The 53,974-nt window shown below is 62.7% G+C and carries 62 protein-coding genes and 1 riboswitch (1 of these 63 cut by a window edge); of the genes, 36 read left to right on the plus strand and 26 right to left on the minus strand.

Annotated features, from left to right (window positions below):
* On the plus strand, positions 1–186 hold the 3' portion of the coding sequence (gene flbT / locus FIU94_RS05850) for a flagellar biosynthesis repressor FlbT (protein ID WP_152464888.1). It extends 219 nt beyond the left edge of the window; 186 of the gene's 405 nt are visible here — the last part of the coding sequence; its start codon lies off the left edge, out of view; it ends in the stop codon at positions 184–186.
* The gene (locus tag FIU94_RS05855; RefSeq protein WP_152464889.1) at positions 186–974 is read left to right on the plus strand and encodes a DUF1217 domain-containing protein; all 789 of its coding nucleotides are present in this window, start codon (positions 186–188) and stop codon (positions 972–974) included. The genes flbT and FIU94_RS05855 overlap by 1 nt, the downstream gene beginning before the upstream one ends.
* 24 nt (positions 975–998) lie before the next feature.
* On the opposite strand, the gene FIU94_RS05860 is transcribed toward FIU94_RS05855, so the two are convergent.
* Entirely contained in the window at positions 999–2,345 is a 1,347-nt protein-coding gene (locus tag FIU94_RS05860) for a FliI/YscN family ATPase (protein ID WP_152466960.1), read from the minus strand.
* Positions 2,346–2,427: 82 nt separating this feature from the next.
* On the opposite strand from FIU94_RS05860, the gene FIU94_RS05865 reads away from it, so the two are divergent.
* The 9 genes from FIU94_RS05865 to FIU94_RS05905 are packed head-to-tail and all read left to right on the plus strand — an operon-like array spanning position 2,428 to position 6,990.
* Positions 2,428–2,814, plus strand: a complete 387-nt coding sequence (locus FIU94_RS05865) for a FlgB family protein (RefSeq protein WP_152464890.1) — start codon at positions 2,428–2,430, stop codon at positions 2,812–2,814.
* 10 nt (positions 2,815–2,824) lie between these two features.
* Positions 2,825–3,217, plus strand: coding sequence for a flagellar basal body rod protein FlgC (gene flgC / locus FIU94_RS05870; protein ID WP_152464891.1), 393 nt, complete (start codon positions 2,825–2,827; stop codon positions 3,215–3,217).
* A gap of 38 nt (positions 3,218–3,255) precedes the next feature.
* Entirely contained in the window at positions 3,256–3,543 is a 288-nt protein-coding gene (fliE, locus tag FIU94_RS05875) for a flagellar hook-basal body complex protein FliE (protein WP_152464892.1), read from the plus strand.
* A complete protein-coding gene (locus FIU94_RS05880; protein WP_152464893.1) occupies positions 3,543–3,812 on the plus strand; it encodes a flagellar biosynthetic protein FliQ in 270 nt (89 codons plus the stop codon). Before fliE ends, FIU94_RS05880 begins: the two co-directional genes overlap by 1 nt.
* A gap of 1 nt (position 3,813) precedes the next feature.
* A complete protein-coding gene (locus FIU94_RS05885; RefSeq protein ID WP_152464894.1) occupies positions 3,814–4,524 on the plus strand; it encodes a flagellar hook-basal body complex protein in 711 nt (236 codons plus the stop codon).
* A gap of 18 nt (positions 4,525–4,542) precedes the next feature.
* The gene (gene flgG, locus FIU94_RS05890; RefSeq protein WP_152464895.1) at positions 4,543–5,328 is read left to right on the plus strand and encodes a flagellar basal-body rod protein FlgG; all 786 of its coding nucleotides are present in this window, start codon (positions 4,543–4,545) and stop codon (positions 5,326–5,328) included.
* Complete coding sequence (gene flgA, locus FIU94_RS05895; RefSeq protein ID WP_152464896.1) at positions 5,328–5,744, plus strand: flagellar basal body P-ring formation chaperone FlgA; 417 nt, start codon at positions 5,328–5,330, stop codon at positions 5,742–5,744. Before flgG ends, flgA begins: the two co-directional genes overlap by 1 nt.
* Positions 5,745–5,754: 10 nt before the next feature.
* Positions 5,755–6,483, plus strand: coding sequence for a flagellar basal body L-ring protein FlgH (gene flgH / locus FIU94_RS05900; RefSeq protein ID WP_152464897.1), 729 nt, complete (start codon positions 5,755–5,757; stop codon positions 6,481–6,483).
* 9 nt (positions 6,484–6,492) lie between these two features.
* Entirely contained in the window at positions 6,493–6,990 is a 498-nt protein-coding gene (locus FIU94_RS05905) for a flagellar basal body-associated FliL family protein (protein ID WP_172975856.1), read from the plus strand.
* 3 nt (positions 6,991–6,993) lie between these two features.
* On the opposite strand, the gene FIU94_RS05910 is transcribed toward FIU94_RS05905, so the two are convergent.
* The 9 genes from FIU94_RS05910 to FIU94_RS05950 all read right to left on the minus strand — a co-directional run bounded on the left by FIU94_RS05910 (position 6,994) and on the right by FIU94_RS05950 (position 16,181).
* Positions 6,994–7,389, minus strand: a complete 396-nt coding sequence (locus FIU94_RS05910; RefSeq protein WP_152464898.1) for a hypothetical protein — start codon at positions 7,387–7,389, stop codon at positions 6,994–6,996.
* Complete coding sequence (gene flhB / locus FIU94_RS05915; protein ID WP_152464899.1) at positions 7,386–8,471, minus strand: flagellar type III secretion system protein FlhB; 1,086 nt, start codon at positions 8,469–8,471, stop codon at positions 7,386–7,388. Before flhB ends, FIU94_RS05910 begins: the two co-directional genes overlap by 4 nt.
* Positions 8,468–9,238 carry a flagellar biosynthetic protein FliR gene (locus FIU94_RS05920; protein WP_152464900.1) on the minus strand — a complete coding sequence of 257 codons (771 nt, stop codon included), beginning with the start codon at positions 9,236–9,238 and terminating at the stop codon, positions 8,468–8,470. The genes flhB and FIU94_RS05920 overlap by 4 nt, the downstream gene beginning before the upstream one ends.
* Complete coding sequence (gene flhA, locus FIU94_RS05925) at positions 9,238–11,322, minus strand: flagellar biosynthesis protein FlhA (RefSeq protein ID WP_152464901.1); 2,085 nt, start codon at positions 11,320–11,322, stop codon at positions 9,238–9,240. The genes FIU94_RS05920 and flhA overlap by 1 nt, the downstream gene beginning before the upstream one ends.
* Positions 11,323–11,473: 151 nt before the next feature.
* The gene (locus tag FIU94_RS05930) at positions 11,474–13,735 is read right to left on the minus strand and encodes a lipopolysaccharide assembly protein LapB (protein ID WP_152464902.1); all 2,262 of its coding nucleotides are present in this window, start codon (positions 13,733–13,735) and stop codon (positions 11,474–11,476) included.
* A gap of 2 nt (positions 13,736–13,737) precedes the next feature.
* Positions 13,738–14,607 (minus strand): flagellar motor stator protein MotA, encoded by an 870-nt coding sequence (gene motA / locus FIU94_RS05935; protein ID WP_152464903.1) that lies wholly within the window; start codon positions 14,605–14,607, stop codon positions 13,738–13,740.
* A gap of 81 nt (positions 14,608–14,688) precedes the next feature.
* Entirely contained in the window at positions 14,689–15,297 is a 609-nt protein-coding gene (locus FIU94_RS05940; RefSeq protein WP_152464904.1) for a MotE family protein, read from the minus strand.
* Entirely contained in the window at positions 15,294–15,686 is a 393-nt protein-coding gene (locus FIU94_RS05945; protein WP_152464905.1) for a hypothetical protein, read from the minus strand. The genes FIU94_RS05940 and FIU94_RS05945 overlap by 4 nt, the downstream gene beginning before the upstream one ends.
* A 9-nt stretch (positions 15,687–15,695) precedes the next feature.
* Complete coding sequence (locus FIU94_RS05950) at positions 15,696–16,181, minus strand: flagellar basal body-associated protein FliL (RefSeq protein WP_152464906.1); 486 nt, start codon at positions 16,179–16,181, stop codon at positions 15,696–15,698.
* A 121-nt stretch (positions 16,182–16,302) separates the two neighbouring features.
* Here FIU94_RS05950 and fliF point away from each other — a divergent pair, with 121 nt between their 5' ends.
* From fliF to FIU94_RS05975, 5 genes are all read left to right on the plus strand, one after another.
* Positions 16,303–17,937 (plus strand): flagellar basal-body MS-ring/collar protein FliF, encoded by a 1,635-nt coding sequence (gene fliF, locus FIU94_RS05955; protein WP_152464907.1) that lies wholly within the window; start codon positions 16,303–16,305, stop codon positions 17,935–17,937.
* Positions 17,937–18,536, plus strand: a complete 600-nt coding sequence (locus FIU94_RS05960; RefSeq protein ID WP_152464908.1) for a hypothetical protein — start codon at positions 17,937–17,939, stop codon at positions 18,534–18,536. The genes fliF and FIU94_RS05960 overlap by 1 nt, the downstream gene beginning before the upstream one ends.
* A complete protein-coding gene (locus FIU94_RS05965) occupies positions 18,529–18,816 on the plus strand; it encodes a FliM/FliN family flagellar motor C-terminal domain-containing protein (protein ID WP_152464909.1) in 288 nt (95 codons plus the stop codon). The genes FIU94_RS05960 and FIU94_RS05965 overlap by 8 nt, the downstream gene beginning before the upstream one ends.
* Positions 18,817–18,836: 20 nt before the next feature.
* On the plus strand, positions 18,837–19,550 hold the full coding sequence (gene fliP, locus FIU94_RS05970; protein ID WP_254702646.1) for a flagellar type III secretion system pore protein FliP: 714 nt from the start codon (positions 18,837–18,839) through the stop codon (positions 19,548–19,550).
* Between the two features lie 164 nt (positions 19,551–19,714).
* Entirely contained in the window at positions 19,715–20,893 is a 1,179-nt protein-coding gene (locus tag FIU94_RS05975) for a hypothetical protein (protein WP_152464911.1), read from the plus strand.
* Here FIU94_RS05975 and FIU94_RS05980 read toward each other — a convergent pair.
* The 6 genes from FIU94_RS05980 to FIU94_RS06005 form a co-directional block, all read right to left on the minus strand.
* Positions 20,890–21,978, minus strand: a complete 1,089-nt coding sequence (locus tag FIU94_RS05980) for a flagellar basal body P-ring protein FlgI (RefSeq protein WP_254702622.1) — start codon at positions 21,976–21,978, stop codon at positions 20,890–20,892. The genes FIU94_RS05975 and FIU94_RS05980 overlap by 4 nt on opposite strands.
* Positions 21,979–21,989: 11 nt before the next feature.
* Positions 21,990–22,994, minus strand: coding sequence for a flagellin (locus FIU94_RS05985; protein WP_152464913.1), 1,005 nt, complete (start codon positions 22,992–22,994; stop codon positions 21,990–21,992).
* A 5-nt stretch (positions 22,995–22,999) separates the two neighbouring features.
* The gene (gene flgK / locus FIU94_RS05990) at positions 23,000–24,454 is read right to left on the minus strand and encodes a flagellar hook-associated protein FlgK (RefSeq protein WP_152464914.1); all 1,455 of its coding nucleotides are present in this window, start codon (positions 24,452–24,454) and stop codon (positions 23,000–23,002) included.
* Positions 24,455–24,496: 42 nt separating this feature from the next.
* Positions 24,497–25,804, minus strand: coding sequence for a flagellar hook protein FlgE (locus FIU94_RS05995; protein ID WP_254702623.1), 1,308 nt, complete (start codon positions 25,802–25,804; stop codon positions 24,497–24,499).
* Between the two features lie 105 nt (positions 25,805–25,909).
* A complete protein-coding gene (locus FIU94_RS06000; protein ID WP_152464916.1) occupies positions 25,910–26,761 on the minus strand; it encodes a flagellar motor protein MotB in 852 nt (283 codons plus the stop codon).
* Between the two features lie 106 nt (positions 26,762–26,867).
* On the minus strand, positions 26,868–27,758 hold the full coding sequence (locus FIU94_RS06005) for a rhodanese-related sulfurtransferase (protein ID WP_152464917.1): 891 nt from the start codon (positions 27,756–27,758) through the stop codon (positions 26,868–26,870).
* A 90-nt stretch (positions 27,759–27,848) separates the two neighbouring features.
* Between FIU94_RS06005 and pncA the strand changes: the two genes are divergently transcribed.
* The gene (pncA, locus tag FIU94_RS06010) at positions 27,849–28,442 is read left to right on the plus strand and encodes a bifunctional nicotinamidase/pyrazinamidase (RefSeq protein ID WP_152464918.1); all 594 of its coding nucleotides are present in this window, start codon (positions 27,849–27,851) and stop codon (positions 28,440–28,442) included.
* A 14-nt stretch (positions 28,443–28,456) separates the two neighbouring features.
* Here pncA and FIU94_RS06015 read toward each other — a convergent pair whose 3' ends face one another.
* Entirely contained in the window at positions 28,457–29,104 is a 648-nt protein-coding gene (locus FIU94_RS06015) for a MarC family protein (protein WP_152464919.1), read from the minus strand.
* Between the two features lie 91 nt (positions 29,105–29,195).
* Positions 29,196–29,876 carry a hypothetical protein gene (locus tag FIU94_RS06020; RefSeq protein ID WP_152464920.1) on the minus strand — a complete coding sequence of 227 codons (681 nt, stop codon included), beginning with the start codon at positions 29,874–29,876 and terminating at the stop codon, positions 29,196–29,198.
* An 80-nt stretch (positions 29,877–29,956) separates the two neighbouring features.
* On the opposite strand from FIU94_RS06020, the gene pncB reads away from it, so the two are divergent.
* Complete coding sequence (gene pncB, locus FIU94_RS06025) at positions 29,957–31,249, plus strand: nicotinate phosphoribosyltransferase (RefSeq protein ID WP_152464921.1); 1,293 nt, start codon at positions 29,957–29,959, stop codon at positions 31,247–31,249.
* Positions 31,250–31,258: 9 nt separating this feature from the next.
* On the opposite strand, the gene FIU94_RS06030 is transcribed toward pncB, so the two are convergent.
* Positions 31,259–32,164, minus strand: coding sequence for a DMT family transporter (locus tag FIU94_RS06030; protein ID WP_254702624.1), 906 nt, complete (start codon positions 32,162–32,164; stop codon positions 31,259–31,261).
* A gap of 192 nt (positions 32,165–32,356) precedes the next feature.
* A riboswitch (cobalamin riboswitch) is annotated at positions 32,357–32,574 on the plus strand.
* Between the two features lie 33 nt (positions 32,575–32,607).
* Between FIU94_RS06030 and FIU94_RS06035 the strand changes: the two genes are divergently transcribed.
* The 10 genes from FIU94_RS06035 (at position 32,608) to cobJ (ending at position 42,026) form a co-directional block, all read left to right on the plus strand.
* Positions 32,608–32,775, plus strand: a complete 168-nt coding sequence (locus FIU94_RS06035; RefSeq protein ID WP_152464923.1) for a CbtB-domain containing protein — start codon at positions 32,608–32,610, stop codon at positions 32,773–32,775.
* 179 nt (positions 32,776–32,954) lie between these two features.
* Positions 32,955–33,647 (plus strand): CbtA family protein, encoded by a 693-nt coding sequence (locus tag FIU94_RS06040; protein ID WP_152464924.1) that lies wholly within the window; start codon positions 32,955–32,957, stop codon positions 33,645–33,647.
* 7 nt (positions 33,648–33,654) lie between these two features.
* On the plus strand, positions 33,655–34,152 hold the full coding sequence (locus FIU94_RS06045) for a hypothetical protein (protein WP_152464925.1): 498 nt from the start codon (positions 33,655–33,657) through the stop codon (positions 34,150–34,152).
* Positions 34,149–34,523, plus strand: coding sequence for a DUF1636 domain-containing protein (locus FIU94_RS06050; protein WP_152464926.1), 375 nt, complete (start codon positions 34,149–34,151; stop codon positions 34,521–34,523). Before FIU94_RS06045 ends, FIU94_RS06050 begins: the two co-directional genes overlap by 4 nt.
* Positions 34,520–35,554: a cobalamin biosynthesis protein CobW gene (gene cobW / locus FIU94_RS06055; RefSeq protein WP_152464927.1), complete on the plus strand. Its 1,035-nt coding sequence runs from the start codon at positions 34,520–34,522 to the stop codon at positions 35,552–35,554. Before FIU94_RS06050 ends, cobW begins: the two co-directional genes overlap by 4 nt.
* 4 nt (positions 35,555–35,558) lie before the next feature.
* Positions 35,559–38,801: a cobaltochelatase subunit CobN gene (cobN, locus tag FIU94_RS06060; protein ID WP_152464928.1), complete on the plus strand. Its 3,243-nt coding sequence runs from the start codon at positions 35,559–35,561 to the stop codon at positions 38,799–38,801.
* Entirely contained in the window at positions 38,798–39,925 is a 1,128-nt protein-coding gene (gene cobG / locus FIU94_RS06065) for a precorrin-3B synthase (RefSeq protein WP_152464929.1), read from the plus strand. The genes cobN and cobG overlap by 4 nt, the downstream gene beginning before the upstream one ends.
* Complete coding sequence (locus tag FIU94_RS06070; protein WP_152464930.1) at positions 39,926–40,555, plus strand: precorrin-8X methylmutase; 630 nt, start codon at positions 39,926–39,928, stop codon at positions 40,553–40,555.
* 2 nt (positions 40,556–40,557) lie between these two features.
* A complete protein-coding gene (locus FIU94_RS06075) occupies positions 40,558–41,295 on the plus strand; it encodes a precorrin-2 C(20)-methyltransferase (RefSeq protein ID WP_152464931.1) in 738 nt (245 codons plus the stop codon).
* The gene (gene cobJ, locus FIU94_RS06080; protein WP_152464932.1) at positions 41,292–42,026 is read left to right on the plus strand and encodes a precorrin-3B C(17)-methyltransferase; all 735 of its coding nucleotides are present in this window, start codon (positions 41,292–41,294) and stop codon (positions 42,024–42,026) included. The genes FIU94_RS06075 and cobJ overlap by 4 nt, the downstream gene beginning before the upstream one ends.
* On the opposite strand, the gene FIU94_RS06085 is transcribed toward cobJ, so the two are convergent.
* Positions 42,002–42,748 (minus strand): cobalt-precorrin-6A reductase, encoded by a 747-nt coding sequence (locus tag FIU94_RS06085; RefSeq protein WP_152464933.1) that lies wholly within the window; start codon positions 42,746–42,748, stop codon positions 42,002–42,004. The two genes, cobJ and FIU94_RS06085, sit on opposite strands and share 25 nt — an antisense overlap.
* Before the next feature lies 1 nt (position 42,749).
* Between FIU94_RS06085 and cbiE the strand changes: the two genes are divergently transcribed.
* Genes cbiE through cobF form a run of 7 tightly spaced genes read left to right on the plus strand, consistent with a single transcriptional unit; the run spans position 42,750 to position 48,181 of the window.
* Positions 42,750–43,931 carry a precorrin-6y C5,15-methyltransferase (decarboxylating) subunit CbiE gene (gene cbiE / locus FIU94_RS06090; RefSeq protein ID WP_152466962.1) on the plus strand — a complete coding sequence of 394 codons (1,182 nt, stop codon included), beginning with the start codon at positions 42,750–42,752 and terminating at the stop codon, positions 43,929–43,931.
* Positions 43,928–44,296, plus strand: a complete 369-nt coding sequence (locus FIU94_RS06095; protein WP_152464934.1) for a cobalamin biosynthesis protein — start codon at positions 43,928–43,930, stop codon at positions 44,294–44,296. The genes cbiE and FIU94_RS06095 overlap by 4 nt, the downstream gene beginning before the upstream one ends.
* A 10-nt stretch (positions 44,297–44,306) precedes the next feature.
* Entirely contained in the window at positions 44,307–45,092 is a 786-nt protein-coding gene (gene cobM / locus FIU94_RS06100) for a precorrin-4 C(11)-methyltransferase (RefSeq protein WP_152464935.1), read from the plus strand.
* Complete coding sequence (locus FIU94_RS06105) at positions 45,089–46,411, plus strand: cobyrinate a,c-diamide synthase (protein WP_152464936.1); 1,323 nt, start codon at positions 45,089–45,091, stop codon at positions 46,409–46,411. Before cobM ends, FIU94_RS06105 begins: the two co-directional genes overlap by 4 nt.
* Positions 46,411–47,136, plus strand: coding sequence for a uroporphyrinogen-III C-methyltransferase (cobA, locus tag FIU94_RS06110; RefSeq protein WP_152464937.1), 726 nt, complete (start codon positions 46,411–46,413; stop codon positions 47,134–47,136). Before FIU94_RS06105 ends, cobA begins: the two co-directional genes overlap by 1 nt.
* Positions 47,133–47,450, plus strand: a complete 318-nt coding sequence (locus FIU94_RS06115) for a DUF1636 family protein (RefSeq protein ID WP_152464938.1) — start codon at positions 47,133–47,135, stop codon at positions 47,448–47,450. Before cobA ends, FIU94_RS06115 begins: the two co-directional genes overlap by 4 nt.
* The gene (gene cobF / locus FIU94_RS06120) at positions 47,438–48,181 is read left to right on the plus strand and encodes a precorrin-6A synthase (deacetylating) (protein ID WP_152464939.1); all 744 of its coding nucleotides are present in this window, start codon (positions 47,438–47,440) and stop codon (positions 48,179–48,181) included. The genes FIU94_RS06115 and cobF overlap by 13 nt, the downstream gene beginning before the upstream one ends.
* On the opposite strand, the gene arfB is transcribed toward cobF, so the two are convergent.
* The 5 genes from arfB to FIU94_RS06145 form a co-directional block, all read right to left on the minus strand.
* On the minus strand, positions 48,178–48,600 hold the full coding sequence (gene arfB / locus FIU94_RS06125) for an alternative ribosome rescue aminoacyl-tRNA hydrolase ArfB (RefSeq protein ID WP_152464940.1): 423 nt from the start codon (positions 48,598–48,600) through the stop codon (positions 48,178–48,180). The genes cobF and arfB overlap by 4 nt on opposite strands.
* A gap of 391 nt (positions 48,601–48,991) precedes the next feature.
* Complete coding sequence (locus tag FIU94_RS06130) at positions 48,992–49,612, minus strand: queuosine precursor transporter (protein WP_152464941.1); 621 nt, start codon at positions 49,610–49,612, stop codon at positions 48,992–48,994.
* A gap of 93 nt (positions 49,613–49,705) precedes the next feature.
* Positions 49,706–50,590, minus strand: a complete 885-nt coding sequence (locus FIU94_RS06135) for an esterase-like activity of phytase family protein (protein ID WP_152464942.1) — start codon at positions 50,588–50,590, stop codon at positions 49,706–49,708.
* Positions 50,566–51,504 (minus strand): penicillin-insensitive murein endopeptidase, encoded by a 939-nt coding sequence (gene mepA, locus FIU94_RS06140; RefSeq protein ID WP_152464943.1) that lies wholly within the window; start codon positions 51,502–51,504, stop codon positions 50,566–50,568. Before mepA ends, FIU94_RS06135 begins: the two co-directional genes overlap by 25 nt.
* Positions 51,501–52,874: an MFS transporter gene (locus tag FIU94_RS06145; protein ID WP_152464944.1), complete on the minus strand. Its 1,374-nt coding sequence runs from the start codon at positions 52,872–52,874 to the stop codon at positions 51,501–51,503. Before FIU94_RS06145 ends, mepA begins: the two co-directional genes overlap by 4 nt.
* Before the next feature lie 167 nt (positions 52,875–53,041).
* Here FIU94_RS06145 and FIU94_RS06150 point away from each other — a divergent pair, with 167 nt between their 5' ends.
* Positions 53,042–53,368 carry a BLUF domain-containing protein gene (locus tag FIU94_RS06150; RefSeq protein ID WP_152464945.1) on the plus strand — a complete coding sequence of 109 codons (327 nt, stop codon included), beginning with the start codon at positions 53,042–53,044 and terminating at the stop codon, positions 53,366–53,368.
* On the opposite strand, the gene FIU94_RS06155 is transcribed toward FIU94_RS06150, so the two are convergent.
* Positions 53,365–53,916, minus strand: a complete 552-nt coding sequence (locus tag FIU94_RS06155; RefSeq protein ID WP_152464946.1) for an acyl-CoA thioesterase — start codon at positions 53,914–53,916, stop codon at positions 53,365–53,367. The two genes, FIU94_RS06150 and FIU94_RS06155, sit on opposite strands and share 4 nt — an antisense overlap.
* Between the last annotated feature and the right edge of the window lie 58 nt (positions 53,917–53,974).

Here is a 53,974-nt window from a genome sequence, read left to right on the forward strand (position 1 = left end):
GATGCACATCATGGCCTGCTGCGTCAGATCGAGGAGTTGAGCCAGGTGTTCAAGGACGCCGATAGCCGGGCTCTGCTGGCCGAAGCGGGCGCCGCGCTGATCACGGATCAGCATTATCGTGCGCTGAAATGTCTGCGCGGGTTGCTGGCCCGTGAAGACAGGCTCCTGTCGATTAGGCCGCACTGATGTTCCAGCCCGTCGTCCCCATTTCCGGCCTTGCTGGCTGGCGGTTCCTGCAACGGACCTACGACACGCAGTTCGACACCTTTTCCAAGGGGGCCACGCTGCAGCGGGACGCCGAGTATTTTCGGGAAAACATCGGGCAGGTACGCACGGCCGAAGACCTTACTTCGGACCGGCGCCTGATGACGGTCGCGCTCAGCGCATTCGGGCTGCAGGATGATGTCGACAACCGGTATTTCATCCGAAAGGTCCTGGAGGAAGGTGTCACGAACGAAGACGCCCTCGCCAACCGTTTTTCGGACCCACGGTACCGCGAGCTGTCCGAGGCATTTGGATTTGGGCCTGGAGAGTATCTGAAAACCGGTGAGGTCGATTTTGCAGAGGCGATTATCACCCGCCACCTGACCAACAGCTTTGAGGTTGCGGCGGGTGAGCAGGACGCCAGCATGCGCGTGGCGCTCTATGCGCAGCGCGAACTGGCGGAGCTTGCCGGGGGGGACATGTCGAACGATGCGAAATGGTTCACCGTGATGGGGGACCCGCCCATGCGGCAGTTGTTTGAAACCGCCTTCAACCTGCCCGCGGCACTGGGTCAGATCGACATCGACCAGCAATTGCAAGTGTTCAAGGATGCGGCGAAGTCGGTCCTGGGCAGCGATGATCTGAGCCTCTTTACGGCACCCGAGGCGCGCGATGACCTGATCACAAAGTTTGTGGTGCGCGACCAGATCCGCAGTTTCTCGGCCGGGATGTCCGGGACGTCAATCGCGCTGACACTGTTGCAGGGCTAAGCCGCGCCCGGTCCATCACAGGCCTTACCGGGGTTTGCGTTGCGCAGCCTTGGCACGGCGAAAGATCAGTTCCAGCTGCCGGAAGCTGTTGGCGCATCCACCCGTTTCCGGTTTGGCCAGAAAGGCGTCGAGTTCGGACCACAGAGCGACCGCCTGATCAACCTCGGCATCGGAGCCCTGCACGTACAGCCCGGCCCGAATCATCATCGCGTTCTGGTCGTACAGGCCCAGCATCTTGCGGGTCTGCAACAACAGAGCGTTCTCAGATTCGCTGGCAGCCATTGGAAGGCTGCGGGAAACGGACTTCAACACGTCGATGGCGGGATACCGCCCGCGCTCGGCAATGGCGCGGTCCATCACGATATGTCCGTCTAGAACACCGCGCAAGATATCTGCGACCGGTTCATCCATGTCTGACCCAGCCACCAGAACGCTGAATATGGCTGTGATGTCTCCCTGGCCCTCTGCCCCCGGTCCGGCGCGTTCGCACAGGGACATGATGAGATGCGATGTGGAGGGGGGATAGCCGCGCAGAACAGGTGCCTCGCCTGCGGCGACCGCGACTTCACGATGTGCTTCGGCAAACCGGGTGATGGAATCCATGAGCAACAGCACCGATTTTCCCTGATCTCGAAAATGTTCGGCCACGGCCATCGCGCTCCAGGCGCAGCGGCGGCGTTGCAGCGGGGACTGGTCGGATGTCGCGGTGACGATGACGGACCGTTGCAACCCAGCTTCGCCAAGCACTTCTTCGATGAAATGGCGCAATTCGCGCCCCCGTTCACCCACCAGCCCGATGACGACCACATCGGCCTCCATATGCCGTGCCAGATGACCCAAAAGGCTGCTTTTGCCTACACCGGATCCCGCAAACAGACCGACCCGCTGGCCTTCGACAATAGGAAGCAGCGTGTTGGTGACTGCCATGCTGGTTGCCACCCTTTCTCCCATCGGCCGCCGTTTGGCGGCAGGGGGTGGTGCGTTGCGCAGGTTGAGAGTGCGCGCCCCCGGAAGCAGGGGGCGACCATCCAAGGGGCGCCCGGAAGGGTCGATGACCCGCCCGATCCAGGCATCGGAGGGAGCCAAGGTCGGGGCAGGCAGCAATACGGCACGGTCATTGAGCGCGATGCCATCCAGAGAGTCCTCTGGCAGGGTGACCAGAACGTCGCCCCGCAACTGGACGACTTCGGCCAGCAGCGGTTCGGCACCATCGCGCTGGATGGCGACGATTTCCCCGATCCGTGCGATCTGCGCCAGACCGGCGACATGGGCAACGCCACCCTCGACCCGGCAGACCCGCCCGACCGAACGCACCGGCGCGAGCCGGTCGATCAAAGCCCTCAATCCATCGAATTGTGCCGAAATTTCCATGTGATCCCCGCCGAAGATGATCACCGTTTCTAAAGGAATCGGAGTTAAGCCTTGATTGAAATGCAACGAGGGAGAAGCCCCGATGTTCGAGAATCTGGAAATATTCAGAATGTCCGCTGCACTGGCCAGGTACGGCGGACAAAAGCAGGCGGTTATCGCGCAGAACGTCGCAAACGCGGATACGCCCGGCTACCGGGCGCGCGATCTGCCGGCTTTTGATACCCTCTATACCCAGCGCGGCGCGTCAGCGGCACAGAAAGCGACACGTGCAGGTCACATGAATGGTGCGCGCGAAGGGCAGGCCGCCCTTATCCCGGTCGAGGCCGGCGGGCAGGACTCGCCCAATGGGAACCAGGTATCGCTTGAAACCGAAATGCTGAAATCGGTCGAAGCGAAACGGTCGCATGACCGGGCGCTGGCCATCTACAAATCGTCGCTGGGCATTTTGCGCAGCGCGATCCGCACATGAGGGTGACAGGATGAGCGATTTTTCCCAGGCGCTTGGCGTCTCCTCCAGCGGGCTGCGGGCGCAGGCAACCCGGCTGCGCCACCTTTCCGAAAACATCTCGAATGCGGATACGCCCGGTTATCGGCGCAAGACGATATCGTTTGAAGCGGCCCGAGGCTCTGGCGACAGCGTTGGACAGGTCACGCCAGGCCGGGTCCGTCTGGACCGCGGGGAGCTTGAACTTATTCACGACCCAAGCCATCCGCTCGCGGATGAGACCGGTCATTACGAAGGCAGCAATGTCGACCTGCTGATCGAACTTGCCGATGCGCGGGAGGCGCAGCGCAGCTACGAGGCAAACCTCAAGATGTTCGAACAGACGAGAAAGATGTCATCGGGTTTGATGGACCTGCTGCGGCGCTGATCCAGACCATTCCGAACATTTGAAAAAGGAGATCCAGAATGGATATCAAAGGGCTTTCAGCCATCCAGAAGTATGCCGAAGCGAGACCGGCGACGGAACCCGGTGAAGGCGCGGCAACCAGTGGTGCGGTGCGCGGAGCGTTTCAGGATTTTGCCAGCACGCTGGCCCAGGCCGAAGAGACCGCGAAGGCCTCTATGGTGGGCACCGCCGACCCACACGCGCTTGTCACGGCACTGGCCCAGACCGAACTGGTGGTCGAAACCGCCGTGACCGTCCGCAACAAGGTTGTCGAAGCCTACCAGGAAATCCTGCGGATGCCCGTCTGATGCTTAATGAGGTCGTCTTCTTCGACACCCTGCGGCAAGGCATCTGGGTGGCGCTGATCATCTCCGTTCCGATCCTGACAGTTGCATTGCTGGCCGGGGTCGCCATCGGTCTGGTCCAGGCGCTGACATCAATACAGGAAATGACGCTGACCTTCGTCCCAAAACTTGCCGCCATCGCGGCGGTGTTCTGGGTGTCGATGGGGTTCATGACCCAAACGCTGGTGTCCTTCTTTCACGACCGCATCATCCCGCTGATCATCGGAGGCTAATATGGAAAATACGTCCTATACCACGTTGACCCGGCAGTCGGGCTTGATGCGGGAAATGCAGATTGTCGCAAACAACATCGCCAATGCGGCGACGACCGGCTATCGCGCCGAGGGGCTGATTTTTTCGGAATACGTCAGACCCGTGGAAAACGGCGCGTCTTACTCCATGGGGCAAGGGAACATCTCGAGCACCTCTTTCGTACAGGGGGCGCTGACGCAAACCGGCAACCCCTTTGACATCGCGATTGAAGGTGACGGGTTCTTTCTGATCGAAACGCCGCAGGGCGAACGACTGACCCGCGGCGGAGCATTCTCTCCTTCGGCCAACGGGGATCTCGTGACCGGCGACGGTTTGCGCGTGCTCGACGCAGGGGGTGCGCCGATCTTTGTGCCGCCGGGTGTGGATATCGCCATTTCCGCCGATGGCACGCTCAGCGCGGATGGCGCGCCGCTTGGCCAGGTCGGCATTGTCCGTCCTGTCGATCCGCGGGGCCTGATCCGTGAGGATGGTGTGATGTTTCGCGCCGACGCAGGATTCGAACCCAGCCCCGATGCGCGGGTGCTGCAGGGTTTCGTCGAGAACTCGAACGTCAGCGCGATCAACCAGCTTTCCCGGATGATCCAGGTGCAGCGTGCCTACGAACTGGGACAGAGCTTTCTGGACGCCGAGGATGAGCGCGTGCGTGCCGCCCTCAAGTCCCTGATGACATGAAAAAGAAGGAGATCGCCGATGCGCGCCCTGAAAATCGCCGCGACTGGCATGTCGGCTCAGCAGATGCGGGTCGAGACAATTTCGAACAATCTCGCGAACATGTCGACCACGGGGTACAACGCGCGCCGGGCGGAGTTTGCGGATCTGCACTATCAGCAGGTGGCCCGTGCCGGGGCCGTGAATGCCTCTGATGGGACCGTGCTGCCGACTGGCGTGCAGCTGGGCCTGGGGGTCCGTCCCGCCGCCGTGTCCGTCTACCTCGCGCAGGGGTCCCTGTCGGCGACGGGCGGAGATCTGGATATCGCCATCGACGGCAAGGGCTTCCTCGAAGTCACGCTGCCCTCGGGTCAAGCGGCCTACACCCGTGACGGCGGGCTGAAGCGTACCGGTGAGGGGCTGATTGTCACCTCCGACGGCTATCCGGTAGCGCCCGAGATCGTGATCCCCGCCGACGCCCGCCAGCTGTCGATCAACGGCGAAGGGGAGGTTTATGCCTATTTCGCGGATAATGCGGAGGGCCAGCTGCTGGGTCAGTTCAGCTTGTCCGGGTTCTCCAATCCGAAAGGCTTGGAATCCCTCGGCGGCAACCTCTTTGCCGCAACCGAGGCTTCGGGTCCCGCCATCGTCTCTACCGCCGGACAGGACGGCTTGGGCAGTCTGCGACAAGGCTATCTGGAGGACAGTTCCGTCGATGCGGTACGCGAAGTCACCGAACTGATCGAGGCGCAGCGCGGCTATGAAATGAATGCCAAGGTGATCTCGGCCGCCGACCAGATGATGGGCGCGGCAACGCAGGTGCGCTGATGATCCGCTTTCTCCCTTTGTGTATCTTGTTCGCGATGCCGGCCCCGGCGGATACCGTCGTGCCGACCCGGACGATCCGGGCGCAATCGGTCATTGTCGATACGGATGTCACCCTGTCTGCGGCAGAGCTGCCGAACGGCTACACACGGATTGCCGATGTGGTCGGGCAGGAGGCCCGCGTCGCCCTGTATCCGGGTCGGCCAATCCGTGTTGACGATATCGGGCCACCCGCCATCGTGACGCGCAATCAACTGGTCGTCATCAATTTCTCCAGCAACGGCCTGCTGATCAGCACCGAGGGGCGTGCCCTGGAACGTGGCGCCGTGGGCGACCGGGTGCGCATCATGAACCTTTCGTCGCGCGCGACACTCTTCGGGCAAGTCCGTCCAGACGGCACCATTCAGGTCAAGCAATAAGGAAACCAAGATGAATAGACTTGTATTGAGTCTGATTGCCCTGACCGCTGCTGCGGCCTGTGGGCGTAGCGATCATATCGGCAAGGCACCCTCCTTTACCGAACCGATGGAGTCGGCTGAACATGCGGCGATGATCTCGCCGGGGCTGCCCATCCGTTTGGTAGAGGACCGTCCGGTCGATGCGTCGTCGCTATGGTCGGGAACGCGGGCGTCGCTTCTCGGTGACAGGCGCGCGGTCCAGCGCGGTGACATTCTCACCGTCGTGATCGAAATCGACGAAAAGGCCGAGATATCGAACGCCACGGACCGGTCCCGGTCTGGGTCCGAGGCGCTGGGCATTCCGGGCTTATTTGGCTTGCCGCAGCGGTTGGACCAGAAGCTGCCCGAAGGTGCTTCTTCGTCCGAGCTGGTGGGCATCAATTCGAACAGCACGTCTTCCGGCGACGGATCGGTCAAGCGCAAGGAAAAGCTGACCCTGCGTGTGGCGGCGACGGTTGTCGACGTGTTGCCCAACGGAGTATTGTCGATTGCAGGCTCACAGGAACTTCGGGTGAATTTTGAGCTGCGAGAACTGATGGTGACGGGCTACGTCCGGCCTGCGGATATCTCGCGTCAGAATGAAGTGACATACGACAAAATCGCATCGGCCCGCGTATCTTACGGCGGACGGGGCCAGATTACGGATGTCCAGCAGCCGCGGGTGGGCCAGCAGGTGCTGGACGCCGTTCTGCCATTCTGAGGAGCCGTCATGTTGAGCAAGATCATTCCCGTCGTCCTGTTGCTAATCGGGTCCGGCGCAGGGGTCGGGGCCGGTATTTTCCTGCGCCCGCCCCCCGAGCCACCGACCGAAACAATTGCGGAGACGACCGAAGAGGACCATGCAGAAGATCCACAGCCTGATCCCGACGCACCGGCGGCGGAGATGGAATACGTCAAGCTGAACAACCAGTTCGTCGTGCCCGTGGTCCAGGACAAGCAGGTCGCCGCGCTGGTCGTCATGTCGTTGAGCGTGGAGGTGCCGGAGGGGAACAAGGATGCGGTCTTTCGCCGCGAACCCAAGTTGCGGGATGTCTTTCTACAGGTTCTGTTCGATCACGCCAACATTGGCGGGTTCAACGGCGCGTTCACCGATGGAAACAACCTTGCGGTTCTGCGCAGTGCCCTGCGCGATGTGGCGCAAAAGGCGCTGGGGAAGGAGACTGTCAAGGACGTGCTGATCCTTGAAATCGCACGCCAGGATTATTGACGCTCAAAAGAGCGATTGGTCAATGGCCCGCAACAGCGCCTGTTTTGCCAGGCGCTGTTTCCTTGTGTCATGCGCGTCTGCCAGCAACTCATCGAGGACCAGCACCTTTCCGTAGGCCTTGCGCACTTTTGTCTGGTGATGCGCCTTGACCGCCAGCACGCGGGCAAGCTTCATGTTAAGGTCGGTTCTGGTTCGTCCCAGCCAGCCTTGCCATATCACGTCGGCGCCGAGCGACCGGTGGGTGTCGTCGGTGTTTTTTCGGGCCTCTTGCTCCATCTCGCCAAGGCGGGCCAGCTCTGTCCGCAGTGCGGTTTCTTCCGCTATGACTTGTTGCAGCTTTTGCTTTTCGCGATCATATCCGGCGCGGGTGATCCGGGCGAGCGTGGGCAGGTCTGTCATATCCGTCCCTTTGCCCGGTTGCGCATCGCCTCGGCAAATCGGATTGCGGCGGCGACGGCGCGATAGAATTCGGGCTCTATCTGATCACCGATGGCCACCGTGGCGTGAAGGCTGCGGGCCGTTGGCGGGTCACTGTGGATCGGCACGCCATGTTCTGCGGCCAGTTCCCTGATGGTACGGGCAACCTCGTCAACGCCCTTGGCCACGCAGACGGGCGCCTCACCGGGTAGCCTGCTCCATTTCAGGGCCACGGCGTAATGGGTCGGGTTTACCACCACCACGTCGGCAGTCGGCACATCGGCCATCATCTGATTCTGCGCAATGGACATGGCACGCTGGCGACGCTCCTGCTTCAGATGTGGATCGCCCTCGGCCTGTTTGGTTTCATCCATAACCTCCTTTCGGGACATCCGGTTCTTGCGCAGGTGTTCGAAATGCTGCCAAACCGCGTCGATACCGCCGATCACGCCGGACACCAGGACCACGATAAACAGAAAGGCGACGCAGAGCTCCGCCAGCAGGGAGAGCACCAGGGTCGGCGAGGTCTGCAAGGCCCCCAGCATGTCTGGCAGGCGCAAACGGATAAAGATCGCGAGGCAGACGGAGTAGACGCAAAGTTTGGTGAAACTCTTGGCGAATTCGAACAGGCCGTTCCTTCCGAACTTGTTCTTCGCATTCGAGATCAGCGAAATCCGCGACAGCTTGGGCGCAAGTTTGGTCGGGGCGAAAACCAATGCGCGCTGGGCGACGATGGCCAGAATTACTGCGGCCGCCGGCATGGCAAAAAGCGGCGCGAGCCCCAGGACAAGCGACCCGAACAAGCCGCCAAGCACTGGCGCCGGCGCGCCGCCGAACGTCAGGTCGGCAAGGCCGGGGGCCTGGTCGATCATGACCATCAGTGCCGTACCGATGTGCCGTATCGAAGAAGGCCCGGCCATCAGCAGCGCCGCCAGCAGACCCGCGTAACCGGCCGCTGTCATGAGGTCTGTGGACTTGGCTATTTCGCCCTTTTTGCGGGCATCGAGAAGCTTCTGCGGCGTCGCCTCGAAAGACTTGTCGGTATCGTCGTCCTGACCGCTCATGGCTGTACTTTCAGCGGATTTGCCAGAAATGCGTCCAACGCGGACATCCAGGTTTCCAGCATCAGCGGCGACGCGACAGCCAGCAAGAACAGACCGCCGGCAGTGATCACCGGCGCGCCGACGAAGGCGACCATCAGCTGCGGCATCGCCTTGTTGATGGCCCCGAGCGCCAGGTTGTAAATGACTGAAAGGATCAGGAAGGGCGCGGCAAGGGTAAAGGCCAGCGAAAAGGCATGACGCACCTGGCCGACCCCCCATTCCGAAACCATCGAGCCCGATGGAAATGCACCCATCGGCAAGAGGTCATATGACAGGATGATGAACTGGGCGGCCTTGATGTGCAGTCCGGCGATGACCGCCAGCGCCAGTGCTGCCACGATCAGGATATAGCCCATGGCGGGCATTGGATCGGCAGCCGCCCCGCCGAGGATTTGCGAAAGAGATGTGGACTGCGCAGCGATGGAACCTGCTGTCTGAAGCGCCAGGATGAACATCCTGAGGCCAAGGCCAAGCAACACCCCGGCGAGCGTTTCGGTCAGAGAGAGCAGAATGAGTGCGTCCACAGTGATCGGCCGGCTCTGGATCGGTATCGCGGGGGCTACGACCAGTACGAAAGCCAGGATGACCACCAGTTTGATCCGCATCGGCACAGTCTGTTCACCGAAGGCGGGCATCAAAGCCACCAAGGCGCCGACACGCAGGAACACGGCAAAGCCATGCCACAGCCATTCCTGTGCAATACCGAGAAGGTCCGCGATCTGGTCCATCAGGCGGCGACTACGCCGACCAGGGCGGGCCGCGCGTCCAGTCCGATTTCCTCAAACGAAAGGACCGGGTTCGAGACCCCCCGCGCCCGCATGACCGTGCGAAGGAACCTGCGCCGCCGCGTGCTTGTCACGAGAGCGGCGTGGATCCCCTTCTCGTTTGCATCGTTCAGTTTTTCTGATGCCTGTTCGGCAAGACGATTGAACAGATCCGGTGGCAGGGCAATGTCCAGGCCCCGGTCGCCATCGACCTGATAGGTGGCAAAGGTGTCTTCCCATTCCGGCGCCAACTGGATCAGTGGCAGGGTGCCGTCCGGCCGGCGCATCTCGGCGACCAGTTGGAAGCCCAGCCGTTGGCGGACATGTTCCACGATCGCTTCAGGCTGGGCGTTCTGGCCCCTTGCCTCTGCCGTGGCTTCGAGGATCAGGGGCAGGTTCCTGATCGAGACCTGTTCATCCAGCAACAGCCGGAGAACCGCATGCAAGACATCTATCGGGACCTTGTCGGGGATCAGTTCGTCCAACAGCTTGCGATTTGCCTCGGACCTTGCCGGGTCGGAAATGTTGACCATCTCCGTCAGCGTCCGACGCAGAGATTTCAATGTCAGCAACCTGCTGAAATTGAGCTTTATCACCTCCAGCAGGTGCGTCGCCAGAATCTCCGTCGGAGTGACCAGTGTGACGCCTGCGATGGCGACCTCTTCCTGGTCCCTGGCGTTGATCCAGCGCGCCGGCGCGCCGTAGACAGGTTCCACCGTGTCGGTCCCCGGCGGCAGCACGCTGCGATCCTCCGGAGCAAGGGCGAGCACCTGATCAGGGTTCAGTTCGGCGCGCGCCTGCTCAACCCCCTGAATTCGCAGAACATAGGTCCCCGTCGGAAGGCCGGGGTGGTCCGTCAGCCGGATTTCCGGCAGGATCAGCCCGAAGACCGAAGCGACATGTGTACGCATTTTCACGATGCGCGCGTCCAGCCCGGTGCCCGGGTCCAATACCATGTTCACGAGGTCGGGCGCGAATTCGACGTGGATATCGTCCAGTTCGAGGATGTCGCCCAATGACCTTTCTCGTGGGGCGGTCTCTGCCGGGGCGAGGTCAGGCTTGGCCACTGCGTCCCGCTTGTGCTTACGGTGCATTGTGTAGGCTGCGAGAGCCAAGGCGCCCCCCCCCAGCATGAAGGGCACGAAAGGCAGCCCCGGGAAAAGGCCGAAGGCCAGCATAAGCACGGCCACGGTCGCCAGGGCGGAAGGATGTTTGCCAAGCTGGCTGAACACCGCCAGATCGGTTGCACCCTGTGTCCCCCCGCGCGCCAGCAGCAGGGCCGATGCGATTGAGATTACAACCGCCGGTATCTGGCTGACCAAACCGTCCCCGACCGTCAGGATTGCATAGGTTTCGAAGGCGGCGCCCATCGGCATTCCGTGCACGACGACGCCCATGATCAGTCCGGCGACCAGGTTGAGCAGCGTGATCAGAAGGCCCGCGATCGCGTCGCCTTTCACGAACTTCGACGCGCCGTCGAGCGAGCCAAAGAATGTGGTTTCCTGCTGTTCCCGCTCGCGCCGCTCGCGGGCTTCATCATGGGTAATTGCGCCTGCCGACATGTCGCTGTCGATCGCCATCTGCTTGCCCGGCATCCCGTCCAGTGCAAACCGCGCGCCGACTTCGGCCATGCGGGTCGCGCCTTTGTTGATGACCATGAAATTCACGATCAGCAGCACGCAGAAAACGACCAACCCCAGAAAGATCGAGCCACCCATCACGAATTGCGCAAAGCTCTCGATGACGTTGCCTGCCGCATCCGTTCCGGTGTGGCCCTGCCCGATGATCAGCTTGGTCGAAGAGACATTGAGCGAAAGCCGCAACATCAAAGAGGCCAGCAGGATCGTCGGGAAGGCCGAAAAATCCAGTGGTCGCTCGATAAACAGGGTCACTGTGAAAATCAGGATCGCCAAGGCAAAAGACGCCGCCAGTCCGGTGTCCAGCACCCAAGAGGGCATGGGCAGGATCATCATCACGATCACTGCCATCAGCGCGATGGCCAGCAGGATCGTCGGGCTGAAAGCCGCCCGGAGGGATAGACTGTTCATCTGCTCACCATGCGCGTGCGGCGTCGGGCGCGCCATGGAAGACAGGCCTGGGGGTATCTGGCATTCTGCGACTCCTCTCGGCCACTTCTGTGGCTGAAGGCACGCTAGATCGGTCTGGTTTATTTTCCGTAACCGCAAGACAGCGGCAGGATCACTCTGTCGCTTCAGACCCGGAAAGCTGCAGGTCCGGCGCGCTCAGCAATTCCGAGAGGACCGCACGGGCGTTACCGCTTTCCTCCAGCGCCTCGACCGTCCTTGCCAGCATCCCCTCGCCTGTCGGATCAGCGGCGGTATTCTGGGCCGCCACTGCAGCGACGGGTCCAAAGATGGAGGGTTCTTCCGCAGACAGGGCATCCCAGTCATCCGCGAGCCAGGCGGTGTTGACTGCATCCTGCTCGCGGCCCGCGCGCAGATACAGGCGCCGCGCCTCATCAAGAGCGCCGGACATGCGCTGGGCTTCCGCGCGCAAGAGGTCCGCCTCCGCGCTGTCGAGGCCCAGCAGTGCCGACCGCGCCTGCGCGGGGCGTTCCAACCGTAACGCTATCCGCGCGGCGAGCATCTGGCGATCCCTGTTGACCGGTTGATCTGGCAAAGTCTCGATAATTTCCCTGGCAGCGTGATCGAAGCCCAAGGCAAAATACCGTTCAGCGATTTTCATTCGCGTTGCGGGGGGGACCCCGGCCAGTTGCGCCGGGGTTTGCCTGAACAAGTGCTCCAGAAATACAACCTCTTCGGCGGTTTCGGCGGTCTCGTTCAGCAATTGCGCGCGCAGGCTGGCCGAGGCGGTATCGTCCTTTTCCCCGCCCAAGGCTTGGAACGCATCAAAGGCTTGGTCAAACTGGCCGGACTTGGCGAGCGCAAGAACATGCGCGCGGCGTAATTCCGGCCCCAGCGCGGTCTCGCGTAGTTCCTGTGCGTAGGCCTCGATCAGACTGGCGGTTTCATGGCTGACGGGCTGATTGTCCCGCATCTGCGTATCGACCAGAGCGATCAGCGCTTCGGGCGACTGGGTGGTATTGTCCTCGATCACTTCTTTCAGTTGTGCCTTGGCCTCGTCTTTATTGCCTGCGTCCAGATCGACCTGCGCCTGGGCAAAACGCCCGGCGGGGTCAAGCGGGTCGGGCAGCCGTTCAATGCTGCGCAGGGCCAGCGCGGCGGCCTCGGTATCGCCGTGTTGCAGCAAGCGGCGGCTCAGTTCAGGCGCAAGGAATTTTCTCAGGTGAGCCGGCAGCCGGTTCAGCGCCAGAATGGCCGGTGCCGGATCGAGCGCACCGGGAAGATCGAGACTTTGTTTCGCCAGGATCGCCCAGAGCGCGATATCGGTGCGACATGTCAGCAAAGACCGAAAATATTCGGCATTCGCCGCCCTGCCGTCCTCCAGTATTTCGGCGATTCCGACAAGCAGGGGGTTTTGCTGGGCAAGGCCCGGTTCCAGCATGAGGATCTGGTGCGCCTCTGCGCCAAAACCGTGATAGATATAGATCTTGGCCAGATCCTCGGCCGCCTCCCGATCAAGCCTGTCGAATTCTCCGAACAGGCGCGCGCGGGCAATACCGACCTGAGAGTGAAAAGGACCTTCGCCGCCCCAATCGGCGATCCCAACCTCGTCGTCTTTGGGGCAGGTCAGGCCGGTAATGGAGGTGCCGTCGTCCATCCCTCTGCCAGACCTTGGCAAGTCTGTGCTGTTGCTGATGCGAATGTTGCGGATGGCTTCTGGCAGCTCTTCTGGCAGGGGGGGGCCGTTTTCCAGATGCTCGTCCAGGCGCGAGGTTTCACGTTGCAGTTGCGGCAGCGTCGGAAGGCTGAAGTTTCCGTCCTGCTGCAGGATGCCACGCGTCGCGGCGACGCCGATCTCCGTTGCCAGACGATCCTGAACTTCGCTGATGAGGTCCAGCTCCTTGTCGGACAAAGCGTCCCGCTGCAGCGCGGTATCGACCTGCGGGCGTATCTCTTGGTCATTCCCCGCCGGTTGCGGGCGTTCAGATTCCCCTGTTGCCGCATCCTTCGTCGGCGCTGGGGACACTTCTTCGACCATGGGAAGTGCCGTTTCGACACCGGGGCTCAGGACGTCAATGGCCACATATTGGCGGCCCACCGCGAATGCCGCGACATTGCAATCGCAGCCGAGCGTGAGCGTGAGGGTATCGCCGGTCTGGGACAGGTTGGTAATTCGATCCCTCGTGATCTTGTCGAATACAGTGGAGGCGTCAAAGCCATCGATGTGCCCGTTGAGACGCAGCACCAGTGTGGAGTCGGTTCTCTCCGCCTCCCAGGTGACGGTTTCGGCAAAGCTCGCGACAAGCCGGGTGAACCCCTCATGTTCACCGGATTGCAAGACCGAAGGCGCGGCACTGCCCGCACAGGGGAGCAGGCAGAAGCACAAGGCAAATAGGTAACGATAGAGACCGGGCATCTCTACGCGGCCTCCTGCTTGACCGATTTCAGGGCCTCTTCAAGGTCAGAGAAGGTTGGCCGACAATGCGATGGTGTGTTTTGCCGACCGACCTCGATGCAGATATTGGTCGCGTGATTGTGCAGGTTGGCTACCAATACTTCGCGGATCAAACGGTAGAAGTGCTGTTCGTCCTCGACCACGTCCTTGACCTTGGCGGCGAAGGGGCCGACCAGCCCATATGCTAGGAAAACGCCCAGAAATGTTCCGACCAGCGCGCCCCCGATCAGCTTGCCCAGGATTTCCGGCGGCTGGTCGATGGAGGCCATCGTCTTGATCACCCCGAGAACCGCCGCGACGATTCCAAGGGCGGGCAAACCGTCCGCAACCGTCTGCAAGGCATGGCTTGAATGCAGCGCATGGTGTGCGTTGGCATCCATCCGCTTCTCAAGCACTTCCTCGACCTGGTGCGGATCGTCGTAGTTCATCGACGCCGAACGCATCGTATCGCAAATCAGCGCAATCGCCTCCTTGTCCGTAAGGATTCGCGGATATTTGGAAAAGATGGATGACTCTGCCGGTGCCTCGATATGTTCTTCGATGGCGACGGGGTTCTGGCGGGCCAGCCGGATCAGCTCGAAAAGAAGGCAAAGCAGATCGCGGTAGTCTTCGTGCTTCCACTTCGGGCCTTTGAATACCTTCCCCACATCCTTTAGCGTATGTTTGACGGCCCCGCCGTCGTTGCTGATCAGAAACGCTCCGACTGCCGCGCCGCCGATCATCATCATTTCGAATGGCAGCGATTTCAGAATGATGCCCATTTTGCCCCCGGCAGCGAGATAGCCGCCGAAGACCATGACAAAGATCGTGATGATGCCAATGATACCGATCATGATGCTTCCCCCGGAACAGATTCCATTTCGACCGAACTGCGTGGACCATCGCAAACAGGTGTTAAGAATCCCTCAGCCGGATCAGGATTTCGGCGCATTCGCGTTGCGTCCGGCAAGGATCACGCTGATGGAATAGGCCGTCTCGGGTGACAGCCCGGCGAGGACGGCGGCGGCTGCATCAGGCCGCATGCGCCCCAGGAAACCTGCAGCGAAATCAGGTTCCATCGTTTCGAACAATGCGGCGGCGTCTTTGGGTTTCATATTCTCATACACTGTCGTCAGCCGGGCCAGATCGTCCTCGGCCGCGCCATCGGCAAGGGCCAGTGTGCGGCGCAGGTTTTCCTCCATTTCCGCCAGGGCTTCCATCCGACGCGCTATTTCCTCATCCGCGACGGAAAGCGCCTTGCCGCGCATCTCGATCTGTTCTTCGCGTTCTGCAACGCGCGCCTCACGCTCCTTCAGCGCGGCCAGTAACCGCCCGAGCCCGACCCGGTCCATCTTGTCGGGCTCTCCGGCGGGCGCCTGTGGTGCCGTGCCCTGTTCGGAAGCCTGTTGGAGGGGCAAAACGGCCTCTGCCACCGCCGATCCGGCGCCCGGTCCCAACCTCAGGATGGCAGAGCTGGCCAGCAGCGCGGCGATGATTGTGATGGTGCCCCGACCGGGCGCGGCCCGTTTCAAGCGGACTTTCATGCTGACCCTCCAACCCGGTGTCGTGTGAACATTGGCTCGGACGGTTTCGGCGGCACCTCTGCCGACGCCGCCTTTGCCGGTGCCTCAGGGGGCGGTGGCGGCGTGTTTGGAATGTCGTGCAGCGACGCCATTTGCAGTTCCAGCTTTTGCGCACTGTTTTCTGCCCGCTCGGTCAACGCGGTGAGCGTCGACGCCGATTGGTTCGCCGCTTCCTGCGCTGCGGTCAGGGTCTTGTTCAGATCGTCCACTTGCGCGGACAGCACTGCGACGGCACCGCCCACCCCTTTTTCCAGGTCGTTGAACCTGTTCAGCCGTCGGCCCAGTACGAAACAGTAGAACCCCGCGCCCAGGGCACCGGATGCCAGCAGAATATCAGCGATCAATTCCATTTCCGCTCCTCAGTTCAACACAAATTCCATGATCAGCAGATCGTTCACATGACCTTGCCCCGTCACCACCTGTACCCGGCGCAGCATCTGGGCGCGCAACCGCGTCAGCGCGGCGGGGTCTTCTATGTCCGCGACCTCCAGCGCCCGCAGGTAGGAATTGAGCACGTCCGTCACGCGCGGCAGCAGCTTCTCGACTTCCGGCTGCGATTCGGGCGACGTCTCCAGGTGTGCGCGGAACTTCAGATGCTGATTCTGACCGGCACCACGCAGGGAAACGACCAAAGGCTCTACAGCGACATACGCGACGTCCGCGCTCGGGGCCTTCTGCGCTTCAGGCGCCGCATTTTCATGAGGGTCGGTGCCGAGAATCAGGCCCGACCATGTTGCATAGAAACCGCCACCCGCCCCGGCGAGGCCGAGCAATATTCCCAGCAACAGGGGCAACTTGGAAGCCTTTTTCGGCGGCGCTTCGGGTTCTTCTTGTGGCTCGGACATGATCTTTCCAATTCCTGGGTCGATCCCGTCTATAGCCCCGTTTGCACTAACCGATTGTTAAGCCAGATCGTTCATTGCTGTCCCCGGTGTCGGCAGAACGCATGACAGGACGGAGGCAAATGTGCAGCAAGTACTGAATGTCTGGACGGGGCTGGAATTGCGCCGTCAGATCATCGTGATCCTCGCGACCGTGGCGATGTTTTTTGCGGTTCTCGCCATGTCCCGCATGGCGACGCAACCCAGCATGACTCTGCTCTATGCCGGGTTGGACAGCGGTGCCGCGGGTGATGTCGTCCAGGCCCTTGAACAACGCGGTGTCGCGTTCGAGGTGCGTGGCGAGTCCATTTTCGTCGATTCGAGCGAAAGGGATCAGCTGCGCCTGACCCTGGCCAGCGAAGGATTACCGGCAAACGGCAATCGCGGCTATGAACTGCTGGACAGCCTGACCGGCTTTGGCACCACGAGCCAGATGTTCGATGCCGCTTACTGGCGTGCAAAGGAAGGCGAGCTTGCCCGCACAATCGTTGCCAATCGCCAGATTGCGATGGCGCGGGTTCACATTGCGTCCACCGGGTCGAATCCATTCCAGCGGGGTGTCACCCCCAAGGCGTCGGTGTCGCTCACGCCGAACGGTGGCCAGATCTCGGCGGCGCAGGCTAAGGCGGTGCGCTATCTGGTGTCTTCCGCCGTTGCCGGTCTTTCGCCCGACGATGTAGCGGTGATCGATGCGAACGGCGCGTTGCTTGGCCAGGCGGACGACGCCCCCCCGGCCATCGGCGGCGATGACAAGGCGCAGGTTCTTCGCAATCGTGTTCAACGACTGCTGGAAGCGCGTGTCGGCTTTGGCAACGCTATCGTCGAGGTCAGCGTCGATACCGTCACCGAAAGCGAAGCGATTCGCGAACGCGTCTTCGACCCGGATGGTAAGGTCGCAATCAGCACGGACACGGAAGAACGCAGCAACAGCTCTTCCGATGCAGGCGGTGGCGATGTTACCGTGGCCAGCAATCTGCCGGATCAAGAGGGGGGCGCGGGCGGCGAAAACTCGTCTTCGCAGAACACGGAGACCCGTGAGCGGGTCAATTACGAAGTGTCCGAGACGGAGCGGGAGATTGTTCGCGCGCCCGGTGCCATCAAACGCGTGACCGTCGCGGTGTTGGTCAACAACACAACGACCACGAACGATGCGGGAGAACAGGTCACTGAACCTCGTGACGAAGCGGAGATGCAGGCTCTGCGCGAACTGGTGTCCTCAGCGGTCGGCTACGACGAGGCCCGCGGCGACATTATCACCATCAAGTCGATGGCGTTGCAGTCTGTGCCGGTAGACGGCACCGGTGCGCAAACCTCTTTGTTTGGCGGCATCGACATCGATCTGATGTCGGCCATCCAGATGGGGATCCTGGCCCTTGTCACCCTCATTCTCGGCCTTTTCGTGGTCCGTCCGGTGCTGTCCCGCCAGGCCGGTCCCGCACCGGGCCCTGTTGCAGCTCTGCCTGCTGCCGCTCCCGCAGAGACCGGCGATGGCGCATCTGTCCTGTCAGGCGAGCTGGCGGACGAGAGCTACGATTTGCCGAACCTGCAACTTGGCGGCGAATCAGGAGGCGAGTTCGCGCCGTTGTCAGATCTGCCGATGATGGGTGGCGGCCCGTCAGAAGACCCGGTTCAGCGTCTGCGCGACATGATCGGCGAGCGCCACGAGGAAACCGTGGAAATCCTGCGCAGCTGGCTGGAAGAAAATGAGGAACGCGCCTGATGTCGCTCAGTCATCTATACAGTGATTTCCGCAATGCGGGCCAGAACCAGACGGATGCAGAAGGGCAAGAGGATGAGAGCTTCGAAGAGGCGAACCTTGCCGCATTCGAGAATGGCTATCAGGCCGGTTGGGACGATGCGACGAACGCGCACCAGAACGCGCAGCAAAAGGCGGTGTCGGAGCTGTCCCAGACCATTCAGGACATGTCGTTTACCTACCACGAAGCCTTCGCCGGTCTCAGCGTTGCGATGCGCCCGATTCTGGAGGCCATTGCCACCAGATTGCTGCCCGACGTCGCGCGGATCGCGCTCAGCGCGCAAATTGTCGCCGAGGTCGCGACTCTGGCCAAAGACCAGAGCGGCGCGATTTTTGAGATTACCGTAGCCCCCGATGCCCTTCCGGTCATGGAAGAGATTGCGGCCCGTTTTCCGAAGCTGCCGTTCCGCTTCCTTGGCGATGCGGAGTTGACGGGCGGCCAGGCCCTGATCGCAGCAGGACAGATCGAGCGAGAGATCAACCTGGATGCGGTGCGCCAAAGTATCGCCGAAGCCGTCGAGGCGTTTTTCGAACAGACCGAGAGAGAGCTGGAAAATGGATGAGACCACCGCAAACCCTGCCGCTGACCCTGCCAACCCATTCACCGCCGTCCCGATAGAGGTGACTGTCTGCGTCGGCAAGGCGCGTCCGTTGATCCGGGACCTGGTCATGTTGGGCGAAAACACCGTCCTTTCTCTTGACAGCAAGGTGGACGATCCGGTCGATCTCTATGTCGGCGAACGGCTGATCGCGCGCGGCCTGCTTGAGGAAAAGGAAGACGACCCCACTGGTCAATTGGTGGTCCGCCTGACGGAAATTGTGGATCTGAAGAGCGGCCTGTGACGGGATGGCGGCCTGTTCTCCTGCTGATTGTGGCGGGCCTGTTCTTGGTGCCAGCTGGTGTCCAAGCACAGGATTTGTCGATTTCGCTCGGTGAGGATGGCTCGCTTTCCGCCCGGACGATCCAGCTTTTTGCGCTGATCACCGTTCTCAGCCTCGCGCCCGGCCTGGCGATCATGATCACCTGCTTTCCCTTTATGGTGACGGTACTTGCCATCCTGCGGCAAGCCATCGGGCTGCAGCAGTCGCCGCCGAACATGCTGATCGTCAGTCTCGCGTTGTTCATGACCTATTTCGTGATGGAACCCGTATTTACCGCCGCCTGGGAAAACGGCATCCGGCCGCTTACAACTGAAGAAATAGATGCGGAGACTGCGTTTGAGCGGGCGATCGACCCATTTCGTGGTTTCATGGCAGGACGACTTGACCCGGATACCTTCCTGGCCTTGGCGGAACTCCGGCCTGACACCCGTGCCGCGACACCGACCGCCGAAGCACCCCTTTCTTTGCTGGTGCCGAGCTTTCTGTTGTCCGAGATTTCCCGTGCTTTCCAGATCGGATTTCTCGTTTTTCTACCTTTTCTCATCATCGACCTGGTGGTCGCGGCTATCCTGATGTCGATGGGTATGATGATGGTACCGCCCGCTATTGTGTCTTTGCCTTTCAAGCTTGCCTTTTTCGTCGTCGCCGACGGGTGGAGCCTGATTGCAGGCAGTCTGGTACGCAGCTATTTCTGAAAATTCCCAACCAGCTTGACCCAATTCAGCCGGACATCTGCGCCCCGGGATTAAGCCCGCCGTAACCGCCCGCAGCCATAGACTGCCGCCGGGTGTCCGGGTTTCGAGTGGGGTTTCATGTCGTCGAAAATTCTTGCCTGTCGGCAGAACTGTCCGGGTGCGGCATGATCCGCACCGTCTTGCTGGCATCGGGCTGGATGGCCCTATTTGCCGTGCTGTCGACGACCCTGGAAAGGCCGGCTCTTGGCCATGCGTTTGGGGCGTTGGCTCTCGCCGAGGGCTTGGCCAGCCTTATGATGGCCGGCCTTTTCAAAGCAAGGCAGGCCGGCACGCTCAGTTGGCACGACGCTCTGGAAAGGTTTCTGATGCGCTGGGTCGCAGCCTGCGCCATCTTTCTTGGTGCCCTGATTGGCGAGGCGTTGCCACTGTTTTCGGGCCAACCTTTGTTGCTGATTGGCGCGCTGGGCCTGGCACTGTGTATCGGCGCGCTGCATATCGTTGAGACCTACGGCAGGTCGCTCGCCGGACCGGTCCCAGTGTTTCCATGCCTTCGGTTGGCAATTCTGGCAACGATTGTGTATTTTTCACGACCGTTGGCTGTTGTTGATGCCAATGCGGTCGTCGGGTTGGCCGGGGCGACGGGCCTCGTCATACTTTTGATCCAGGGTCGTGGCCCTTGGCATGTGATGCTGCAATCGCCGCCGGAGCCTGCCCGGCCCGCTTCGCATGGTGCTCTTGATCTTTCCGCCGTCGGCCTGCGGATTGTGGACCTTCTGATCCTGCCATTTCTCCTGCCAGCTCCCGCAGCCATCGGCTATCTGTGCGCACGGGCGGTTGCCATAGCAGTCGAAGTCCCGCTTATGCTCCTGAAACAGAAGTCCTTTCGCGCCTTCGACAACGTCGAGGTGGGACCGGCAGGCTTTAATAATCTGGCGGCGAGGTTGAACCTCGGCATGCTGCTTGTCGGCGGTGGCGTCGGGATGGGCGTCATCGCATTCGCACCCTATTTCGAAAGAGTCGCAGGGGCGCCTGTTGCGGAGTTCCGAGAGGTTCTGCCCCTTCTTGTCATGGCTCAGATGGGTCCGGCGCTTTTCGGCGCGGCGGATCTATTGTTGGAGCGTGCAGGGTGGCAGCGCGATGTATTCGTGACCCGCACCATCGGGATTGTTGGCGTTTGCGCTTTGGCAGCGGCTCTTGACCCTGACACCGGCGCAGCCCTTGCACAGATCGTTGTCGGGCTGCACCTCGCGCTTGGGGCGGTAATGGCGTCAATCCTCGCCTGGCGAACGGGTATCTGGCCAGGACTGACAGCGTTGCTATTCCGCCAAATCAGGCTGCTCTAACGGACGACGAATTCCGCGTGCAGGGCGCCAGCTGCCTTGATGCTCTTCAGGATGTCGATCATGTCACGCGGCGACACGCCCAATGCATTCAGTCCAGCGATCACTTCTGACAGAGAGGTGCCTTCCCGTACTTCGGCCAAACCGATGCCAGGTTCTTCCTGGATGGCGGCATTGGTGCGCGGCACGACAACGGTTTCCCCTTCAGAAAAAGGGTTCGGCTGCACCACGATCGGGGTCTCCTGAATGCGCAGGGTCAGGTTGCCCTGGCTGACGGCTACCCGGCTGATGCGCACATCTTCGCCCATCACGATGGTACCGGACCGTTGATCGACGACAACCCGGGCCTTGCGCTCGGGCTCCACTTCGATGTTTTCGATCCGGCCAAGCGCATGCGCCACAGAGCGCATCTGTGTTGCCGGTACATCCAGTTGCACCGTCCCGCTGTCGAGCATGACCGCGACTTGTCGTCCGAAATTCCGGTTGATGGCCTGCTCGATCCGAGCGGCAGTGGTGAAATCGGCTTCGCGTAGGGCCAGCCGAAGCTCCGAAAGGGAACCGAGCTGGAAGGCGATCTCCTTCTCGACCCGGGCGCCTGACGGGATCACCCCCGCGGTGGGAACGCCCTGCGTCACACGACCGGCGTCTCCTTCGGCCGTGGCGCCGCCCGCGATGATCGTGCCTTGAGCCACGGCATATATCTCGCCGTCTGCGGCATTGAGCGGCGTCATGACCAGCGTACCACCCATCAGGCTCTTTGCGTCGCCAATCGCAGAGACCGTTACATCGACCTGCCCGCCTGCACGTGCGAAGGGCGGTAGCGCCGCCGTGACCAAAACCGCCGCGACGTTCTTGGGGCGGAATTGCTCTCCGGTGACGTTAACGCCCAGCCGTTCAAGGATGTTGGTCATGATGTCTTCGGTGAAGGGCGCGTTGCGCAATCCATCGCCGGTCCCGTCCAATCCGACCACCAGACCATATCCGACCAGGTCGTTGCCGCGGACACCGCCGAAGTCCACCAGATCCTTGATCCGCACGGGGCCCGCCTGCGCAACGGCGGTGCACATCAGCAAAGCGCAAAGGGACATGATCAGCCGCATCACAGGAAGTTCACGATGCTGAGTTGGGACATGCGGACGGTCACGGAATAAAGGCTCTGCAATTGGAACTGCGCTTCCTCCAGGCGTGTCGCTGCTTCGAACGGATCAATGGAGAGCAAGGCCGATTTCGTGTACTCAAGGCTCGTCAGTTCGGCCGCATTGCGGGCGGTAATCTCGTCAATCCGCGCCTCGGCATATCCCACACGCGATTGAAGGGAGATCAGGTCGTCCTGAGTGAAGAGCATCGCCTTTCCTACCTTTGAAAACAGGTCTTTCTGATCCGCTCCGGTCATCGCGAAGGACGGATCGTCGGCCAGTGCCGCGACTGCCGTCAGGCGGAGGGAATCTCGCAGTTCGGGCGCGGTGGCGTTCACATCCAGGGTCACCGCCTCTGTCAGCGACAGCTGAAAGGGGGCCAATGCATCCGCCGCGCCGACATAGGCACTGGCGGCAAAACCTGCAGGATCGTCGAACCAGGCCTGCGCTGCCGCAAGCATGTCGTCGGGTGTGGTCGCCCCGGCCATCGCGGACGATAGCGACGTCAGAAGGGTATCGACATCGACCAGGGGCGCGCGGTCGGTCGCCGTGCCGGAAAACATGTGCCGCCCGGCAATCTGCGCGTTCAATCGACCGACGATCCCGCCAAGCGCATTGCGTGCTTCCGATGCCGTGGTCGAGGCAGAAGGGCCGTTGGTGTTGGTGCCGGTTGCCAGCAGGCTGGCGGACAGATCCTGCGTGATTTCGCCAATCTGGCCCAGACTGGTCTGCATGGCACCGGCGTAGTGCGCCGCTTCGGCAGTGGCGACGGAATAGCCCGAAAGTGTCGTCATCTTGCGTTCGATATCGGTCAGATAGCTGTAGTTCCCCGCCAGCACCTTGCGGGTGTCCGAGATCTGCCCGCTGGCAAGCTCCGCGGTCAGACGATTGATGTCCTGTTTCAAAGCCACGTTGCGGCGGCGCTGGGTGTAGGATACGGCCAAGTCCCCGATCGAAGCATTCATCATATCGTTCACATCCTCAGAAGGGTTTGCATCATCTCATCGACAGTCTCGATCACGCGTGCATTCGCCGCATAGGCGCGTTCGATAAGCATCAGACGCTGAATTTCCGCATCCGAATCGACCCCGTCGGCCAGTTGTCTTTCGGTCAGTTCCGTCAGCCGGGAGGTGGCAAAACTGAGTATCTGCTCGGCATTGGTGCGGTCGGCTCCGATGTTGGAGGCCAGGGTCGCGGCCAGCGACATGGCTCCGAAAGACTGGCCGCCAATGCCACCACCCGTCACCGGGCGCGGATCGTTCAACGCCTGTGAAAAAGCCTGCAATAGCGTGGCATCGCCCGCATTCCCTTGAACGACCGCGTTCATCCCGTCGCGGATGCGCCAGGCCTCACCCCCCTGCTGGGGGTCTACGGCGGAATTTACGGACAACCGCTGTGCAAGCCCCACGGTATCCAGGGGGTCGAGCGGCGCACCGCCGTCGGTAAACAGACCTGCATCGCCCGCCCCCAGCGTGGGGTCCACCGCCGGGTCTTCGAAGCGTTCGATCAGGTCGCGCGCGAGAGTGTCCAGCTGGGCCTGGGCGGCTACGCCGTGTTCGTCGCGTATCGCGAACTGACCGGCAAGCGCACCGCCGCGCAGGGCGCCGCGGTCGCTGTCGGTGCGTACGGACTGCCCGTTGACTGTGAGGCCTGACAAGGTGCCGTCCGCAAGGCTCATGTGGGGCGTGACCACGTTGACCGGTTCGAAGCCGATGACCGCCGCCGTGCCGTCGATCAGTACCGCGCCACCGGTCGAGTAGAGCGCGATCTGGCCATTGTCGCGAGGTACCTCCCGAACCGGTGCCAATGTGGCGATCCGGTCCACGACCTGTTGCCGCTGATCCTGCAGGGTGGCAGTGTTGCCCCCCTGGACCTGTAGGGCAGTGATCTGGGTGTTGAGTTCCACCACATGTTCCAGGGCGATGTTCAGCTCGTCCACCATGCGCGCGATATTCCGGTCGGCATCGCCCCGCGCGGCCTGGACACCGGCGGAAGCATCCCGGAGGCCGGTTGCCAGGTCGCGCGCGGCTCCGACCGAGGCCACCAGCCGTTCCGGTGCGTCGGGCCTGCTGGCCGCTGAGATCAGGCTGTTTTCGAACCCGGCAATACGGGCAGACAGCGACGCCGGATCGTCTGGCGTCCCGATGAGGGTCTCGAACCTTGTATGGAATTGGACCCGGCTGTCCGCGTGGGTCTGATCTGCCTCTGCCATCCTGCGATCCGAAGCGAGGGCGGCGTCCATGATCCGCACGACTCCGTCGATCTGGACACCGCTGGCGCCGCCCGTCGCCTGGGTGGACAGTGCCAGCACCCGGCGGGCATATCCGGGGGTGAGGGCGTTGGATATGTTGGAAGAAACAACCTCCGCGCCGCGGCTGGCTGCCCGCAGGCCGGACATGGCGTTGGTCAACGCGCCGGAAATGGTCATGATAGGTCTCCCCTAGGGATTGGTGATCAAGCCCGCACGGTATCAGCGTTTGATGTTCGTGGTTTCCTGCAGCATCTCGTCCACGGTCTGGATCACCTTGGCGTTTGAGGAATATGCCCGTTGTGTCTGGATCATCGAGGTGAGTTCACCCGCTACATCGGTTGAGGATTCTTCGAGTGCGAAGGCCAGGATGTCACCGGTGGGGCCGTCGCTGGCGTCCCACAGAAAGAAGGAGCCGCTGTCGACCGACGGTTGGTAGGTCTGGCTGTCCAGCGCCACCATCCCGTTGGGGTTGGGCAGATCGACCAGCGGCACCTGATAGATCGTGCGGGTGATTCCGGTGTCGAAGTAGGCATGCACGTAGCCGTTCGCGTCGACCTCCACGCTGGTCATATTCCCGACAGGCGATCCATCCTTGGAGATGGATACCGGTGCAAATGCATCTGACAGCTGCGTGATCCCGTCGCTTTCACCGATCTGGCCGATGTCGATTTCGATCGGACCGCCTGCAACGTCAACGATCAATTGCCCGGTCGCCGGATCGTAGGGACCACCGCTGACCGTGGTCACCGACGCGAGCGTGCCGCCGGCTGTGCGATCGTCCGCAAAGGTCAGGATGTATTCACCAATCACCGTACCCGCCGGTTCCGTTGCGGAATCGGTCATGGTCACGGTCCATTCGTTTGACGACCCAGTGGCCGGGACCGTCGGCGTGAAAGTGACGTTGATGTTCTCGGAGGTGCCGAGGTTGTCAAAATACTCGACCGACAGGTTCTGGGTATCACCCGGTGCGCCTGCATCGGTGTCGGTTGCGGGCAGGTTGACGCCCAATGTCATGCTGGTCGTCGGTTCGCCCGAGAATTGGTTCACGTTGATCTGCACGGGCTCCAGGCCGTCTGCGGTATCACGCGGAAAATTGGGGATCGTCCCGTCCGGTTGGGCAGGCCAGCCCAGCAACACCAGGCCGGAACTGGACCGTAGATATCCTTCGGAGTCGGTTCTGAACGATCCGGTCGTGGTGAGCATCATGGAAGTCGCCCCATTGCCCACTTCGACCTCCGTCGCCTGGGTCACTGGCAGAAAGCCGCGGCCGCGCACGGCCAGGTCGGTGGCATTCGACGTCGATACCAGCGGGCCGCGTTGGTCAATCAGGCGCTGCGTGTTCGCGCGGACGCCGCCGGCGGAATAGGTGCCGCCGCGGGAAGAAATCACCAGTGACTCGAACTCCGTGCTCACACGCTTGTATCCGTATGTCGAGGAGTTCGCGATGTTGTCAGAGATGGACGCAAGGCGCGTTGCATTCGCCTGAAGCCCTGCCACCCCTGCGTTGAGCGAAGATGAAATTGTCATAGACACGCCTTTCTGCTGCATCGGTCAGTCAAAGTCTGCCCGCTTGTACGCAGCGTCGGCTTAACGGCGCGCTAACAGATAAAATTCCCCATATTCCTGCCCGGCTCAGTTGCGCGGTACATCGCGAAGCAAAATGATCTCGATCCGGTTGTTTCGGTTTGCCATCGGGTCCGCCACAACCGGTGCCCTGTCGGCGTGGCCTGTCACCCGTCGTATGCGTCGCGGCATGACACCGTTATCCTCCAGAAGGGTGCGCATGCCAGCCGCGCGCTGCGCCGACAGCTCCCAGACCGGGCTGTCCGCCAGCACAATCGGGTTGGCCCGCACATGCGCGCCCACGGCGATCTTGTTGGTCACGGTCTTTACGGTTCCGGCAATCAGCGCGGCCAGATCCCTCAGGATCTGATTCGGGACATTGCTGTCCTTCTGGAACAGAAACACGTCGTCCAGATCGAACAGTTCGATCACCAGCCCTTCGTCGGTGATGCGGGTCACGATATGCCGCTTGGCGTTTTCCATCACCAGGCTCTCGCCCCCCATGCCCTGAAGCTGCGCGTCAAGATCGCGAAACCGTTGTTCTTCGATCTCGGACGCCTCTGCATCGGGGGTATTGCCGCTATCGCCCCGGGCCTTGTCATCGCGTGCCGCATGTTGCGCGGTCGATCCGGTCCCCTCTTTGGGCAACGTCATCTCGGAAAAGATGCTCTCGCCACCGAAGGCGCCGTTGCCGCCGCCGGAAACCCGGTTAATCGGGATCGTCGGAGAAAAGTAGTCCGCGATTCCCTTCCGTTGTTGTTCCGTTGTCGCGTTCAGCAGCCACATCAGCATGAAGAAGGCCATCATTGCGGTCACAAAATCCGCATAGGCGACTTTCCAGGCGCCCCCATGGTGCCCGCCGCCGCCGACGACCTTCTTTCGCTTGATGATGATTGGCTGCGCATTTGTTTGCGCACTCATCTACACCACCTCTTTTCACCCGCGACCATGGGTAGTGGCAGAGCTTTACGGACTGTTTAACAGGTCAATTTGTTGGGAAATTCGGCTGCGATCAGGATGTGCCGGATCAGGGCAGGCGGCGCCGTGCCGCCAGCCGCAGCTGCTTTTGCCGCTCCCGAAACCGGCCCTTGTCCAGATCGCTGGTCCGGTCAAAGCAGTGATGGCAGCTTACGCCTTCTTCGTATTCGGGACGGTTGCGGTCCTCGGGCAGGATCGGCTGCCGGCAGCCGTGGCACAACATGTGCGGCCCCTCGCTCAGCCCGTGGCCGACACTGACCCGTGCATCGAAGACAAAGCAGTCGCCCTGCCACGCACTCTCTTTTTCCGGCACCTCCTCAAGGTACTTCAGGATACCGCCTTTGAGATGAAAGACATCTTCGACACCCTGGCCCAGAAGGTAGTTGGTCGATTTCTCGCAGCGGATTCCGCCGGTGCAGAACATCGCGACCTTCTTGTTGTGAAAGCGGTGCTTGTTGGCCTCCCACCAGGCGGGAAATTCACCGAAGCTCTCGGTTTCGGGATCGATTGCGCCCTCGAAGGTGCCGATCGCGACCTCGTAGGCATTGCGTGTGTCAATCACCGCGACCTCGGGATCGCGGATCAGGTCGTTCCAATCCTGTGGATCGACGTAGTTTCCGACGCGGGCGCGCGGGTCGACGTCCGGCTGGCCCATGGTCACGATCTCGCGCTTCAGGCGGACCTTCATCCGGGGAAAGGGTGGCGTTTCCGACGTCGCCAGCTTCCACTCCAGGCCGTCGCAGCCGGGCAGGGACCGCAGGTGGGCGATCACCGCGTCGACGCCCGCACGCGGGCCTGCGATTGTGCCGTTCACGCCTTCCTGTGCCAGCAGCAGCGTGCCCTTCACCCCTTGCGCCAGGCACAGATCCAGCAGCGCGGGCCTGAGCGCGGCGGGGTCCTCGAAGCGGGTAAAGTGGTACAGGGCGGCGATGGTGTGCATGGATGCGGAAATAGGCCCGAGGGGGGCTGTTGCGCAAGGGGGTGCTGCGGTAAAAGGGGCCCCGTATCAACTCAGAACCGGAGTGACCCGATGCAGGCCCTGATCGTGATCGACGTGCAAAAGGATTTCTGCCCCGGCGGCGCGCTGGAGGTGCCAGAGGGCGACGTGATCGTGCCGGGCATCACCGATTTGATGGCGGATTTCGATGCCGTGATCCTGACGCAGGACTGGCACCCGGCGGGACATTCGTCTTTCGCCAGCGGCCATGCCGGTCGCGCGCCATACGAAGTGACGCAGATGCCCTACGGCCCGCAGGTGCTCTGGCCCGATCACTGCATTCAGGGCAGCCTTGGCGCCCAGTTTCACGGTGGGCTGGCGCAGGACCGCGCAGACCTGATCATTCGCAAGGGGTACAACCCCGCCATCGACAGCTATTCCGCCTTTTTCGAGAATGATCACAAGACGCCCACCGGGTTGGAAGGGTATCTCAGGACCCGCGGTATCAACGCGTTGACCATGGTGGGGCTGGCGCTGGATTTCTGCGTCCATTTTTCTGCGGTGGATGCGGCCAGGCTGGGATTCGACGTGACTGTCCGGCAGGATCTCTGCCGCGCGATCGACCTTGACGGGTCGCTGGATGCAGCGCGGCGCGCCATGACCGAAAACGGCGTGACCCTCGCCTGAGCGTCGGCACGGGCCTAGTTCAAAGGACTTTCTGAACTTGCGAGGTTGAGAAGCCCCAGCGCCTCCAGCCCGCCCAGGGTCGAGTCCACCGCGACCGTCGCCAGCACGATGCCCATCACCCGGCTGATCACGCTGGACCCGGTCGTGCCGATCAGTCTGCCGATCTTTGACGCCAGCAGCAAAAGCACAAGCGTCAGGAACAGCACCAGCACCAGCAGCGCGCCGGTGATCACCTGATCGACGACCGGATTGCTGTGATTATCCGTCAGGATGACGATGGCCAGCATCGCGCCGGGTGACGCGATAGAGGGCATCGCCAAGGGAAAGACGGCCCCGGCCAGATGGTCACGCTCCGCGCTGGCGACTTCCTGCTCTGGCTTGCTGTCACCAAAGATCATGGTCAGCGCAAAGAGGAACAGGATCAATCCCCCCGCGACCTGAAATGACCCCAGCCGCAGGCCAAGGGCCTCCAGCAGGAACTGACCGGCGATCAGGAACGCCAGCAGCACCACACCTGCCACCAGCACGGCCCGCAGGGCAAAGCTGCGATGCAGCGACTTGGGCACATGGGCCGTTGCATAAAGAAAGATGGGTATGCTGCCGATGGGGTCGATGACCACCACCAGAGTTATCAGTTCACGGATCAGGTTCTGCCAGTCCATTGGCGGGGGCTTTCCGGGTTTGCATTGACGGGTGCAACACAGGCTTACCGGGAATGGGCACGATACGAAACGGCAAAGCGGTGCTGGGCGCCTAAAGTCCGTCGAAAATCGGCTTTCCGTTGGCAAAAATCCCCCGCACCAGGCGGAGTTTGCCCGCAATCTGTGGGCGATCCCTGAATTGATCGTTCGACAGCACGGGCAAGTTGTGATCGCGGGCATATTTCAACAGAAAGGCGTCGGCCTCTGTTCCCGCCGGGTAGACGATGACCCGGTTTTGCGGCAGGTCCAGTGCCTTTGCGAATGTCTTTTCTGTCAGGCTCCGGTCCTTCAGGTGGTGGCGTGACGATGCATCGAGAAACACCAAAGGCGCCCAGCCCCGGTTCAACAGGGCGCTGACCACCAGCCGCAGGCTGGCCAGCTCCGCGACGTCGCCGTCCCAGTACAGGACATTGGTGCCGTCGATGACGATGTTCTTGCGATCTGTCGACTTTTCTTTGGCGGGTAACGTCGTCTGTGGGGCAGGCGTGCCGTTTGACCGTCGCCACCTTGAGAGCAGCAGCGAGATCAGCACATACCCGGCAGCGGCGCACCAGAGCGGTGCGTTCTGGCGTTCCAGTGGATAGGAAAGCGACACGAGTCCGGCCAGCGCGGCCGAAGCAAAAAGTGTCAGCCCGGGTGCGAGCACCAGACAACGGATATAGCCGAGGGTGGCCAGGCAGAAGAGAACCGGCAGCAGAAGGTGCGCCAGGCTCAATCCGGAAAGAAACTCCATGATCTCCCAACCTTGTCTTTGGCCTTGCCCCTGTCATGCAGTCTTTGCCACAAGGGTGCAGTAATTCTGAGGAAATTTTGATGGTTGATATCGCAACCCGTGTCTGGAACCACAAGTGGAAGATTGACCCGATCGTCCGGTCTCTGATCGACACGGATTTTTACAAGCTGCTGATGTGCCAGTCAATTTTCCGGAACAAGCCCGACACGCAGGTCACTTTTTCGCTGATCAACCGCTCCGATCATGTGCCCCTGGCCAAGCTGATCGACGAGGGTGAGCTGCGCGAGCAACTCGACCATATCCGGTCGCTCAGCCTCAGCCGCGGGGAAAGCACATGGCTACGGGGCAATACGTTCTATGGAAAGCGGCAGATGTTCCGCCCCGACTTCATGGAATGGTTCGAGGGTCTGCGCCTGCCGCCCTACCATCTGGAACGGCGGGGCGACCAGTACGAGCTGACGTTCGAGGGAAAGTGGCACGAGGTCATGCTGTGGGAGATTCCCGCGCTCGCCGTGCTGATGGAACTGCGTGGCCGCGCGGTGCTGGACACGATGGGCCGGTTCGAGCTTCAGGTGCTCTACGCGCGTGCCATGACCCGCGTCTGGGAAAAGATCGAGGAGCTGCGCAAGATCCAGAACCTGTCTGTCGCCGATTTCGGCACCCGCAGACGGCACAGTTATCTCTGGCAGGACTGGTGCGTTCAGGCAATGCAGGAAGGCCTGGGCCGCGCTTTCACCGGCACGTCGAACTGCAAGATTGCCATGAGCCGTGAAATGGAGGCGATTGGCACCAATGCGCATGAGTTGCCCATGGTCTACGCCGCCTTGGCAGAGGACAACGCGGCACTGGCGCAGGCGCCCTACGATGTCTTGTCGGATTGGCATGAAGAGCATGACGGCAATCTGCGGATCATCCTTCCCGACACCTATGGCACCAAGGGGTTTCTGGACAACGCGCCCGATTGGCTGGCGGGCTGGACCGGCATCCGCGTGGACAGCGGCGACCCGGTGAAGGCTGCACAGATCGCCATAGACTGGTGGAAATCGCGGGGCGAGGACCCTTCACAGAAACGGGTCATCTTCAGTGATGGCCTGGACGTGGACAAGATGCGGGAACTGCACGAGAAATTTGCTGGCAAGGTGAATGTCTCCTTCGGGTGGGGAACGCTTTTGACGAACGATTTCAGAGGTCTGGTGGAAGAAGATGCGCTCGCGCCCTTCTCGTTGGTCTGCAAGGCGGTGGCGGCAAACGGCAGGCCGACGGTGAAACTGTCGGACAACCCCAACAAGGCGATGGGCCCGGCGGAAGAAATCGAGCGTTACAAGCGGGTCTTCAATGTCACCTCGCAAGAGGCGCAGGCGGTGGTGGTCTAGATGCCCGCGCTACTTTGGCGTGGTGACATTTCGCATCGCTTCGTTCATCTGGCGTTCACGCCAGATGATCAGCAACCCGCCGCCAGACAGCAGGAATGCGCCGGGAAACAGCTCCTCCCAAGGCGCTTCGCCGTAAAATAGCCACCCCAGGACAAAGGCCATCGGGATGCCGAAATAACTGAACGGCGCGAGGTTGCTCTGTTCGGTCATCCGGTAGGCGGTGACAAGCAGAAGGACCGCGAACCCTCCGAGGCCGCCCATCGTGGCGATCCATATGACGTCGGCGGTATCGCGGAGCGGGGTGAATCCCCCCGTTGCCAGCGCCAGGGTCAGCGCCCCCAGCGCGGCGACACCGGTGGAGTAGAGGTTGATCAGGGCTGTCGGGGGTCCTTCGTCCATCATCCTTGCGGTGACCGCTGTCAGCGCGTAGCACAGCGCCGCCCCCAGCGGGAGAAGGGCAGACAGGGAGAAGGTATCGCGCCCGGGGCCCACGATCATGATCACCCCGCCGAATCCGATCAGGACGGCGGCCCAGCGCACCAGCCCGACCTTTTCTCCCAGCAGGGGCACGGCAAGGGCGGTGACAAAGACAGCGTTGGCATAGGAAATGGTCGAGGCGGTAGCAAAGGTCAGCAGACCGAGAGAGAGATAAAAGAAATACTGCGCGAAAGTGAGGATCAGACCGCGCAGCATCGCGAGCTTCCATTGCCGCATTCGCATGCTGCGTCCCTTGGCGTGCCAGTCACGCGAGGTCCACAGCACCAGCATCGCCGGAATCAGGCCTACGACGTTGCGATAGGCCGACAGTTCGGCGGCGCTGTAGTCTTCTGACAGGTGCTTGATGATCAAACCCATGCCGTCGAACAGCAGCAGAGCGAGCAGGGAATAGAGAATCGCGAGGGTTGTGCGGCTCAAGGCTGCGGCTCCGGGCATACTGGCATTCACTGCCTGTTATGCGCCTGACATAGCCCCGGGGCCAGCGGAAATGGGGACTTGTCCGCCGGAGCGGGCTGGCGCCCATGCTCTGCGCGTTCAGGAAGCTTTGATACGCTGCGCGATCGAGGCATGATCCGTCGTGAATGAGCCTTGCCTTGCGCCGGGTGAAATGCGACACAGGTTGCGCTTGGTGTTCCCGCAAGCACCCGTTTGGGTGTGGAACCGAACAGGGAATTCCGTAACGGCTGCAACGCCCGAAGCGGAAGCCGCCCCCGCGACTGTAAGCGGAGAGCCTGCGCCCAACGCGCCACTTGACCAGCCGGTCGGGGAAGGCGGGCAAAGGCATCGACCCGTGAGCCAGGAGACCTGCCAGGCATGTGAAACGCTAACGGGCCGTCGGGTGTGACGGTAAGGAGAAGACCATGACTACATTGACTGCCAAGTCGCTGGGCACCAGCCGCGTTGTTCCCGCGGTTTTTGCCGCCGCGTTGGGCATTGCCCTGATCACCTTGACCGGGCACGTACAGGCTGCCGCGCTGCATGATGCCGCACATGACGTGCGCCATGCGACAGGGTTTCCCTGCCACTAACCTGAAGGGTGCGCGGACCGGGCGATAGCGGACCTCAAGGTGACGCTCGTCCGGCCCAATGGTAAGCAACGCAACGCGTGCCGACCCGTTTATCAGTTTGGAACGCTGCCCTAATCCGGCGGCGTGTTCGTATTGATAGCAACTCGTCGCCTTGTGCTGAAACATGTATAGGATGTGTCATGACGTCACGGATTCTGATTTCCGCCCTTTTCGCCGGGGCTCTTGCAGGTGCGATCATCGGCCTGCTTCAATTGATCTTTGTGCAACCTGTTCTGCTGCATGCCGAGCTCTATGAGAGCGGCGAGTTGGTGCATTTTGGCGCTGACCCGGTCAGCGCCCATCCGGCCCTGCCGGGTTTCGACCTGATGCGGGACGGGCTGAGCGTGATTTTCACCATGCTGACCTACACCGGTTACGCGCTGATCCTCGTGGCCGCGATGAGCTTTGGCGAGGACCGTGGCGCGCGGATCGACGGGCGCTGGGGTATCCTCTGGGGTGTTGCCGGTTTCGTGGCCTTCCATCTGGCCCCCGGCTTTACCCTCGCCCCGGAGGTGCCCGGCGTCGCCGCCGCCGATGTGGCGCTTCGGCAGATCTGGTGGTTCGCCACCGCGATCAGCGCCTGCGTCGCGCTCTGGCTTTTGGCGTTTGGGTCAAATTGGGCGGCCTGGGGTGCTGCGGCCTTGCTTCTGGCGGCGCCGCATCTGATCGGCGCGCCGGAGCCGGAAAGCTTTACCGGCCCCGTCCCGACCGAGATCGGCGCGCTTTTCGCCGCGCGGGCGCTGGGCATCGGTCTGGTGGCCTGGGTGCTGTTGGGGTCCTTCGCGGGCTACTTCTGGCAGCGCGAAGCGGAACATGCCACGCAGACCGTGTGACAGTGCGATGAACAGAACGCTTGCACTTTTCGTGATCGGGCTGATCTTCGGTGGTGGTCTCGGGTTTGCCTTCGCGGCAGGTAACGGGATCACCTTCGACGGCCACGACCATGCCAACCCGCATCATCACGCGGGCACGGATCATGGCGGCATGGAACATGCGGCGCTTCACGAGACGCCGATCGAGGTTGCGGCAGAAGCTGCGCCGAACCTGAAAATCACGGTCGAACCCGACCCGATGGCAGGCTACAATCTGCACGTGATGGTGGAGAATTTCGAATTCTCGCCCGAAAACGCCAGCCGTGATCACCAGCCCGGTCAGGGCCATGCGCATGTCTATGCCAACGGTGTCAAGCTGGGGCGCATTTATGGGCCCTGGGTGCATTTGGATGACCTGCCGGAAGGCGAGGTCGAGATCGCGGTGACGCTGAACAGCAATGACCATCACCCGCTGATGGTTGATGGCGACCGGGTCTCGGCCAGAACCGTAGTGGAGGTTGAATGACCGCAACACTTTACGTCTGCACCACCTGCCGCGCCGGTGAGGTGCTGGAAGAAGACGCGCCGCGCCCCGGCGCCCTGCTGCACGCCGCGCTGACCGAAGCAGATAGCCCTGAGGGTGTCGAGGTTGTCGGCGTCGCCTGCCTGTCTGCCTGTTCACAGGGCGCTGCGGTCGCGCTGTCGGAGCCGGGCAAATGGACCTACGTCTATGGCCGCCTTTCCGTGGCCGATGCCCCCGACATCCTGACCGGCGCCGCGGCTTATGCCGCGACGTCGGATGGCCTTGTCCCCTGGCGCGAGCGCCCGGTGATCTTTCGCAAGCAGAGCCTTGCGCGTGTTCCCCCCTTTACCCTGCCTTTGGAGGCCGCCGAATGAACGACCTGAGCAAAATTCCCGTCACCGTGATTACCGGCTTCCTGGGGGCGGGCAAAACGACTTTAATACGACACCTGATGACCAACGCCGGTGGCCGACGACTGGCTGTGCTGGTGAACGAGTTCGGCACCGTGGGCGTCGATGGCGATATTCTGAAATCCTGCGCGATCCCAGATTGCCCCGAGGAAAATATCGTCGAACTGGCGAACGGGTGCATCTGCTGCACGGTGGCGGATGATTTCATCCCGACGATCGAGGCGCTGATGGCGCTGCCCACGCGGCCCGATCACATTCTGATCGAAACCTCCGGGCTGGCCCTGCCCAAGCCGCTGCTCAAGGCCTTCGATTGGCCCGCGATCCGCTCGCGGATCACCGTCGACGGCGTGATTGCGCTGGCCGATGCCGAGGCCGTGGCGGCGGGCCGCTTCGCACCGGACGAGGCGGCGGTGGATGCACAACGGCTGGCAGACGACAGCCTGGATCACGAGACCCCGCTGTCCGAGGTGTTCGAAGACCAGATTTCCTGCGCGGATATCATCCTGATGTCCAAAGCCGATCTGGCCGGTGAAGAGGGTCTCGCCAAAGCGCGCGAGATCATCGAGGCGGAAAGTCCGCGGCCGATCCGCATCTTGCCCATGTCCGAAGGGGTGATCGACCCCAAAGTGGTGCTGGGCCTGAACGCGGCCGCCGAGGACGACCTGGCCGCACGCCCCTCGCATCATGATGGCGCGGATGACCACGAACACGACGATTTCGAAACGATCGTTGTGCCGATGCCCGAGATCGAGGACACCGATGCGCTTGTCGCGGCAATCGAGAAGCTGGCGACCGAACAGCATATCCTGCGGGTCAAAGGCTATGTCGCGGTCAAGGGCAAGCCGATGCGCCTTCTGGTCCAGGCCGTGGGCGCGCGGGTGCGGCAACAGTTCGACAGGCCCTGGGGCGCCGATCCCCGGCAGGGCCACCTGGTGGTGATCGCGGAACACGACCACATCGACACCGCTGCCATCCGGGGCGTTCTGGGGGCCTGATTTCATGCACGTCGTCTTTCGCGAAAGCCACGGGCTGGAGGATAGCGAAACACCGTTCGATCCGGGCCAGACGCCTGCGGATCTGGTGGTGCTTTCGTTTTCCGACAGTGATCTGGGCGCTTTCGCGGCAGGCTGGCACCGTGGCGGCGGACCAGAGGGCAAGCTGCCCACGTTGCGGTTGTGCAACCTTGTGGCGCTGCGGCATCCGGCATCGGTGGACAATTACGTCGAACAGACGCTGACGGGGGCCAAGGGCATACTGATCCGGCTGATCGGTGGCGAGAATTACTGGCCCTACGGCATCATGCAGATTCAGGATTTCGCGCGGCGCAACAATATCGCGCTGGCGGTGCTGCCTGCGGATGGGCGCGAGGATCCGGCGCTGGACGCCCATTCAACCTTGCCCGTGTCGACCCTGCGGCGGTTGTCGCATCTGTGCGATGCGGGTGGGGCAGTCGCGGCACAGGCGGCACTGGCGCAACTTGCGCTGGCTGCCGGGTTCTATGCAGGGCCGGTTCCGGGCAGCAAGACGGTGCCGGTCTGCGGCTTCTACGATCCTGACAAAGGGGTCATTCCATTTGCCGATGTCACCGGCGACATGGTCGCGGTGACGTTCTACCGCAGCTACCTGACGGCTGCCGATACCGCCCCGGTGGATGCGCTGATTGCTGCGCTGCGTGACCGGGGCTTTACTGCCGTCGGCCTGTTCGTGCCCTCGCTGAAAGCCGAAGCTGGCCGTAAGTTTCTGGATGAGACGCTTGCGCGGCTGGAACCTTGCGCCATCGTCAACGCGACAGCCTTCTCAGGGCGGGGGGAGGATGGCCAATCACCTCTTGATACGCCGGGTTGCCCTGTCTTTCAGGTGGCTTTGTCCACCGCGCGTCAAAAAGATTGGGCCGAGGCAGAGCGCGGCCTGTCGCCCGCGGATCTGGCCATGCATGTTGTGCTGCCGGAAGTTGACGGTCGGGTTTTTGCCGGGGTCGTCAGCTTCAAAGCGCCGGAAAAGAAAGATCCGCATTTGCAATACTCGCGCTTTGCGCACCGGGCGAACGCCGAGCGGATCAATGCGGTGGTGGATCGGGTGGCGGGCTGGCACCGGCTGGCACGGACCCCGGCGGCAGACCGCAAACTGGCGCTGGTCTTGTCGACCTATCCGGGGCGCGACGACCAGATCGCTCATGCGGTGGGGCTGGATGCGCTGGCCTCGGTCGAAGACATGCTTCTGACACTCGCCGATGCGGGCTACGCCGTAGAACCCGCCATTGGGTTTGGCAAGTCACTGAGCCACAATACAATTTCCTGGCCCGCTAATGGTGACATGTCATATTTGACATGTCTTCCCGACACCCTGTTGAAAGAGCTCAATACGGTCTGGGGGCCAGTCGAAGATGATCCGTTGTACCGCGATGGCGCCTTTCACTTTCCCGCGCAGCACTGCGGAAACGCGCTCGTTGCGCTGCAACCCGAGCGGGGCAGCATCGCGGCGCGTGACACGGACTATCACGATCTCGCCCGCGTTCCGCGCCACTCCTATGTGGCCTTTTACCTCTGGCTGCAGTCACAAGGCATCGACGCATTGGTTCACATCGGCGCGCACGGCACGCTGGAGTGGTTGCCGGGCAAGGCGGTGGCGCTGTCCGGGGAGTGTTGGCCGGAGGTCCTGACCGGGCCGATGCCGGTGATCTATCCCTTCATTGTCAACGACCCGGGCGAGGCCGCGCAGGCCAAGCGGCGTATCGGCGCGGTGACGCTTGGCCATCTGCCGCCGCCGATGAAGGGCAGCGAAACGCCGCAGGCGCTGTTGCAACTGGAACGCCTTCTGGACGAATACTCCACTGCCGACGGGCTGGATCCCGCCCGGCGCGACCGGCTGATCGAGACCATTCGCTCCGAAGCGCAGGCCGCCGGAGTGGAGCAAGACCTGGGCCTTGATGACGCCACCAGCGCGGTCGAGGCGATTACCCGGATCGACCGCTTCGTCTGCGACATCAAGGAAAGCCAGTACGGCGACGGGCTGCATATCTTCGGGATGGGGGAGGGCGAAAATGTCGGCCTGCTGGCTGCGCTCGACGGTCGTCGGGTCGCGTCAGGGCCGTCCGGTTCGCCGTATCGGGGGCGGTCCGACGTGCTGCCCACGGGTCGGAACCTCTATGCCGTGGATCCCCGCAGCGTGCCGACCCGTGCCGCCCATGCACAGGGCGTGAAGCTTGCCGAAGAGCTGATCCGCCGCCACTTGCAGGACCAGGGCGATTATCCGCGCGGCCTGGTCGTTGACCTTTGGGGGTCCGCCACGATGCGGACCGCCGGAGAAGAGATCGCGATGGCGATGCATCTGGCCGGTCTTGCCCCGAAGTGGGATGCAGGGTCCGAACGCGTGTCCGGCTTCGAGGTGCTTCCGCTGACACTGCTGAACCGGCCTCGCATCGACGTGACCTTGCGGGTCTCCGGATTGTTCCGGGATGTGTTTCCGGGACTGTCTCAACTCTTCGAAGCGGGCGCCGCCGCCCTGGCCGAGCGGGAAGAAGCGCCCGAGATGAACCCCTACCTGACCCGCACGCCGCGTGTCTTCGGCCCCAAGCCGGGGCTTTACGGCATGAACATGGAGGCGGCGATGCTCGACTACTCGGACGCGGGCCGCGACGCCGCGGGCGAAGCCTGGCTGAAAGCCTCGGAATGGGCGATCGACGCGCGGGGGGAGGCCCGCCAGGACCGAGGGGCGCTGGAGGCACGGCTGCAGGGCGCCGACGGTTTCGCCCATGTTCAGGACCTGATGGAAAGCGATGTGCTGCTGGCCTCGGACTACGCCAGTCACGAAGGCGGCTTTGCTGCCGCGATGGCCTACCTCGGTGCGGCACAACCCGCCCTGTACCATGTCGACAGCACGGTCATCGGCGCCCCCCGCGCCCGTACCATGGCCGAGGAAATCGCCCGCGTGGTCCGCGCACGCGCGGCAAATCCCGACTGGGCCAGCGGCATGATGCGCCATGGTTTCAGGGGGGCGGCCGAAGTGGCCGCGACACTGGACAATCTGGCCGCCTTCGCGCATCTCACCCGGGCCGTGCCAGCGCATCTTTTCGACCTATATTTCGATGCGACCCTGGGCCGGGAGGATTTGATGGACTTTATGAAACGCGAAAACCCCGAGGCGCTTGATCAGATCCGTGCCCGTTTTGCGGCGCTGCGGGACGCGGGCCTTTGGGTCACTCGGCGGAATTCGATTTCGGCGCAGCTGGATGCCGCCGAATGACCGCGCCGGTGGTGAAGGGATACTGCCCCGGCGCGTTGCGTCCGATGATGTCGGGTGACGGTTTGGTCGTGCGCGTCCGGCCTTTCAACGGGCGGCTGCGTCGGGCGCAGGCCGACGGGATCGCGACGTTGGCCGCGGCCCACGGCAACGGTTTGATCGACCTGTCGAGCCGTGGCAACATCCAGATACGCGGCGTACGCGAAGACAGCCATGACGCACTGATCCGGGGGCTCACTGCCATGTCGCTGGTCGATGCCGACGCCGAGATCGAAAGCCGGCGCAATGTGCTCGTGACCCCTTTCTGGCAGACCGGTGAGGAAACGAACGGCTTTGCCGAGGACGTCACCGTTGCGCTGTCGTCGCCTGATGCGCCGCAGCTTCCCGGCAAGTTCGGCTTTGCCGTGGATACCGGTCGCGCACCTGTGTTGCAGAACGCCTCTGCCGACATCCGGCTCGAAAGGGATGCGGGCGGCGGGTTGATCCTTGTCGCGGATGGTTTCGACAAGGGCAAACCCGTCGCATCCGATACGGTGGTCGCCGAGGCGATGGCGCTGGCTGAATGGTTCATGACAGCGCGCGGTGAGCACAGGCGCATGGCTACGTTGATCGCGGCGGGTGTCGCCCTGCCCGAAGGTTTCTTCGTCCCGCGCCAGCGTCAGGTCTATGCGCCGCGGCCCGGCTATACGCCGCTGGGGGCGATGGTTGGTCTGGCCTTTGGGCAGTTGGAGGTCAAGACATTGGCCAGTCTCGCCAAACAGGGCGGTCTGCGGATGACGCCCTGGCGGATGCTGCTGGTGGAAAGCGCCCGCAAGTTGCCCGAGATCCGGGGGCTCATCACCGATGCCGACGACCCTCTGCTGAGGGTCGTGGCCTGTACCGGTGCACCGCGCTGTGCGCAGGGCCTTGCCCGGACCCGGACCATGGCGCGCACCCTTGCGGCCCATGTGCCGCCCGGCAGCTTTCTGCACATGTCCGGCTGCGCCAAGGGATGCGCACATCCCGGCCCCGCCCCATTGACCGTGACAGCGACGCGAGAAGGTTTCGACCTGATCCGCAGGGGGCGCGCCGACGACGACCCCGACGTGGCGTCGCTTTCTTCCGAAGAGATTATCAAGGCGATCTGAATGCCCCACAGCTACATCACCGATGGCGCGGAGATTTACCGCCAGTCCTTTGCCACGATCCGGTCCGAGGCGGCGCTGTCCCGGTTTACCCCCGAGGAGGAGATCGTCGCGGTCCGAATGATCCATGCGGCGGGGATGGTCGGGCTGGAAGATCATGTGCGCTTTTCACCCGGCATGGCCATCGCCGCACGGGCTGCACTGGAAGATGGCGCACCGATCCTCTGCGACGCCTATATGGTCAGCGAGGGCATCACCCGAAAACGGCTGCCCCGCGAGAACGAGGTGATCTGCACTCTGCGCGATCCGCGTGTGCCGGACATGGCCGCCGAGATGGCCAACACCCGCTCCGCCGCCGCGCTCGAACTCTGGCGCCCGCACCTGGCCGGGGCGCTGGTGGCCATCGGCAATGCCCCGACGGCGCTGTTTCACCTGCTCAACATGCTCGAAGACCCGGACTGTCCGCGCCCGGCAGCGATCATCGGTTGCCCGGTCGGCTTTATCGGTGCGGCGGAAAGCAAGGACGCGCTGATGGCCGATCTGCCGGTACCCTCGATGATCGTGAAGGGGCGATTGGGCGGTTCCGCGATCACTGTCGCGGCGGTGAACGCGCTCGCCAGCAGGGTGGAATAGGCATGGGCAGGATTATCTGTGCGGGTTTGGGTCCCGGTGATCCAGATCTGATGAGCGTGAAATCGGATCGCATGATCCGGGGTGCACGCCACGTCGCGTATTTCCGCAAGAAGGGCCGGGCAGGACAGGCCCGGACCATCGTGCGCGACATGTTGCGCGACGATGTGGTGGAATACCCCATGGAATACCCCGTCACCACCGAGCTGCGCTTTGACAGCGCCGAATACCGCGACCTCATGGTCGATTTCTACGCCGAATGGGCCGACCGCCTTGCCGCGCTGGCACAGAAGCACGAGGTCGTCGTGCTGTGCGAGGGCGATCCGTTTTTCTACGGCTCTTTCATGCACCTGCACACCCGTCTTCAGGGCCGGGCAGAGGTAGAAGTCCTGCCGGCAATCCCCGGCATGGTGGGCTGCTGGAACGCGCTGGACATGCCCTTTACCTGGGGGGACGACGTGATGTCCGTCCTGATGGGCACGTTGCCGGATGCCGACCTGCTGGCGCATATGGAACGGGCGGATGCGCTGGTGATCATGAAGACCGGGCGCAACATGCCGCGGGTGCGCGCCGCGTTGGAAAAAACGGGGCGTCTGCAGGACGCCTGGCTTGTTGAAAAGGGGACCATGCCCGGTCAGCGCATCGCCCGACTGGCCGAGGTCGATGACGACGATTGCCCCTATTTCGCGATCGTGCTGGTCCACGGCCAAGGCCGCCGACCGGAGGCGGAGCCCGCGCAATGACGGGGTGGGTCGCCATTGCCGGGCTGGGTCCCGGGCGCGACGATCTCGTGACACCCGAGGTCCAGGCCATGCTCGCCGATGCGACGGATGTCATCGGCTATATCCCTTATGTGAAGAGGGTCGCCCCCCGAGACGGGTTGCTCCTGCACCCGACCGACAACCGGGTCGAGATCGACCGGGCAACCCACGCCCTGCAGCTCGCCGCGGAAGGGCGTCGGGTGGCTGTGGTGTCCGGCGGTGATCCCGGTGTCTTTGCCATGGCCTCCGCCGTGTTCGAGGCCCTGGAAGGCAATCCCAGCTTTGCAGATACCGACATTCGCGTATTGCCCGGTATTACCGCGATGCTCGCTGCCGCTGCTCGCGCAGGGGCGCCGCTGGGGCACGATTTCTGTGCGATCAACCTCAGCGACAATCTCAAGCCCTGGGCGGTAATCGAACGTCGCCTGCGGCTCGCCGCGCAGGCAGATTTCGCGATGGCGTTTTACAACCCCCGGTCCAGATCACGGCCGCACCAGTTCGGCGACGCGCTGGCGATCCTGCGCGAGGAATGCGCCCCTGATCGGCTGATCACCTTCGCCCGCGCCATCAGCCGCCCCGACGAGGCGCTGAGGACCGTGACATTGGCAGAGGCCACGGCCGAGATGGCGGACATGCAGACGGTGGTGCTTGTGGGTAATTCGGAAACACGCAAGGTGGGGCGGTACGTTTACACGCCGCGGTCGGTGTCTTGACCCAGCCAGTCCATCACCTGATCCACGTCATGCGCGACATTGTCGCCAGGCAGAACGGGACGGTCAGCCATGATCACCGGCAGCTTCAGCCCTCGGGCGGCGTCCAGCTTGGCGCGGGCACCGGCGCCTCCCGCGTTCTTGCACAGAACATGGGTGATGCGATGTTCCCGCAACAGGGTCGTATCCCCGGTCAGGGTAAAGGGGCCGCGCGCGACGACAACCGTCGTGTGTGGCAACGGCAGCGGCGCGTCGGGCGGATCGACCAGGCGCAGCAGGTAGTGATGTTGCGGCCGCGCGGCGAAGAGGCCGATCTGCTGCTTGCCGATGGCCAGAAACACGCGGCACGGCGCATCGGGCAGGGCACCGGGCAAATCCTCGACCGTGGGGACGGTCTGCCAGTCGTCTGCAGGACCCGCCGCCCAGGCGGGCCGTTCCAGCCGGATCAGCGGCCTGCCGGTCGCGACGGCGGCGGCATGGGCGTTGCGGCTCATCCCGGCGGCGAACGGGTGTGTGGCGTCGATAACATGGGTGACGGAGTGGTCTTTCAGATACCTTTCCAGCCCTGCCACACCGCCGAAGCCGCCGATCCGCCGGGGCAGCGGTTGCGGCAACGGCGACCTCGTCCGTCCGGCATAAGAGAATGTGGCGTTCAACCCGGCCTGCGCAAGGCGACGGGCCATCTCGCTCGCCTCGGTCGTGCCGCCCAGCAAAAGGATGTGCATGTTGGGTGATCCTTGGCTCAGCATCGTGGGAATGCCGCACGATACCGCAGCGCATCTGTCGCCCGCAAGTCAGGCTGCGATTGATGCTGCCGAGGTGATATTCGGCGGGCCACGCCATCTTGAGCTGATGGGCGCCGGTGCGCGCGGGCAGGCTTGGCCAGTTCCGTTCACGGTCGAACCGGTACTGAATGCGCGTGGTCGTCGGGTGGTCGTCCTTGCCTCGGGCGATCCGTTCTGGTTCGGCGCGGGCGGCAGCCTGTCGGTGCATCTGGATCCGGGCGAGTGGCGTGTGCTGCCTACCGCCTCGACCTTTTCGCTGGTGGCCGGGACCCTGGGCTGGCGGCTGGAAGACGTCACCTGCCATGGCCTGCACGCCGCACCCATCGGTCAGTTGCGCGGTGCGCTTGCGCCGCACGCGCGGCTCATCTGCCTGATGCGGGACGGCGCGGCACCTTCGGAACTGGCGCAATGGCTGACTGACCAGGGGGCGGGTGCAGCACAGCTCATTGTGTGCGAGCGTATGGGCGGGCCGGAGCAGCGCATCCGCCAAGGTACAGCCGGGGATTTCAGTCTCAGTGATGTGGCCGCCCCTGTTGCTGTTGCCGTCGCACTGCCTGAAAATGTCGGTCTGCCGCGCAGTGCGGGCCTGCCGGATGACCTTTTTGCCAATGACGGCCAAATCACCAAGCGTCCCGTGCGGGCACTGACACTATCGGCGCTTGGTCCCCGTCCGGGAGAAGTGTTGTGGGATATCGGCGCCGGGTCCGGCTCGGTCTCAGTCGAGTGGTGCCTTGCGGGTGGCCAAGCGGAAGCGTTCGAACAACATGCAGAGAGGGTCGCGAACATTGTGACAAACGCCGACCGGTTCGGGGTCTCTCATCGTCTGACGGTGCGCCATGGGGATGCCGCCGCGCTGATCGCGGACCGCGCTGCGCCTGATGCCGTCTTTGTGGGTGGCGGCGGCAGTGACGCGTTGTTCGATGCATTGCTCGAAACCTTGCCCAAGGGCACGCGACTGGTGGCCAACGGCGTCACGCTGGAAACCGAAGCACGGCTCGCCCGCCTGCAGGCCGAAAAAGGCGGCAGCCTGCTGCGGGTCGAACTGGCCGAAGCCACCCCGCTGGGGCGGATGCGCGGCTGGCAACCGCTGCGCCCGGTGGTGCAATGGAGTGTCACGCTGTGAGGGTCGTCGGCATCGGATTTCGCGCAGCTGCGGATCTGGCCAGCTTGCAGGATGTATTGCAGCAGGTATTGCAGATTGCGGATGTCACCGGGATTGATGCCGTGGCAACAGAAGCGGCCAAGGCGCGAGAGCATGTCTTTCGCGAATTTGCGCAGGTGCTGGGTGTGCCGGGCCTGGGCGTCACGACACGGGATCTGGGTCAGATGATCACCCCGACACAATCGGAACGAATAAAGGACAGGTTTGGCACCGGGTCTCTTGCCGAAGCGGCGGCGCTGGTCACTGCCGGCCCCGAAGCCCGTTTGGTTGCACCGCGGGTCGTCTCGCGCGATGGTATGGCCACGGCGGCCCTTGCGGAAAGTTGAGAGGGAATACATGACGGTTCATTTCATCGGTGCCGGACCGGGTGCGCCCGACCTGATCACTTTGCGGGGGCGCGACCTGATCGCGGCCTGTCCGGTGTGCCTCTATGCCGGGTCGCTGGTGCCCGAGGCGTTGCTGGCCCATTGCCCCGAAGGTGCGCACATCGTGAACACCGCGCGGATGTCGCTCGACGAGATCGTCGAGGAGATTACCGCCGCCCATGCGGCGGGTCATGACGTCGCCCGGCTGCATTCAGGCGATCTTTCGGTCTGGTCCGCCATGGGAGAGCAACTGCGCCGGTTGCGGGCGCTGGATATTCCCTATGATGTCACGCCGGGCGTGCCGTCCTTTGCCGCTGCCGCTGCGGCACTGAACGCGGAACTGACCTTGCCGGGTGTCGTGCAATCGGTGGTGCTGACGCGCACCTCGGGCCGCGCGACCGCGATGCCGGAGGGCGAAGCATTGGAGAATTTCGCGCGCACGGGCGCGACACTTGCCATCCACCTGTCGGTCCATGTGCTGGAAAAGGTGGTGGCCGACCTGACACCGCACTACGGCGCGGATTGTCCGGTGGCCGTTGTCTGGCGCGCAAGCTGGCCGGACCAGCGCGTGGTCAAGGCGACCCTCGCAACCCTGCGCACCGCCATCGGAGAAGAGATGGAGCGGACGGCGCTGATCCTTGTGGGTCATGCGATCGGGGCAGAGGATTTCGGCGAAAGCAGGCTTTACGCGGGCGATTATGACCGCCGGTTCCGGCCTGTCGGGACCGACCCCCGGTTCCCGGAGACGGCGGAATGATTCCGCCGGGTCTGATGATCTCTGCCCCCTCGTCGGGGACGGGCAAGACCACGCTGATGCTGGGGCTGCTTGCTGCTTTCCGGGCACAGGGTCTGAACGTGCAACCCTTCAAGAGTGGACCCGATTACATTGATCCCGCATTTCATACGGCAGCGTCTGGAATGGCGTCCTATAACCTCGACAGCTGGTCCATGAACCGGTCCGTGATCGACGGGCTGGTGGGCAATGCCGACGGTGCGGATATGATCCTGGCAGAAGGGTCGATGGGCCTGTTCGATGGCGTGGCCATTCCAGGGGCCTGCGGCAATGGGGCCAGCGCCGACATCGCGGCGCATCTGGGGTGGCCGGTGGTGCTGGTGCTGGATGTGTCCGGCGCGGCGCAATCCGTTGCGGCAACGGCACGCGGGTTTCGCGACATGCGGCCCGATGTGACGCTGGCGGGGGTGGTGCTGAACCGGGTGGCCTCGCCCCGACACGAAACGCTGGTGCGTGCGGGTATGGACCAGGTGGGCATTCGGGTGCTCGGCTCGCTTCCCCGGCAGAAGGGGGTTGAACTGCCCGAGCGTCACTTGGGGCTGGTACAGGCGGGCGAGCAGGAGAACCTGCCGCAAATCCTTGCAGACGCAGCCGCATTCATTTCCGAACATGTCGATCTGGAGGCTTTGCGCACCGCGGCAGCAGGAACATTGTCAACCGCGCCGCCACCGGCAAAGATTGTCCCGCCGGGCCAGCGGATTGCGCTTGCACAGGACAATGCGTTCGCTTTTGTCTATCCGCATCTGCTGGCCGGGTGGCGCGCCGCCGGAGCCGAAGTGATCCCCTTTTCGCCGCTGGCGGATGAGGCACCTGATCGCGGGGCCGATGTCTGCTGGTTGCCGGGCGGATACCCGGAACTGCATGCGGGCAAGCTGGCTGCGGCAGAGACCTTCCGCACCGGAATTATTGAGTTCGCGCGGTCAAAGCCTGTTCACGGCGAATGCGGGGGTTACATGGCGATGGGTGCCGGGTTGGTAGACAAGGACGGCAGTCGGCACCGTATGGTAGGATTGCTGGGGCTGGAGACATCCTTTGCCAAGCGGAAAATGCATCTGGGCTACCGCAAGGCGGACCTGAATGCAGCGATTCCGGGTCACACCATACGGGGGCGTCTGCGTGGGCATGAGTTTCACTACGCGACCATCCTCGAAGAGCCCGACGCGCCGTTGGCCCGCATCACCGACAGCAACGACCTTGAGGTGCCGGAAACCGGGTCGGTCCGCCGGTTCGAAGGCGGCGGCGTGGCAACCGGTACGTTCTTTCATATGATCGGTGACGGCTGATGAGCGGTTTTGTTTCTTTCGTGTCCTCTGGGCCCGGCGACCCGGAGCTGCTGACGGTCAAGGCTGTGGACCGTTTGCAAAAGGCCGAGGTGATCCTGTTCGACGACCTCAGTTCAGGTCCCATTCTGGAACATGCCAATCCGGATGCCGATCTGATCGGCGTGGGTAAACGGGCGGGACGGGCATCACCGAAACAGGATCATGTCAGCCGGGTTCTGGTGGACCACGCCGCCGCGGGGATGCGCGTCGTGCGGCTCAAGTCCGGCGACAGCGGCATGTTCGGTCGGCTGGAGGAAGAGATCACCGCGCTGCACGCCGCCGGGGTTCCGTTCGAGATCATACCCGGCGTGACGTCGGCCTCCGCAGCGGCTGCGGCGGCCGGAATACCGTTGACCCGGCGGCTGACGGCGCGACGGGTGCAATTCATCACCGGCGCGGATGTCACCGGCGGGCTGCCATCAGACGTGAACATGTCGGCGCTGGCCGATCCATTGGCCACGACGGTGATCTACATGGGCAAGCGGACTTTTCCCGATCTCGCGACCCGGCTGATGGAGCGGGGACTGCCCCCGGACACGCCTGCGATGCTCGCCGAGGCGGTATCGACCCCTGCCGAAAAGATGCAATGGTTTACCATTGCCACCCTGGCGACCTACCTTGAAACGACGACCAGCACGACGCCGGCGCTGATATTCTACGGCGCACTGGCGGAGCCTGGGCCATGACCGTCTACGTCTGCGGGTCATGCCCTGATGGTCCCGCCGTGCTGGACGCCGTGCGGCGCGGCCTGCCTGATGAAGATGTGCGTCGGATCGACTGCATGTCGGGGTGCACCCGGCCCCAGACTGTCGCCTTTCGGGAGATGGGCAAGGTTGCCTATCTGTTCGGCGACATCACGACCGATGACATTGGCGATCTGCGCCGCTTTGCAACACTCTACTCTGCCTCTTCAGACGGCACGTTTGCCGATGCCCGCGTCCTGGGTGGGCTGCGGATGAAAGCCATCGCGCGGATACCGGGAAACGCATCATGGAGCTGACCCTGATCGGCATCGGCACCGGAAATCCGGCGCATCTGACGCTGCAGGCCATCCGGGCGATCAATGCGCAGGACCTGATCCTTATTCCGCGCAAGGGCGCGGGCAAGGATGATCTGGCAGAACTGCGCCATGTCATCTGCGATGAAGTGCTGACCAACGAGGCCACCCGGATTGTTGAGTTCGATCTGCCGGTGCGCGACGAGCAGACCGCCAACTATCGGCAACGGGTCAATGACTGGCACGACGCGATTGCCGACGCCTGGAAGGCGGCGATGGCAGAGCACCCCCAGGCGGCGCGGGTGGCGCTGCTGGTCTGGGGCGATCCGTCGCTGTACGACAGCACCCTGCGGATTGCCGCGAGGCTGGATCCGGCACCAGGGGTGCATGTGATCCCCGGCATCACCTCGTTGCAGGCCCTGACGGCGGCCCATGCGATCCCGATCAACGACATCGGCGCGCCCTTCCTCGTGACGACCGGACGACGGTTGCGGGACGAGGGCTGGCCCGCAGGCGCCGATACGCTGGCGGTAATGCTGGACGGCGGCTGCGCCTTTACCGACATCGACCCGAAAGGGGTGCATATCTGGTGGGGGGCCTATGTCGGCATGGCAGAAGAGATAATCTGCGAAGGGCCTCTGGCCGAGGTGTCCGACCCGATCGTGCAGATGCGCGCCGAAGCGCGGCAACGGCACGGATGGATCATGGACATCTACATCCTGCGGCGGCGTTAATCCATCCGATCGACCTTGCCGCGGAGGGCTTTGATCTCTCCCCTGACCTTCTTGGATTTCAACCGCCGTTTCTTGGACCCCAGGGTGGGGCGCGTGGGGATGCGGCGCTTGGGCGGTGTCACAGCCTTTCTGATCAGTTCGGCCAGGCGGTCGCGGGCGATTTCCCGGTTCCGGGCCTGGCTGCGCGTCTCGTCGCACTGCAGGATCAGGGCACCCTCGTTCGTCCAGCGGCGTCCGGCGAGGCGGCGCAGGCGGGTCTTGACGGGACCGGCCAGGGAGGGCGACGTCGCGGCTTCAAAGCGGAGTTCAACGGCTGTTGCCACCTTGTTGACGTTCTGGCCGCCCGGACCCGAGGAGCGCACGAAGTTTTCCGTGATCTCCCAGTCCTGGATTGTGATGGTATCCGTGATCCTCAGCATTTTGGTATCTTTGCATCTGGCGCGAGTGAATTGAACATGAAAAGGGCCGCCCCGGTCGGAGCGGCCCAATTTTCGGTTTGGCGAATGGTTTCAGGAGGTGGGTCGGTTAGACCGTCTGTCCACTCGGGATTTCAGCTGCCAGGGGCTGCCCTAGCAGGAGGTCCTCCGAGCTGTTCCGACACCTCGCTCCAATACCTTTCTTGACACTGGATCACCTCCTTTACATTTGTTGAACTCACCCTGAGGTTTGCACAGGTTCTTGTAATCTCAAAGCGATTTTTTTCGGCAGGCGTGATCCTGCGGCGCGGCTGCGCCGCACGCGATTCATTTTTGGGCATGGGGGACCTTGTCCCCCAAACCCCCTGAGTATTTCAGGCATAAAGAAGTCTGGTCACGCCCTTTCGGTCAATCGGGCCGTGATGAGCCGGAACGGGATCAGCGCGACCAGGGCGATGGACAGTTTCACCGCCCAATCCGCGACTGCGAGCGAAACCCAGAGCGGGGCCATGGGGCCCGCACCAAGGAGAGGCAGAGTTTCGGCTGCCCAGGACACATCTGTCGCCGGGTGGAGAAAGCTGAGGTTGCCCGCAAATGCGATTGAGAAAAACAGCGCGGTGTCGATGCTGCTGCCCACCAGCGTGCTGACCAGCGGCGCGCGCCACCATTTCCCGCCACGCAAGGCGGCGAAGACAGAGACGTCGATCAGTTGGGCTACGAGGAATGCGACGCCTGAGCCGATGGCGATGCGCCATGTGACCAGCGGACCGAATTCACCCATGATCTGCGTGCCGATCAACGAGCAGACAAGGCCCACGACGAAGCCGACCATGACCACCCGGCGCGCGGCGGCGGCGCCATAGACGCGGTTCATGATGTCGGTGACCAGAAAGGCCAGAGGATAGGTGAAGGCCCCCCAGGTCAGCCATTGGCCAAAGAGAAACTGTACGAGGATATTCGAGGCCACGACGATGGCGGCCATGGCGATGATGCCGGGAAGATAGGTGCGTGTCATGTTTGAACCGTTTTTTGCAAGGGTGCGGCGACTTGGTCCGGATGATCCCACCCGGACAGGGGGCCTCTAATCGTAATGTGGCGGCCTTGCAAGCTATTTGGTGAGAACGAATTCGACGATCTGGGTGCGTTGAATCGGCAAAAAATTGTCGTCCGACACTGTTGTGACGCGGGTGGCGCCAGAATTATCGCGCCAGAGGCTGATGGATTCCAGGTTGTCGAAACGGCCGACGGAAGAGGTAAAGAGCGTCGTTTCGCCCCAATCCGCTGCGGTTGGGTCGAACCGGCGGATGCGGCTGCGAAATCCCAGCGGTGTGACTGTCCGTTCCAGCAGGTAGAGCAGCCCGTCCGCGTCGAAGTCCGCGCCGACAGGGCGGAACGGGCCGCGTCTGGGGATGCGAAAGGCGGTCTGCCAGCGCAGGCCGTCAAATGTGAAGACTGCGTATCCCGTCTGCCGTGAGGCGCTGCTTTCCGGGATTGCGAAGACTGTGCCGTCGGGGTCGACCGCCAGGGCTTCGAGCCCGCTGTTGTCCGGAAGACCCGCGAAATCGGGATGGTCGGGAAGGCGGTGGGTCGCCCCGGTGGCGAGATTCACCTTGCCGACCCGGTGAAGATGCTCAAAAGAGACATAGACCGTCCCGTCAGGGCCGATAGCCAAGCCCTCAGAGTCTGCCGCATTGCCTTTGGCGAGCGTGCCGTCGACCCTGGTAAGCGGTCTGTGGCCGAGTGTTTGAACCGCTGTGATCCGCCCCGCGTCGCGGATCAGGCGAATCCGGACCAGCATTGACCGATCGGTTATCAAATAGGCGCTCTGGCCGTCGGCGCCCACCTCCAGCCCTGAGAACCCACCGAACCAGTCGTCCGGTTGGGTCCAGTTGACGCTGGAAACCAGGCGCAAGGTCTCGGCCCGTGCGAGACACGCACAGGCCAGGACCATCGCGATGGACAGCAGGATCAGTCTTCGAGGACGGATTTGCATTGCGCCGGCAGGTCAGCCAGCACCAGTTCGCGCCGGGGCTTGGGTGCCGGGGCGTTCGGGTCGCGTTTCTTGGGCGGTGGCGGGTTCAGGATGTTCTGTTGCCATTGCACCGCATCGGCGCAGCCGTCACCGGGGGGCGGCGGTGCCTGGTTGACGCAGCCGCGCACCCCATTGGGACAGGCAAGACGCACATGGAAATGATAGTGGTGGCCGTACCACGGTCGAATTTTCCGCAGGTAGCTGCGGTCGCCCTTTTCATCCGCACACATCTGCACCTTGGCGCCGGGAAAGACAAAGATCCGCTCGACGCGCGGATCTTTGGCCGCAGCCTTCAGGATATTGTGGTGCGCCTGGGTCCAGGAACTGTTCACATAGGCCCCGTTGGCGCGTCGCATCGAGATGGAGGAAATGCTCTCGCGCTGCTGTCGGCTCAGCGACAATGACTTGGGCGGCAGCATCCAGATGTCGGCGTCCAGCCCGATCTGGTGACTGCGATGCCCGGTCAGCATGGGGCCGCCGCGCGGCTGGCTCAGATCACCGACGTAAAGCCCGGCCCAGCCCGGTTGAGTCGCGGCATAGGCCGACAGTTTCTTGACCATGTCTATGGTTTCTGGATGCGCCCAGTTCCGGTTGCGCGACAGGCGCATGGCCTGCCAGGTAGGGCCGGTTTCGGGCAGCTGGGCACCCCCGGCCATGCAGCCCTTGGCATAGCTGCCAAAGGCTGCGCTGGATTGCGAGGAGGCAAAGCTTTTTGCGCCGAAGAGCCTTTTCGCTTCGACGTTGGATAGGGCACCGCCGGAAGAGCCGATGGTGGGCAGGACTTCAGGTGCGCCGCTGATGTCGCGCGACCCACCGCCGCAGGAGGCGAGGGCAAAGGCGAGCGCGGCGGTTCCAAGAATTCGGGTCAGCATCATTCTGCAAAATCTCCGTTTGGCTTGACCCATGCTAACAGGATCAACCCGAGGATGAACAGCCCCACAACGGGGGTGATCCCCAGTCTCTGGCTGCCGGTCAGGTCGCTTGTGACCGCGATCAAAGCCGGCGCGAGAAAAGAGGTCGCCTTGCCCGACAACGCGTAGAGGCCGAAGCTTTCGGTCATGCGGGCCGGGTCGCCCTGGCGTGTCAGCATGTTGCGCGAGGATGCCTGTAGCGCGCCGCCTGCCGCGCCGATCAAGGCCCCGGCGAGGTAGAATGAGATGTCGGGCAGGGCGGAGCCTTGGCCGACATCAATGCCCAGCACCGAGGTCGGCGTGAGCGAGATGATCAGCACTGCGGTCAGGATCAGCGTAACGCAACAGAAAATGATGACGGGCATTGGTCCCACGCGCCGGTCCACCCGCCCGCCGACCCAGCAGAACACTGCGCCCGCGACCGCGGCAAGGATGCCGAAGATTCCGATGTCGATGATGCTCCAGTTCAGGACGCCCAGGGCGTAGATGCCGCCGAAGGTATACATCCCGTTCAGCGCGTCGCGGTAGAACATGGACGACCCGAGGTAGGCCAGCAGAGAGGGGTGACGCGGCAGGTTGCGCAGGGTGCGCCCGAGATCCGACAGCCCTTTTCCCAGCTGATACTGCCTTGCGTCCGCTTTGGGCATATCGCGCGTATAAAGGAAGAACGGGATCATGAAGACCACGAACCAGGCCGCTGTCAGCGGTCCGACGATACGCGTGTCTGCCCCTGTTGTCGGGTCGAGGCCGAAGAGTGGCTTCAGCCCCGCCATCGTCCGACCGGTGTCGCCTGCCTGGAACAGACCGACCATCAGCATCAGCGCGACCACGCCGCCGACATAGCCAAAGGCCCAGCCCGACCCGGAAATGCGGCCCCGTTCGCCGGGATCCGGGTCCAGCTCCGGCAGGTAGGAATTGGTGAAGATCGTGGCAAATTCCATTCCGATCAGGCCGATGCCGAAAAAGAACAAAGCCCAGAGGATTGAGAAATCCTGCGGCGCTGTCCACCAGAGCGCGCCGGATCCGATCACATAGAGTGCCGAAAACAGCCAGATCCACGGCATGCGCTTGCCCGAACTGTCGGCAATGGCCCCCAGGATCGGAGCCAGCACCGCGATCAGGATGCCGGTCGCGGTCAGCCCGTAGCCCCAGTAGGCCTGCGCCTGCGCCTTGGCCGCCTCTACCGCCATACCGTCGGCCACCAGCGCGCGGGTCGCCGTCTGTGCGAAGTAGGGGCCGAAGATGAAAGTCAGCATCAGCGTATTGTAAGGCTGACTGGCCCAGTCGAAGAAATACCACCCCCAGATCCGCTTGCGCTGTGTGATGTTCGTCATGGCCGCCCCCGTTTCCGCTGCGGAAGGATAGAGCAGGAAGGTGCAGCCACCGCAAGAATTGCTTTGCCGTTGCCCATTTCCGGCGGTCAATGTTGCAAGATTTCCTTTGCAATCCCAAGGGGCTGACTTATCTGTCGCGACACGATTGAAAGATAGAAAGACAAGACATGATCCGCCTGCTCTATTTCAGCACTGCGAAACCCAATCTCGAACCGGCTGAAATCGACAGCATCGTGGCGATATCCCAGACCAACAACGAAAACCGCGACATCACCGGCGCGCTGACCTACAACGGGCGGAACTTCTGCCAATTGCTCGAAGGCGACGAGATTGCCGTGCGTGACCTGGTCGAAGTCATCCGGAACGACAATCGCCATAGCGGATTCAAGATCATTGACGAGAAGCGGATTGAAGCCCGGGCATTCGACGGTTGGTCGATGAAGCGGGTCGAGAACCTCGATTTTTCCAGCGTCATCAATGCGATGAGCGCCTAGTCCGTCAGCGCATCAGGCATCGGCGGCCAGGGACGCAGCGCCTCGGTTCGGCACCACTCCACGATCCACGAGGGCATTTCCGGCGAAACCGCCTGCTGGCCCATCGCGTTCAGCAGCCTCTGCGGCGGAACGATCCCGTTGCTGTCCGTCACCGCGGCGCGGTACAGAACGTGGCTGGCACATTCGCCATTGGACTTCCACATGCTCTGCTCAAGATAGATGAACCGGTCGTCCCAGCATACCGCGCGGCTGCGCATCTCGAACCGCTCGAACCCATGGATACGTCGGCGAAAGCGCGTGGATGACCCGGCCATGGTCAGCCCCCAGCGTTCGCGCCGCAGCACCGCGATCAGCCCGGCCCGCTGCGCCATGGCGCTGCGCCCGATGTCATAAAGCGACAACGCCCGACCATTGTTCAGCTCCAGCCAGAAATCCAGGTCGTGCGGCCAGCACATATGCCGGCTGACGTGCGTTTCAGTGAGTGTCGAAAACGTCGGCTGTCGCGTGGCCTTGATCACATGCCAGAGGACGCGGGCAAATGGGAACATGGGCGATCTCCTTTGTACCCGAAGTGCAAAATCGTCCTCCAGCGTCAACCGCGACCTC

It is taken from the genome of Sulfitobacter sp. THAF37, assembly GCF_009363555.1.
Classification (GTDB): domain Bacteria; phylum Pseudomonadota; class Alphaproteobacteria; order Rhodobacterales; family Rhodobacteraceae; genus Sulfitobacter.

Bases quoted from the DNA above. Each gene is read 5' to 3' on its own strand.
- motA (WP_152464903.1), bottom strand. From the start codon at position 14,607: ATGATCGGTATCATTGGCATCATCACGATCTTTGTCATGGTCTTCGGC.
- FIU94_RS06150 (WP_152464945.1), top strand. From the start codon at position 53,042: ATGATCCGCCTGCTCTATTTCAGCACTGCGAAACCCAATCTCGAACCG.
- pncB (WP_152464921.1), top strand. From the start codon at position 29,957: ATGGTTGATATCGCAACCCGTGTCTGGAACCACAAGTGGAAGATTGAC.
- FIU94_RS05940 (WP_152464904.1), bottom strand. From the start codon at position 15,297: ATGAAAGTCCGCTTGAAACGGGCCGCGCCCGGTCGGGGCACCATCACA.
- flgG (WP_152464895.1), top strand. From the start codon at position 4,543: ATGCGCGCCCTGAAAATCGCCGCGACTGGCATGTCGGCTCAGCAGATG.
- FIU94_RS05980 (WP_254702622.1), bottom strand. From the start codon at position 21,978: ATGTCCCTTTGCGCTTTGCTGATGTGCACCGCCGTTGCGCAGGCGGGC.
- arfB (WP_152464940.1), bottom strand. From the start codon at position 48,600: ATGCTGAGGATCACGGATACCATCACAATCCAGGACTGGGAGATCACG.
- FIU94_RS05920 (WP_152464900.1), bottom strand. From the start codon at position 9,238: ATGGACCAGATCGCGGACCTTCTCGGTATTGCACAGGAATGGCTGTGG.
- mepA (WP_152464943.1), bottom strand. From the start codon at position 51,504: ATGATGCTGACCCGAATTCTTGGAACCGCCGCGCTCGCCTTTGCCCTC.
- cobM (WP_152464935.1), top strand. From the start codon at position 44,307: ATGACGGTTCATTTCATCGGTGCCGGACCGGGTGCGCCCGACCTGATC.
- cobJ (WP_152464932.1), top strand. From the start codon at position 41,292: ATGACGGGGTGGGTCGCCATTGCCGGGCTGGGTCCCGGGCGCGACGAT.
- FIU94_RS06000 (WP_152464916.1), bottom strand. From the start codon at position 26,761: ATGAGTGCGCAAACAAATGCGCAGCCAATCATCATCAAGCGAAAGAAG.
- FIU94_RS05975 (WP_152464911.1), top strand. From the start codon at position 19,715: ATGATCCGCACCGTCTTGCTGGCATCGGGCTGGATGGCCCTATTTGCC.
- flgH (WP_152464897.1), top strand. From the start codon at position 5,755: ATGAATAGACTTGTATTGAGTCTGATTGCCCTGACCGCTGCTGCGGCC.
- FIU94_RS05950 (WP_152464906.1), bottom strand. From the start codon at position 16,181: ATGTCCGAGCCACAAGAAGAACCCGAAGCGCCGCCGAAAAAGGCTTCC.
- FIU94_RS05855 (WP_152464889.1), top strand. From the start codon at position 186: ATGTTCCAGCCCGTCGTCCCCATTTCCGGCCTTGCTGGCTGGCGGTTC.
- FIU94_RS06075 (WP_152464931.1), top strand. From the start codon at position 40,558: ATGGGCAGGATTATCTGTGCGGGTTTGGGTCCCGGTGATCCAGATCTG.
- FIU94_RS06070 (WP_152464930.1), top strand. From the start codon at position 39,926: ATGCCCCACAGCTACATCACCGATGGCGCGGAGATTTACCGCCAGTCC.
- FIU94_RS06145 (WP_152464944.1), bottom strand. From the start codon at position 52,874: ATGACGAACATCACACAGCGCAAGCGGATCTGGGGGTGGTATTTCTTC.
- FIU94_RS05985 (WP_152464913.1), bottom strand. From the start codon at position 22,994: ATGATGAATGCTTCGATCGGGGACTTGGCCGTATCCTACACCCAGCGC.
- FIU94_RS06115 (WP_152464938.1), top strand. From the start codon at position 47,133: ATGACCGTCTACGTCTGCGGGTCATGCCCTGATGGTCCCGCCGTGCTG.
- cobN (WP_152464928.1), top strand. From the start codon at position 35,559: ATGCACGTCGTCTTTCGCGAAAGCCACGGGCTGGAGGATAGCGAAACA.
- FIU94_RS05930 (WP_152464902.1), bottom strand. From the start codon at position 13,735: ATGCCCGGTCTCTATCGTTACCTATTTGCCTTGTGCTTCTGCCTGCTC.
- flhA (WP_152464901.1), bottom strand. From the start codon at position 11,322: ATGAACAGTCTATCCCTCCGGGCGGCTTTCAGCCCGACGATCCTGCTG.
- FIU94_RS06005 (WP_152464917.1), bottom strand. From the start codon at position 27,758: ATGCACACCATCGCCGCCCTGTACCACTTTACCCGCTTCGAGGACCCC.
- cobA (WP_152464937.1), top strand. From the start codon at position 46,411: ATGAGCGGTTTTGTTTCTTTCGTGTCCTCTGGGCCCGGCGACCCGGAG.
- FIU94_RS05860 (WP_152466960.1), bottom strand. From the start codon at position 2,345: ATGGAAATTTCGGCACAATTCGATGGATTGAGGGCTTTGATCGACCGG.
- cobW (WP_152464927.1), top strand. From the start codon at position 34,520: ATGAACGACCTGAGCAAAATTCCCGTCACCGTGATTACCGGCTTCCTG.
- flhB (WP_152464899.1), bottom strand. From the start codon at position 8,471: ATGAGCGGTCAGGACGACGATACCGACAAGTCTTTCGAGGCGACGCCG.
- FIU94_RS06130 (WP_152464941.1), bottom strand. From the start codon at position 49,612: ATGACACGCACCTATCTTCCCGGCATCATCGCCATGGCCGCCATCGTC.
- cobG (WP_152464929.1), top strand. From the start codon at position 38,798: ATGACCGCGCCGGTGGTGAAGGGATACTGCCCCGGCGCGTTGCGTCCG.
- FIU94_RS06020 (WP_152464920.1), bottom strand. From the start codon at position 29,876: ATGGAGTTTCTTTCCGGATTGAGCCTGGCGCACCTTCTGCTGCCGGTT.
- FIU94_RS06050 (WP_152464926.1), top strand. From the start codon at position 34,149: ATGACCGCAACACTTTACGTCTGCACCACCTGCCGCGCCGGTGAGGTG.
- FIU94_RS05885 (WP_152464894.1), top strand. From the start codon at position 3,814: ATGGAAAATACGTCCTATACCACGTTGACCCGGCAGTCGGGCTTGATG.
- FIU94_RS06035 (WP_152464923.1), top strand. From the start codon at position 32,608: ATGACTACATTGACTGCCAAGTCGCTGGGCACCAGCCGCGTTGTTCCC.
- FIU94_RS05960 (WP_152464908.1), top strand. From the start codon at position 17,937: ATGTCGCTCAGTCATCTATACAGTGATTTCCGCAATGCGGGCCAGAAC.
- FIU94_RS05910 (WP_152464898.1), bottom strand. From the start codon at position 7,389: ATGACAGACCTGCCCACGCTCGCCCGGATCACCCGCGCCGGATATGAT.
- FIU94_RS05995 (WP_254702623.1), bottom strand. From the start codon at position 25,804: ATGACAATTTCATCTTCGCTCAACGCAGGGGTGGCAGGGCTTCAGGCG.
- FIU94_RS06135 (WP_152464942.1), bottom strand. From the start codon at position 50,590: ATGCAAATCCGTCCTCGAAGACTGATCCTGCTGTCCATCGCGATGGTC.
- flgC (WP_152464891.1), top strand. From the start codon at position 2,825: ATGAGCGATTTTTCCCAGGCGCTTGGCGTCTCCTCCAGCGGGCTGCGG.
- fliE (WP_152464892.1), top strand. From the start codon at position 3,256: ATGGATATCAAAGGGCTTTCAGCCATCCAGAAGTATGCCGAAGCGAGA.
- FIU94_RS05865 (WP_152464890.1), top strand. From the start codon at position 2,428: ATGTTCGAGAATCTGGAAATATTCAGAATGTCCGCTGCACTGGCCAGG.
- FIU94_RS06040 (WP_152464924.1), top strand. From the start codon at position 32,955: ATGACGTCACGGATTCTGATTTCCGCCCTTTTCGCCGGGGCTCTTGCA.
- pncA (WP_152464918.1), top strand. From the start codon at position 27,849: ATGCAGGCCCTGATCGTGATCGACGTGCAAAAGGATTTCTGCCCCGGC.
- FIU94_RS05905 (WP_172975856.1), top strand. From the start codon at position 6,493: ATGTTGAGCAAGATCATTCCCGTCGTCCTGTTGCTAATCGGGTCCGGC.
- FIU94_RS06085 (WP_152464933.1), bottom strand. From the start codon at position 42,748: ATGCACATCCTTTTGCTGGGCGGCACGACCGAGGCGAGCGAGATGGCC.
- FIU94_RS05965 (WP_152464909.1), top strand. From the start codon at position 18,529: ATGGATGAGACCACCGCAAACCCTGCCGCTGACCCTGCCAACCCATTC.
- flgA (WP_152464896.1), top strand. From the start codon at position 5,328: ATGATCCGCTTTCTCCCTTTGTGTATCTTGTTCGCGATGCCGGCCCCG.
- FIU94_RS06015 (WP_152464919.1), bottom strand. From the start codon at position 29,104: ATGGACTGGCAGAACCTGATCCGTGAACTGATAACTCTGGTGGTGGTC.
- FIU94_RS05880 (WP_152464893.1), top strand. From the start codon at position 3,543: ATGCTTAATGAGGTCGTCTTCTTCGACACCCTGCGGCAAGGCATCTGG.
- FIU94_RS06155 (WP_152464946.1), bottom strand. From the start codon at position 53,916: ATGTTCCCATTTGCCCGCGTCCTCTGGCATGTGATCAAGGCCACGCGA.
- FIU94_RS06105 (WP_152464936.1), top strand. From the start codon at position 45,089: ATGATTCCGCCGGGTCTGATGATCTCTGCCCCCTCGTCGGGGACGGGC.
- flgK (WP_152464914.1), bottom strand. From the start codon at position 24,454: ATGACCATTTCCGGCGCGTTGACCAACGCCATGTCCGGCCTGCGGGCA.
- FIU94_RS05945 (WP_152464905.1), bottom strand. From the start codon at position 15,686: ATGGAATTGATCGCTGATATTCTGCTGGCATCCGGTGCCCTGGGCGCG.
- FIU94_RS06045 (WP_152464925.1), top strand. From the start codon at position 33,655: ATGAACAGAACGCTTGCACTTTTCGTGATCGGGCTGATCTTCGGTGGT.